The sequence below is a fragment of the Paenibacillus sp. FSL F4-0097 genome (genome assembly GCF_038593125.1).
Lineage (GTDB): Bacteria > Bacillota > Bacilli > Paenibacillales > Paenibacillaceae > Paenibacillus_AQ > Paenibacillus_AQ odorifer.
Map to the genome: position 1 here is coordinate 5,819,938 of NZ_CP151965.1, position 57,671 is coordinate 5,877,608.

The 57,671-nt window shown below is 45.3% G+C and carries 52 protein-coding genes and 1 other annotated feature (2 of these 53 only partly in view); of the genes, 20 read left to right on the forward strand and 32 right to left on the reverse strand.

The annotated features are described in order from the left end of the window. From MHH86_RS26170 to MHH86_RS26205, 8 genes are all read right to left on the reverse strand, one after another. A protein-coding gene (locus tag MHH86_RS26170; protein WP_036685265.1) for a thioredoxin family protein crosses the window boundary here: on the reverse strand, window positions 1-73 show its 5' portion. It extends 272 nt beyond the left edge of the window; 73 of the gene's 345 nt are visible here — the first part of the coding sequence; its start codon is at window positions 71-73; its stop codon lies off the left edge, out of view. Window positions 74-151: 78 nt separating this feature from the next. Further along, window positions 152-1,780 (reverse strand): polysaccharide biosynthesis protein, encoded by a 1,629-nt coding sequence (locus MHH86_RS26175; protein ID WP_038573188.1) that lies wholly within the window; start codon window positions 1,778-1,780, stop codon window positions 152-154. A gap of 26 nt (window positions 1,781-1,806) precedes the next feature. Continuing rightward, window positions 1,807-2,292 carry a DUF456 family protein gene (locus MHH86_RS26180; protein WP_038573189.1) on the reverse strand — a complete coding sequence of 162 codons (486 nt, stop codon included), beginning with the start codon at window positions 2,290-2,292 and terminating at the stop codon, window positions 1,807-1,809. 58 nt (window positions 2,293-2,350) lie between these two features. After that, the gene (locus tag MHH86_RS26185; protein ID WP_036685270.1) at window positions 2,351-3,118 is read right to left on the reverse strand and encodes a Cof-type HAD-IIB family hydrolase; all 768 of its coding nucleotides are present in this window, start codon (window positions 3,116-3,118) and stop codon (window positions 2,351-2,353) included. A gap of 76 nt (window positions 3,119-3,194) precedes the next feature. Continuing rightward, entirely contained in the window at window positions 3,195-5,300 is a 2,106-nt protein-coding gene (locus MHH86_RS26190) for a penicillin-binding transpeptidase domain-containing protein (protein WP_036685271.1), read from the reverse strand. A gap of 31 nt (window positions 5,301-5,331) precedes the next feature. After that, the gene (locus MHH86_RS26195) at window positions 5,332-7,407 is read right to left on the reverse strand and encodes a penicillin-binding protein 2 (RefSeq protein ID WP_235219518.1); all 2,076 of its coding nucleotides are present in this window, start codon (window positions 7,405-7,407) and stop codon (window positions 5,332-5,334) included. A gap of 173 nt (window positions 7,408-7,580) precedes the next feature. Then, a complete protein-coding gene (locus tag MHH86_RS26200; protein WP_036685274.1) occupies window positions 7,581-8,726 on the reverse strand; it encodes a transglutaminase-like domain-containing protein in 1,146 nt (381 codons plus the stop codon). A 63-nt stretch (window positions 8,727-8,789) separates the two neighbouring features. Next, on the reverse strand, window positions 8,790-9,227 hold the full coding sequence (locus MHH86_RS26205) for a hypothetical protein (protein ID WP_036685280.1): 438 nt from the start codon (window positions 9,225-9,227) through the stop codon (window positions 8,790-8,792). Between the two features lie 270 nt (window positions 9,228-9,497). Here MHH86_RS26205 and MHH86_RS26210 point away from each other — a divergent pair, with 270 nt between their 5' ends. Next, window positions 9,498-10,685, forward strand: a complete 1,188-nt coding sequence (locus tag MHH86_RS26210; RefSeq protein ID WP_036685283.1) for an MFS transporter — start codon at window positions 9,498-9,500, stop codon at window positions 10,683-10,685. A 133-nt stretch (window positions 10,686-10,818) separates the two neighbouring features. Continuing rightward, window positions 10,819-11,166 carry a DNA primase gene (locus tag MHH86_RS26215; RefSeq protein WP_036685586.1) on the forward strand — a complete coding sequence of 116 codons (348 nt, stop codon included), beginning with the start codon at window positions 10,819-10,821 and terminating at the stop codon, window positions 11,164-11,166. A gap of 95 nt (window positions 11,167-11,261) precedes the next feature. Here the strand turns inward: MHH86_RS26215 and MHH86_RS26220 are convergent, their stop codons facing one another. After that, on the reverse strand, window positions 11,262-11,879 hold the full coding sequence (locus MHH86_RS26220) for an SCO family protein (protein ID WP_036685589.1): 618 nt from the start codon (window positions 11,877-11,879) through the stop codon (window positions 11,262-11,264). 23 nt (window positions 11,880-11,902) lie between these two features. Then, on the reverse strand, window positions 11,903-12,835 hold the full coding sequence (cyoE, locus tag MHH86_RS26225) for a heme o synthase (RefSeq protein ID WP_036685285.1): 933 nt from the start codon (window positions 12,833-12,835) through the stop codon (window positions 11,903-11,905). A gap of 232 nt (window positions 12,836-13,067) precedes the next feature. Here cyoE and MHH86_RS26230 point away from each other — a divergent pair, with 232 nt between their 5' ends. Beyond that, window positions 13,068-14,069 carry a metal-dependent hydrolase gene (locus tag MHH86_RS26230; protein ID WP_036685288.1) on the forward strand — a complete coding sequence of 334 codons (1,002 nt, stop codon included), beginning with the start codon at window positions 13,068-13,070 and terminating at the stop codon, window positions 14,067-14,069. Between the two features lie 105 nt (window positions 14,070-14,174). Further along, window positions 14,175-14,363, forward strand: coding sequence for a hypothetical protein (locus MHH86_RS26235; protein ID WP_036685291.1), 189 nt, complete (start codon window positions 14,175-14,177; stop codon window positions 14,361-14,363). 2 nt (window positions 14,364-14,365) lie between these two features. On the opposite strand, the gene trpS is transcribed toward MHH86_RS26235, so the two are convergent. Continuing rightward, the gene (gene trpS / locus MHH86_RS26240) at window positions 14,366-15,352 is read right to left on the reverse strand and encodes a tryptophan--tRNA ligase (RefSeq protein WP_036685592.1); all 987 of its coding nucleotides are present in this window, start codon (window positions 15,350-15,352) and stop codon (window positions 14,366-14,368) included. Window positions 15,353-15,415: 63 nt separating this feature from the next. Then, window positions 15,416-15,655, reverse strand: a binding site (T-box leader). A 134-nt stretch (window positions 15,656-15,789) separates the two neighbouring features. Here trpS and MHH86_RS26245 point away from each other — a divergent pair. Together MHH86_RS26245 and MHH86_RS26250 are read left to right on the forward strand one after the other, a co-directional pair. After that, window positions 15,790-16,764, forward strand: a complete 975-nt coding sequence (locus tag MHH86_RS26245; RefSeq protein WP_076105307.1) for an aldose 1-epimerase — start codon at window positions 15,790-15,792, stop codon at window positions 16,762-16,764. Window positions 16,765-16,965: 201 nt separating this feature from the next. Continuing rightward, window positions 16,966-17,196, forward strand: coding sequence for an alpha/beta-type small acid-soluble spore protein (locus MHH86_RS26250; protein WP_036685295.1), 231 nt, complete (start codon window positions 16,966-16,968; stop codon window positions 17,194-17,196). A 153-nt stretch (window positions 17,197-17,349) separates the two neighbouring features. On the opposite strand, the gene MHH86_RS26255 is transcribed toward MHH86_RS26250, so the two are convergent. Beyond that, entirely contained in the window at window positions 17,350-17,760 is a 411-nt protein-coding gene (locus MHH86_RS26255; protein WP_036685297.1) for a hypothetical protein, read from the reverse strand. A gap of 613 nt (window positions 17,761-18,373) precedes the next feature. Continuing rightward, window positions 18,374-20,173 (reverse strand): M3 family oligoendopeptidase, encoded by a 1,800-nt coding sequence (locus tag MHH86_RS26260; RefSeq protein ID WP_038573202.1) that lies wholly within the window; start codon window positions 20,171-20,173, stop codon window positions 18,374-18,376. Between the two features lie 118 nt (window positions 20,174-20,291). On the opposite strand from MHH86_RS26260, the gene MHH86_RS26265 reads away from it, so the two are divergent. Then, the gene (locus MHH86_RS26265; protein WP_038573204.1) at window positions 20,292-20,483 is read left to right on the forward strand and encodes a YycC family protein; all 192 of its coding nucleotides are present in this window, start codon (window positions 20,292-20,294) and stop codon (window positions 20,481-20,483) included. Beyond that, window positions 20,480-20,710, forward strand: a complete 231-nt coding sequence (locus MHH86_RS26270) for a hypothetical protein (RefSeq protein ID WP_036685307.1) — start codon at window positions 20,480-20,482, stop codon at window positions 20,708-20,710. Before MHH86_RS26265 ends, MHH86_RS26270 begins: the two co-directional genes overlap by 4 nt. 79 nt (window positions 20,711-20,789) lie before the next feature. Here the strand turns inward: MHH86_RS26270 and MHH86_RS26275 are convergent, their stop codons facing one another. After that, on the reverse strand, window positions 20,790-21,506 hold the full coding sequence (locus tag MHH86_RS26275) for a DUF2225 domain-containing protein (RefSeq protein WP_038573205.1): 717 nt from the start codon (window positions 21,504-21,506) through the stop codon (window positions 20,790-20,792). A 36-nt stretch (window positions 21,507-21,542) separates the two neighbouring features. Next, window positions 21,543-21,926 carry a globin gene (locus MHH86_RS26280; RefSeq protein ID WP_038573207.1) on the reverse strand — a complete coding sequence of 128 codons (384 nt, stop codon included), beginning with the start codon at window positions 21,924-21,926 and terminating at the stop codon, window positions 21,543-21,545. A 412-nt stretch (window positions 21,927-22,338) separates the two neighbouring features. Here MHH86_RS26280 and ylbJ point away from each other — a divergent pair, with 412 nt between their 5' ends. The 4 genes from ylbJ (at window position 22,339) to MHH86_RS26300 (ending at window position 27,330) form a co-directional block, all read left to right on the forward strand. Continuing rightward, a complete protein-coding gene (ylbJ, locus tag MHH86_RS26285) occupies window positions 22,339-23,601 on the forward strand; it encodes a sporulation integral membrane protein YlbJ (protein WP_076141968.1) in 1,263 nt (420 codons plus the stop codon). 74 nt (window positions 23,602-23,675) lie between these two features. After that, window positions 23,676-24,479, forward strand: a complete 804-nt coding sequence (locus tag MHH86_RS26290; RefSeq protein WP_076105311.1) for an NAD kinase — start codon at window positions 23,676-23,678, stop codon at window positions 24,477-24,479. A 146-nt stretch (window positions 24,480-24,625) separates the two neighbouring features. After that, window positions 24,626-25,810 (forward strand): copper amine oxidase N-terminal domain-containing protein, encoded by a 1,185-nt coding sequence (locus MHH86_RS26295; protein ID WP_036685319.1) that lies wholly within the window; start codon window positions 24,626-24,628, stop codon window positions 25,808-25,810. Window positions 25,811-25,890: 80 nt separating this feature from the next. Beyond that, complete coding sequence (locus MHH86_RS26300; protein ID WP_051491374.1) at window positions 25,891-27,330, forward strand: S41 family peptidase; 1,440 nt, start codon at window positions 25,891-25,893, stop codon at window positions 27,328-27,330. Window positions 27,331-27,892: 562 nt separating this feature from the next. Here MHH86_RS26300 and MHH86_RS26305 read toward each other — a convergent pair. Next, window positions 27,893-28,609, reverse strand: a complete 717-nt coding sequence (locus MHH86_RS26305; RefSeq protein ID WP_341138221.1) for a YutD family protein — start codon at window positions 28,607-28,609, stop codon at window positions 27,893-27,895. A gap of 202 nt (window positions 28,610-28,811) precedes the next feature. Next, a complete protein-coding gene (gene lipA, locus MHH86_RS26310; protein ID WP_036685320.1) occupies window positions 28,812-29,717 on the reverse strand; it encodes a lipoyl synthase in 906 nt (301 codons plus the stop codon). A 254-nt stretch (window positions 29,718-29,971) separates the two neighbouring features. On the opposite strand from lipA, the gene MHH86_RS26315 reads away from it, so the two are divergent. Further along, window positions 29,972-31,072: a M23 family metallopeptidase gene (locus MHH86_RS26315; protein ID WP_036685322.1), complete on the forward strand. Its 1,101-nt coding sequence runs from the start codon at window positions 29,972-29,974 to the stop codon at window positions 31,070-31,072. Between the two features lie 38 nt (window positions 31,073-31,110). On the opposite strand, the gene MHH86_RS26320 is transcribed toward MHH86_RS26315, so the two are convergent. Continuing rightward, window positions 31,111-32,811 carry an alpha-glycosidase gene (locus MHH86_RS26320; RefSeq protein WP_341138220.1) on the reverse strand — a complete coding sequence of 567 codons (1,701 nt, stop codon included), beginning with the start codon at window positions 32,809-32,811 and terminating at the stop codon, window positions 31,111-31,113. Window positions 32,812-32,934: 123 nt separating this feature from the next. Between MHH86_RS26320 and MHH86_RS26325 the strand changes: the two genes are divergently transcribed. Beyond that, complete coding sequence (locus MHH86_RS26325; protein WP_342479539.1) at window positions 32,935-33,963, forward strand: LacI family DNA-binding transcriptional regulator; 1,029 nt, start codon at window positions 32,935-32,937, stop codon at window positions 33,961-33,963. Window positions 33,964-34,055: 92 nt separating this feature from the next. On the opposite strand, the gene MHH86_RS26330 is transcribed toward MHH86_RS26325, so the two are convergent. The 5 genes from MHH86_RS26330 to MHH86_RS26350 all read right to left on the reverse strand — a co-directional run bounded on the left by MHH86_RS26330 (window position 34,056) and on the right by MHH86_RS26350 (window position 39,606). After that, the gene (locus tag MHH86_RS26330) at window positions 34,056-34,253 is read right to left on the reverse strand and encodes a hypothetical protein (RefSeq protein WP_342479540.1); all 198 of its coding nucleotides are present in this window, start codon (window positions 34,251-34,253) and stop codon (window positions 34,056-34,058) included. Window positions 34,254-34,366: 113 nt separating this feature from the next. Next, a complete protein-coding gene (locus tag MHH86_RS26335; RefSeq protein ID WP_342479541.1) occupies window positions 34,367-37,402 on the reverse strand; it encodes a carbohydrate binding domain-containing protein in 3,036 nt (1,011 codons plus the stop codon). Between the two features lie 243 nt (window positions 37,403-37,645). Then, window positions 37,646-38,314, reverse strand: a complete 669-nt coding sequence (locus tag MHH86_RS26340; RefSeq protein ID WP_076274252.1) for an alpha/beta fold hydrolase — start codon at window positions 38,312-38,314, stop codon at window positions 37,646-37,648. Window positions 38,315-38,469: 155 nt separating this feature from the next. Beyond that, window positions 38,470-39,051 (reverse strand): hypothetical protein, encoded by a 582-nt coding sequence (locus tag MHH86_RS26345; RefSeq protein WP_076099383.1) that lies wholly within the window; start codon window positions 39,049-39,051, stop codon window positions 38,470-38,472. 18 nt (window positions 39,052-39,069) lie between these two features. After that, window positions 39,070-39,606, reverse strand: a complete 537-nt coding sequence (locus tag MHH86_RS26350; RefSeq protein ID WP_076099384.1) for a hypothetical protein — start codon at window positions 39,604-39,606, stop codon at window positions 39,070-39,072. A gap of 254 nt (window positions 39,607-39,860) precedes the next feature. Between MHH86_RS26350 and MHH86_RS26355 the strand changes: the two genes are divergently transcribed. The 5 genes from MHH86_RS26355 (at window position 39,861) to MHH86_RS26375 (ending at window position 47,275) form a co-directional block, all read left to right on the forward strand. After that, complete coding sequence (locus MHH86_RS26355) at window positions 39,861-40,328, forward strand: DUF6385 domain-containing protein (RefSeq protein WP_076274251.1); 468 nt, start codon at window positions 39,861-39,863, stop codon at window positions 40,326-40,328. A gap of 28 nt (window positions 40,329-40,356) precedes the next feature. Next, the gene (locus MHH86_RS26360; RefSeq protein ID WP_256717843.1) at window positions 40,357-41,733 is read left to right on the forward strand and encodes a DUF6385 domain-containing protein; all 1,377 of its coding nucleotides are present in this window, start codon (window positions 40,357-40,359) and stop codon (window positions 41,731-41,733) included. Window positions 41,734-41,846: 113 nt separating this feature from the next. Further along, the gene (locus MHH86_RS26365; RefSeq protein ID WP_342479542.1) at window positions 41,847-43,892 is read left to right on the forward strand and encodes a glycosyltransferase; all 2,046 of its coding nucleotides are present in this window, start codon (window positions 41,847-41,849) and stop codon (window positions 43,890-43,892) included. Then, window positions 43,889-45,310 carry a glycosyltransferase gene (locus tag MHH86_RS26370; protein ID WP_342479543.1) on the forward strand — a complete coding sequence of 474 codons (1,422 nt, stop codon included), beginning with the start codon at window positions 43,889-43,891 and terminating at the stop codon, window positions 45,308-45,310. Before MHH86_RS26365 ends, MHH86_RS26370 begins: the two co-directional genes overlap by 4 nt. 42 nt (window positions 45,311-45,352) lie before the next feature. Next, window positions 45,353-47,275: a glycosyltransferase gene (locus MHH86_RS26375; protein ID WP_342479544.1), complete on the forward strand. Its 1,923-nt coding sequence runs from the start codon at window positions 45,353-45,355 to the stop codon at window positions 47,273-47,275. Between the two features lie 25 nt (window positions 47,276-47,300). Here the strand turns inward: MHH86_RS26375 and MHH86_RS26380 are convergent, their stop codons facing one another. From MHH86_RS26380 to MHH86_RS26415, 8 genes are all read right to left on the reverse strand, one after another. After that, window positions 47,301-48,038, reverse strand: a complete 738-nt coding sequence (locus MHH86_RS26380) for a glycosyltransferase (RefSeq protein WP_076105323.1) — start codon at window positions 48,036-48,038, stop codon at window positions 47,301-47,303. Continuing rightward, on the reverse strand, window positions 48,031-49,236 hold the full coding sequence (locus tag MHH86_RS26385) for a hypothetical protein (RefSeq protein WP_076224556.1): 1,206 nt from the start codon (window positions 49,234-49,236) through the stop codon (window positions 48,031-48,033). Before MHH86_RS26385 ends, MHH86_RS26380 begins: the two co-directional genes overlap by 8 nt. Then, entirely contained in the window at window positions 49,233-50,717 is a 1,485-nt protein-coding gene (locus MHH86_RS26390; RefSeq protein WP_076141797.1) for a hypothetical protein, read from the reverse strand. The genes MHH86_RS26385 and MHH86_RS26390 overlap by 4 nt, the downstream gene beginning before the upstream one ends. Before the next feature lie 69 nt (window positions 50,718-50,786). Then, window positions 50,787-51,866 carry a sporulation protein YunB gene (gene yunB, locus MHH86_RS26395; RefSeq protein WP_076141798.1) on the reverse strand — a complete coding sequence of 360 codons (1,080 nt, stop codon included), beginning with the start codon at window positions 51,864-51,866 and terminating at the stop codon, window positions 50,787-50,789. Window positions 51,867-52,020: 154 nt separating this feature from the next. Continuing rightward, the gene (locus MHH86_RS26400) at window positions 52,021-52,632 is read right to left on the reverse strand and encodes a VTT domain-containing protein (RefSeq protein WP_036685356.1); all 612 of its coding nucleotides are present in this window, start codon (window positions 52,630-52,632) and stop codon (window positions 52,021-52,023) included. A gap of 287 nt (window positions 52,633-52,919) precedes the next feature. Next, entirely contained in the window at window positions 52,920-53,789 is an 870-nt protein-coding gene (locus tag MHH86_RS26405) for a glycine betaine ABC transporter substrate-binding protein (RefSeq protein WP_038573223.1), read from the reverse strand. 13 nt (window positions 53,790-53,802) lie between these two features. Beyond that, entirely contained in the window at window positions 53,803-54,636 is an 834-nt protein-coding gene (locus MHH86_RS26410) for a proline/glycine betaine ABC transporter permease (RefSeq protein ID WP_036685360.1), read from the reverse strand. Then, on the reverse strand, window positions 54,636-55,829 hold the full coding sequence (locus MHH86_RS26415; protein ID WP_342479545.1) for a glycine betaine/L-proline ABC transporter ATP-binding protein: 1,194 nt from the start codon (window positions 55,827-55,829) through the stop codon (window positions 54,636-54,638). Before MHH86_RS26415 ends, MHH86_RS26410 begins: the two co-directional genes overlap by 1 nt. Window positions 55,830-56,085: 256 nt before the next feature. Between MHH86_RS26415 and MHH86_RS26420 the strand changes: the two genes are divergently transcribed. Next, complete coding sequence (locus tag MHH86_RS26420) at window positions 56,086-56,643, forward strand: transcriptional regulator (RefSeq protein WP_036685364.1); 558 nt, start codon at window positions 56,086-56,088, stop codon at window positions 56,641-56,643. A 75-nt stretch (window positions 56,644-56,718) separates the two neighbouring features. On the opposite strand, the gene MHH86_RS26425 is transcribed toward MHH86_RS26420, so the two are convergent. Continuing rightward, a protein-coding gene (locus MHH86_RS26425) for a carbohydrate binding domain-containing protein (protein ID WP_342479546.1) crosses the window boundary here: on the reverse strand, window positions 56,719-57,671 show its 3' portion. Its footprint extends 4,300 nt past the window's final position; 953 of the gene's 5,253 nt are visible here — the last part of the coding sequence; the start codon falls outside the window, past its right edge — the gene reads right to left on this strand; the stop codon is at window positions 56,719-56,721.

Sequence of the window (57,671 nt, forward strand, 5' to 3'; positions counted from 1 at the left end):
TGAAGATGGCCACTGTTAATCGAGGTGATTGAATGGCTACCTGAAATTCAGCAGGAGAACTAATTTTGTCCATGATTTACTCAGTCCCTTCTTCAATATCTGTCTATTTTCTACTCTTTAAGTGAAGCAAAATGCAGGGTAGAAGTCAAACCTATTCTCTCATACGAACACGTGCAGGCTGTAACTTCATCAGCGGATTCAATAATTTTTGCAGCGCCCGCGGATAACTGGAGATTTCCTGTTTAGTCAGCACGCCCAGCACAATAAGCAGTACTAGATAAATAACAACAACTGCTGCTCCTACAACAAGACAAGTGATCAGAAACGCCAAACGTGCCGGCATCAGATCTGTTAACAGAATCCCAGCCTCATTCAAGCCATAACCAATCCCGCCGGACACAAGTACCGCAATCGCGAAACCGCCCCAACGTTTGCCCATAATTTCAAAAGGCACGATCGATTTCAGCATGCGTAAGTTAAGCAAAGTAATGACCACGAAACAAAGTGCTGTTGCACCGATGATTCCGTAGATGCCAAATACCTTACTAAGTAATAAGCTTGCCACTAATTTTACAATAATACCCGCTAACACATAATACATGGAAATTCGCGATTTGCCCATACCTAACAAAATAGAGTTCGTTGTCATCATCGTAATCTGAAAGATCGTTCCTAAAGTAAGCATGGCTACGATACCACTGCCATCTAAACTGGCGAACAATAATCCATTTACAGAATAAGCAGCTGCTACAAGCGCCAATACAATCGGCATCCCTGTCAAAATAGAAATCCGCAGAGCAAGCGTTATCTGCTTTTTCAAATGCCCCTCATCACGGCGGGCATAGGCAGCCGAAATGATCGGAATCAATGAAGTTCCAAGTGCGATAGCTAGAACAGGTGGAATGCCCGCTACACTCTGAGCACGATTGGATAAAATACCTAGCGCTGAAGTGGCACTATCCCTACCTATCTGATCAATCAATAATCGTACCGTAAGAGAAGTGTCAATTACATTCACAACCGGAATCGTAAGGGAAGACAGCACAATGGGAATAGACAGTGTAAAAATATCCTTGTAGATACCCCAAATCGGTAATTTTTGAGCAGTATCATAATTCAATCCTAATTGCTTGTCCTCACGGCGAAGTTTGACTGCAAAATAAATCATTACGCCAAACGCCGCGATACTACCGATCACGCTACCAAAGGATGCTCCCGCAGCAATTGTAGTGTTGCTATAACCTTGATGTAATAAAATATAAGCCAGCAAAATAGCGGTCAGTACGCGAGCGAATTGCTCCACGATCTGAGAAATCCCACCTGCCATCATATTGTTGCGGCCTTGAAAATATCCACGCATCATCGCTATTGCCGGAAAAAGCAGCAGCGCAGGCGCAATAGCTTTTATCGCCATCGCCGATTCAGGGACATCAGCAATATGAGTTGCATAAAATGGAGCCCCTATGTACAGCAAGACAGTCATAAACACCCCTGCAGCCACTGAAAACAGCAGTGCAGCATGATACACTTGTCTCGCCTCTTCAGGACGATTCAAGGCGTATCGTTCAGAGACCATTTTGCTGAGTGTACTTGGAATCCCAGCGGTGGCTACGGTTAGAAGCATTAAATAGATATTGTTAGAAACTCCGAACGATGCTCTCCCCACACCGTCAAAGATATGGTCCAGCGGCACCCGCTGGACAAGCCCGAGTACCCTTGCCACCAAAGCTGCAGCAGCAAGGATAAGCGTGCCTTTAACAAAAGACTCTTTCTTGGACAAACTCTTTCCCCTTCTTCACTGTTAAATTAAAACCGGGCGACCCATATAAAAAAGAGGACGACCATAATTACCTGCAACACGATTTTGACCAAGGTGCTGCTAAATAAGCCGAGTATGGAGCCAACACTTACCTTAGCAGCTTTAGAAGGTGAAGATCCCACGATCAATTCTCCAATAAAAGCCCCTAGAAATGGCCCAATGATAAGACCAAAAGCCGGGATAACAAAAGGTCCCAAGATCAGCCCGATCGTGCTCCCGATAATCGATGAACGTGAGCCGCCAAATTTTTTGACACCCCACGCTCCTACAACATAATCAGCAACAAAAAGAACTACAACAATCAGTGTTTGAATAATCCAGAACCAAACCCCAAAGGGCTCAAAAGAAAAGAACCAGCCGTATACAAAAAAGGCAAGATAGATCGCTAACGCACCCGGCAGTATGGGATACACAGCCCCTGCCAATCCTACAGCAAACAAAACAATGATAAGAATCCAACCCAGGATCGTCAATTCCTTAACCTCCTACTAGCATAATGCTCCATGGATTCACTTCGCAGTACTGCTTTTATTATTTGCTGCCTACAGAGGCTGCAGCTTCGGTAAAGATATACTTTTGGATGACCTCGGCAATCCCGTCTTGATTATTGGTCGCCACCACAACATCAGCCTCTTGTTTAACCGTCTTTTGCGCGTTGCCCATGGCAACCCCAAGTCCAGCCTGCTGGATCGCCGCCAGATCGTTAAGGCTGTCGCCCACAGCTACAACTTGCGACATTTCTATTCCCAGCAGCTTGCAGACTTCCTTTATTCCTGCTGCCTTATTCACGCCTAGAGGATTAATCTCCAGATTGTGCGGAGAAGAGTTCGTAATCTCCAGTCCACCCATATCTTGAAGACGAAGCAACAGCTTATGGCGAAGCTCATCATCTTCAGTGTGATAACCGAACTTAAGCCATTCTCTACCCGTTACATCCCCATCCCAGTTATCCTGTTTGAGAACTTCGTCCAGAGAATAAGCCCAGAACCAGATGTCATCTGCTTTTGCAAGATCATACATTTCTTGTACCAGCTTGGGATCCATTAGCGATCTCCGGTATATTTCATGTGGCGCTCTCCACACCTCACTGCCGTTCACAGTGATCATCGGTGTCTCTAAACCTAGCTGCTCTGCATAGGGTAAGGCACTTACAAATGCCCGGCCTGTCGACAGACAGACATGAACGCCTGCGTTGACCGCCTTTTGAATCCATTCCACCGTTGTGGGTGTAATTATCTGTTCATCATTCAGTAGGGTTCCATCCATATCCAATGCAAGCAGGCGGTATTTGGCAATCATTTGCCACCCCTCCATTCTTGTATGCTCTCTATTGAGAAGCTGTTTTTTTTTTTAAATCTTAGCCATAGGGTCAGAGTTACTCGGTACCTGTAGTCTCTCCCTCCTTCGCATTATCATTAGTATTATTGCCAGACTGGAGACTTTTCTTTGGAACTCCATCAAGCCCATATTCCCAATCATAGGCATCAAATATTTTACGTGCGACTGGTGCCGCACTTTGTGAACCAAAGCCACCTTCAGGGATTACAACCGCCACAGCCAACTTAGGATTATTACGTGGAGCATATGCAATAAATACCCCATTATCGCGAATTTCACCCTTAGCTACTTGCTGAGAGGTTCCCGTCTTACGTGCAAAGTCATAAGGGAAATCAGAAAAAGCACTAACTTCACTTCGCATCCCCTGCTTAATTTCATTCCAGTAGGACTTATCGAAGTTTGTTACTTCATCAAGCACCTCACGTTTAAACTCTTTGATTATATTTCCATCTGCGTCAGTAATCTTGCTAACCAGTTGAGGTTTAATCCGCTGTCCTTCATTAGCAAGTGTAGTAACATACTGTGCAAGCTGCATTACTGTATAACTTCCTTGTTGTCCGAAAGAGGCATAGACCAGTGCGGACTGCGCACTACCAGCAGCTTCTATATTGGTATAGTTTCTTTGACCCAAGAATTCATTAGGCAGGTCAATTCCCGTAGATACACCAAGGCCGAACTCTTTCATATAGACATCCCAGATGTCTATCCCCTTGCTTTTATATTTGTCATACAATCTTTTACCGACCATATCGACCATAAATGCATTCGAGGATTTCTCAATGGCTCTAGCAGGATCCAAAGAACCATATACGTGGTTAGAAGAGTTTCTTACCTTCGTTTCATGCCCAGACTTACCAAAAGTCGCAAAACCTTTATCCTGATAATAAGAAGAAGTTGAAAACAACCCTTCATTCAGACCCACGAGTACACTCAAAGGTTTAATCGTTGAACCTAGAAGCAGTACAGATCTTAGTCCGTTCCCTGAGGTTCCCGAAGAAATAGGAGTGATCGTTCCGTTCTGATAATTATCCATAATACTGTTCCAGACATCTGAAGACAAAGAACCTGATGTCCAAACATTCGTATCATAATCAGGCATACTCGCCATAGCGACAATATTACCAGTATCTACTTCCATCGCTACTGCATATCCCGTTAAAGCATTCGGATGCGTTCTGCCTTGTACGGTATTAGAGTGCAACCATTTGAGCTGATCTGTTATCGCCTGTTCTGTCTTCATCTGAACATTCTTATTAATCGTTGTCCAGATGTCATTTCCTTTGACAGGCGGAACGACACGCTCAATTTTCTCCGCCATATTCTGTGGATTGACGGAAATTTCCTGATATCCGTTTTGCCCGCGAAGCTCACGCTGATATTTCAGCTCCAGCCCATCGAATCCAACAAATTCATCATCCTTATACGTTAGCCCTGGCTCCGGATTGTTTTTCATAGCACTAAGAATGTTTTTATAAATATTAAGACTGTTCGCGGACTTGAAGGGTTTGATATATCCAATCGTCTGTACAGCAACCGTATCTTTATCGTAATGACGAATGCTCTCCTCGACAATCTCAAGCCCCGGATATTCTCCTTTATGTTCCATGAAATAAGCTACTTCTTCAGTAGTCAGATCAGCCTTAATTCGCCGTGCCATAAAGCCAAGTGATTTACGAAAATATAAATCCAACGCATCAATTACATCTTTCTCCGTCATCTTCTCTGCATTTGGATCACCATATTTATTGAAATCAGCTACCAGCTTGGCTGCCAAGGCATCAGACTTGACCTTAGCCTCTGGGGTCAGCGTTGTTTTACCGGTGTCTTTATCTGTTTCCTTAGCCGTATACTCTTTATTGAGTGTGATATACAGCGATTGAACAGGAGTGGAATAAGCTAGCTTCTCACCGCCTGCAGCGTATATAACCCCTCTCATGGAAGCTAACGGTACATTTTTAGTATCTCTACTCGTCTCTACCTCAGTTAAAGTTGGACCTTCCACGAATTGCAGAACAGCTAGTCGGATGATGATTACGCAAAATATAACGAACGTGCTAAAGAAAAACACGTTGAGTCGCAGGCCGATGGAACTTTTGCTGCTGGTCTCGTCAGGAGGTGAGGCCTGCTTACGGAAAAAACTCACAGTTTGTCTCTCCTTTTTCTCTAATTTAAGCTTATTGTTCTTGAACGGGATCTGCCACAGGAGGAATATTCTTCTTTGGAACCCCATCCAGCCCATATTCCCAATCATAAGCATCAAAAATCTTACGGGCAACCGGAGCTGCACTATTTGAGCCAAAGCCGCCCTCCGGAATCACAACCGCTACAGCCAGCTTCGGATTCTCACGTGGAGCAAAGGCAATAAAAACCCCGTTATCACGGTTTATATTTTTTCTGTCCGTTTTTTCAGAGGTTCCTGTCTTACGGGCAAAATCATAAGGAAAATCGTCAAAAGCACTAACTTTACTGCTCATTCCCTGTTTGATTTCTCTCCAGAACGATTTATCAAAGGTTACTTTATTAAGCACTTCTTTTTTAAATTCCTTAACCACCTTACCTTGCGCATCCGTAATCTTACTTATAAGCTGTGGTTTAATTCGCACACCTTCATTTGCAAGTGTAGTAGCATACTGGGCAAGCTGTAACGTAGTATAACTGCCTTGCTGGCCAAAAGATGCGTAGACGAGCGCGGCCTGCGAGCTCCCTGCAGCCTTGAAATCTGTATAGTTAATCTGACCTGGTGATTCACCGGGAAGACCACTTTGTGTTGACACACCCAGTCCGAACTTTTTCATATATTGGTCCCAGACCTCTACGCCTTTATCCCCCAGGTATTTCTTATAAAGTTGCTTTCCGACCATATCCACCATAAATACGTTAGAGGATTGCTTGATAGCATCAGCCGGATACAGTTTTCCATAGACGTGACCTGATGAATTTCTAACCGATGATTTATCATCCTTACCGAAATAGGTAATCCCCACATCTGGATAGGTGCTCGAGGTGCTAAAAAAACCTTCATTTAGACCAATTAATACACTTAACGGTTTGATGGTCGATCCCATGAATACAAGAGAGCTAAAATCATGACCCGATCTCCCGGAAGAATTCGAGGTAATTGTACCATTCAGATGATTGTTCATAATTTTATTCCAGACGGATGTAGGCAACGAGTCCTTTGTCCATACATTCGAATCGTAATCCGGCATACTCGCCATAGCGACAATATTACCAGTCTCTACTTCCATTGCTACTGCATAACCTGTTAAAGCATCTGGATGAGTTTCGCCTTGCACAGCATTGGTGTGCAGCCATTTAATCTGATCTAATATGGCCTGTTCAGTCTTCATCTGAACATTCTTATTAATAGTCATCCAAATGTTATTGCCTTTTACAGGGGGAACGGTCTGTTCTACCTTCTCCGCCATATTTTGAGGAGTGACCGAAATGACCTGATAACCATTTTCTCCGCGCAGTTCGCGTTGATACTGCATTTCCAGACCATCAAACCCCACATATTCTTCCGTTTTATACATAAGTCCCGGTGAAGAATTGTCTTTCATTGCACTACGAATATTTTTGTACATCGCTAAGTCTTCGGTTGATTTAAAAGGTTTGCCAAAACCCACCGTCTGCACAGCTACCGTATCTTTATCGTAGTGGCGTATACTTTCTTCCACAATGGTAATACCTGGATATTCATCCTTATGTTCCATGAAATAAGCTATTTCTTCTGAAGTTAGCCCTGCTTTTATACGACGCGGTACATAACCTAGGTACTTTTTAAAGTCCAGATCAAGTAAATCCAGCACGTCCTGCTGCGTTAACTTAGGGGCATCTGCACTTCCATATTTCTCAAACTCCGCTACTAATCTTGCTGCAAGGTCATTGGACTTATTTTTCGCCTTTTCCGTTAGTGAGGTTTCACCCGTTACTTTATCAGTAGTTTTAGCTGTATATTCCTTATTTAGGGTAAGATAGAGCGACTCAACAGGTGTAGAATAGGCTATCTGCTCACCCCCGGCAGCAAAAATAATCCCTCGCATGGCTGCCAGCGGAACAAACTTCGTATCCCGTTTGATCTCTTCTTCTGTCAGCAAAGCTCCCTCAGTAAACTGCAAACCTGCAAGACGCACAATAATGATACAAAAAATAAAAAAAGTGCCAAAGAAAAACAGATTCAATCGCAGACCTACAGAATGTTTCGAAGATTTCCCGTCCGCAGGCGGGAGCTGCTTCCCAAAGCTCACCAGCTTTCTTCCCTTCTATATAAAAATAATGTCTGAATTGCCTTAGCCAGCGACATTGCTCCTATAATGAAGGTGATTTCTAAGAAGCTGATTGTGAGCATTGCACTCGCATTTGTGTTAGAGCGGTTGGTATGAGTTTATTGTACCACACGGAAGGAGTGCGGCGCCCTCACTCAGAGTGCGTTCTCCCTAATATGCGTATCGTCAAAATCCTTCGGATTAAACCAATCTCCACTGCTCGCCCAAGTGGGATCCAATGGAATCCAAGCTTGCCGGTCACTTATATAAACTTCATTCCAGGCATGTGCGCCATACCCGCCTCTACCATCATAGCCTTGACCCGTTACAACGCGCACCTGCAATCCTTGGGAGCGGGCCATTACAGCGTAAAGACGGGCATAATCAATACATACCCCTATACGTGTGTCGAAGGTATCCTGCGGGGTCTGTTCATGCCAAATTCTATTTTTTTCATAATTTTCCGCTTTGGCGTAATCATAAGTTACTCGTGTTCCTACCCAATCATACAGTAGTCTGGCTTTCTTCTCGTCTCCTTGCGCTTGTCCAATAATATCTTCAGCAGCTCCCACAATATCTTGTGGAATGTCATGATCGATAACTTCATATTTTCTGCGCAGAATATCATTCATCTCAGCTGCAACGGTCTTCGTCAGAATAGGCAGCTTTTTCTGCACTGTCTCCCCAACAAAGGGTTCAAATACAGCGGCAGCGCTTTGACTGTAGATCGGAGAAGATTCCACATAACGGCTAAATTGACTTTCTGGATTTAGGCCAACACAAATGAAGAGAGCGAGCACAATAATTAAACCACGAGTCAAGCCTATAATTAATCCTATGATAGCTCCACCCATACGGCTTACTTGCGTAATCTTTCTGTCCTTAAATGTCTTGGTGCGCCGTAGCTGGTGGAATGGAAGCAGCATAGACAACAATCCCAGAAGCATGCGAATTAAGATATAAGAGAGCAATAACAACAATAGAAACCGCACCAGCGGCGATTCCGCCAGCACAGACACAGCCGTATAATAAATTTGCTGCCACTGGGTCAGCTGTTTATCAGGCAGACTTATTCCTGCTGCCCAAGTCTGAACATGAGGATTGAGATACGCCGCAGCAGGAATGGCCAGCACCAAAGAAGCTATTGTAAACAGTCCTGTTCCCAGCAGACCGAATAATCTTCCGGTAGCACTTGAGAACCCTCTGCTCCAGCCTTGCAATAGTGAAAAGACTACTACCAGCAGGAGGGCGATGGAGATGATATTTGCATCACTCAGACTAGTCAACCAACCGTTTATCATATCCAATCTCCCCTTTCAGCCGCCCGCTTGCTTGTTTTTGATAATCATTTAAACTGAGGCCGTTTATTGATGTTTCCGAGCTTCCTCGATAAATGTTTGTGTGGTATCTGTAATACTCCACTTCCCAAGACTAACTCCGCGGAAAGTAACCTCTACCTTATCTTCACCAGTAGTACCTTTCACTTCAATATTCGGAGTTGTGATCGTAAATGTTCCGTCACCATTTGAAGTGTACTTCGCATCCTGCGCCTCTTTAAGCATGACCTCTTGTGCTTCCTTCTTCAGCGTGCTTACCGTTCCATCTGCCACCTTATTCACAGCGTTACCAATTTGGTCCATTGTCACACCACTATAGATGAATAGACCTACAACGATAATAATGACAATCGCCCATTTCAACATCGTTTTGACCAAATTAACAACCGCGAACAACAGAACAAGCGCAATAACAATAACTAACCAATTCTCTCTAATAAACTGTGACCACACCTCTGGATCCATCAACCTCACAACACCCCTATCGCCTAGTTTCGTCCTAAGGATTATCTCCTCCATAGACATGACGCCAATATTAATTATTATACATGAATGCCCATCATAATTCATGGTTCCACAGCCAGAGAAAGGTATACCTGCTTACAGGAATTAAAAAAGCGGTATAAGCCCTCTCTGTCCCACGTAAAGTACAAGTAGTTGCTTAAATTTGATCTTCTTAAAATACGCCTTCCTGCATTAACCTTTATTGTAGGTGGCTCTCGGAGGTGTTTCCCTGTGAAAACTGCGCTATGGCTGTACCTGTTTCTTTTTCTGGCGTTTTTTGATTTACATGCACAGTATCCTATTCTAACGCCCTTTGCCATCTCTCTTGGTGCGGGACCCGCCTTTATTGGCTGGATGATGGGCATGTATTCGTTGACCCATCTTCCTGGCAATTTGCTCGCAGGCGTACTCGTCGATCGTAATGGCAGCCGCCGCTACATCGTCTTTAGCCTTGTTACTGCGGGAGCCATTCTATTGCTGCAGGCTCACGCTCAGCTTCCGTGGCATTTGCTGATGCTACGAGCAGCAAGCGGGTTCGCGCTCGCCTTCCTCTCTCCGGCGTGCATGACCTTGCTGGCTTCATTATCATCTGATGCCACTGAGCAGGGGAAATATATGTCCGGACATGGTATCGTTCATACCTTAGCTTCAGTGGTATCCCCAGCAGCGGGTGCCTTTATCGTAGCTAAAGCTGGCTATTCCGGCACCTTCACCACATTGGGATGGCTGCTTATCGCTACAGGAATCATGGCTTTTTTCAGTGTACCGGCGCCTGCCCGGCGTTTAGTACGCCCTGTAAACTCAGCAGCACCTCCTTTGAAAAATCAGGATCTTCCTTCGGTCCCTATATCCGATCCCAATCCAGTTTCCAAACGTTATTATCTGCTGCCTTTTTTCGTTTCTTGTTCACAAGGGGTTCTGTTCTTTGAGCTTCCTCTATCTCAGACCGGAAGTAATAGCATTGTTTCCACAGGTATTCTTTTATCGCTCCTTAGCTTAGGGGCTTTGGTAACACTCAGTTTGTTCTTCCTGAACCGCTTTTCCCCAGGAGGAAGAATAGCCGTGGCCTTGCTAGGAATGGCCCTTTGTTTTTTTGCGCTCGCCTCACTTCACAGCATTCCCGCTTCCGTTATTCTCTTTATTCTGGGTGCAGCCAAAGGAATATTATTTCCTGCAATGGCTTCGCTCTTTATTAGTCTAGGTGGACCAGGACGTATGGGACGCACCTTCTCCATGCAGTCGATAGCCATGTCACTAGGTGCATTCGCAGGGCCTGTGGCCGCAGGACAACTAAGAGACGTTGTTTCGCCTTATTTCATTGCCTTTCTATTGCTGATGGTTGCACTATTACTGCTTCCGCCAAAAAATTCAGCCAAGCTGTCCACCTACTCTTCCAAATGGAATGGGCGGGCCGCATGATTTATTGTTTTTACGACATTTCCCGGGGAATGAAGATTTTCCTGTAGAAACAGTTGTTAAAACTGCTCCTCCTTCGGTAAACTATAATGAGTCTGTAAGTTCAGACTTCATTTCCGGAGGTGATTGTCAGCAAATGTCCATTACGATTATTGTCGAAGGCAAAAACGATCGCAGCAGATTACGACGCGTGCTGGTACCGGAAGTCGAAATCCTCTGTACCTTTGGTACATTAAATACGCTCAAACTCGAGTCCCTGCGACAAAAAGTAGGAGATGGAGAAGTATATCTTTATATGGATAACGACAGTTCAGGCAAAAAAATACGCGGGATTCTCCGCGATGCCTTTCCCGATGCTGGTCACATCTATACACGCCGGGGTTATGCCGGAGTGGAAGGCACTCCAGATGAATACAATATTAATCAGCTTGAAAAAGCGGGTCTGGAAGAGTTCATCATTTACCCTGAACCCATTCCTTTTTGATTCGCGATATATTGCCTAAGAAATTAAAAACGCCTTTTTCGTTATCCTTCAATAAATGGGATTCGAAAAAGGCGTTTCTGTTATGCGGTTAGGTTCTATTCACGAGCCAATTCATTCAGCCTATCGGCAAGAAATTCAGGCGTTATGTTATCCGTATCCCCTGCGTCATACAATGCACGGAGACGATTGTCTCGATCAACCAATGCTATGCGATTGGCATGTACGAAATTTTCTTTACTATTCCCTGCAATTAGTACTTTAAAAGAATCAGTTGCCAGCTTACGAATGACTTCCTGATCCCCCCGTAAGAAGTACCAACCCTTATAATCTGCCTGGAAACGGTCCGCAAAGCTTTTAATGGCTTCACGCGTATCATTCTCTGGATCAAAAGAAATGGAGACGAACGCCGTATCTTTTCCAAAGCTGCCATCGTCGACCAGAATTTTCTGCGTCTGAGATAACAAAAACGTAGTTATAGGACATACATCCGGACATTGTGTGAAAAAAAAGTATACCAGCCGTGCCTTACCTTGTGTATCAGCCAGAGTAATCTGGTCTCCATCCACATTTTCAAGTGAAAAGTCCTGCACTTCTCCGATTACCGGCAGTTTTTCTTTTCCTAAATTCAAAGAATTAACTGCCAGATAACCAGCCATTACCAAAGCAAGCAATAGTAGAATCCAGGTCCATTTATAACGCTTAAAGGTCTGCACGGACAATAATACCCTCCCTCTTCTTAACCGTGAATCGTATTCAATACAAGTACGATCAAACTTACCGTTAGGTAGTTAATGGAGAAGAGGAAGTTCTTCTTCGCCCAGACTTCGTCATCTTTTGCTGCAAAGCCCATCAAGGTTATGATTAACCAAGCCAGGGACAGCGCTGTTGAAATCACCAGATAAAAAATGCCTGCATAATCGTAGGCGTACATTAACACTGGAATAGGCAGCAACAGTGCTACATAAGGAATCATTTGAAACTTCGTACGACGTGTTCCTTTGACTACAGGCAGCAGCGGAAATCCAGCGGCTCTATATTCTTCTTTACGTCTAATCCCGAGTGCCCAGAAATGGGGAGGTTGCCACAGAAACAACATCGCAAACATCAGCCAAGCCCCTAGATCAACTGTTCCCGTAACTGCAACGTAGCCAATTACCGGTGGCATAGCTCCAGAGATCGCACCTACTGAAGTGCTCCATGTTGATGTCCGTTTCAACCAAAGGGTGTATACTACAACGTAAACGAACATCCCTACAATCCCGAACAGACCGGCTAAAACTCCGGAAAAAGCAAACAGTACAATCAAGCCCGCAATCCCTAGCCCAATAGCATACAGCAATACGGTTTTGGGTTTCAGTCGTCCTGTAGGAAGCCCCCGATCGCGCGTTCTTTCCATCTTCATGTCCAGGTCACGGTCGAAATAGTTATTAAAAACACAGGCCGAAGCCATAACCAGCATTGTACCGAGCAGAGTCAGAACTAATCTGCCGTATTGAACATCCCAACCTGAAGCCAGCCAATATCCTGCAAAGGCAGCGATGAGGTTAGATCGGATAATACCGGGTTTTGTTACGGTAATGAAATCACGCCAACTTGCACCTTCCGGTGGAGATTTTGCAGACATAGCTGCAGAATCGGAAGAAGCTTGAAATGTTATATGATTATCCACACCAAATGATCCTCCTTCTAAACGAACTTCTAACGTTCTAGCCGAAGCACTAAATAGACTTCGCTGTTAACTTTATCATATCAAACCCGAGGAGACTTTGACAGTCATGGCACAGTATGTTCATGAATTTGACAATTACGTGACAATATTTATTTCCAGCCCGTTAATAACCTAAGCTGTATTTGGGTAATTATTAATAATGTACTTCCGAACAACAAAGGAGAACTGACCAATGGACACCGCTACACATTTAGTTATGGGCATAGGGTTAGCCGGACTTTCATTCGTAGATCCTGTCGTTGCTTCTGACCCTAAACTGGCCGGGGCCGTTATGCTGGCTACGATTTTAGGCTCACAAGCTCCTGATGCCGATACCGCATTAAGACTAAAGGACAATGCAATATATATTCGTAATCACCGGGGAATCACACACTCCTTGCCTTTTCTAATTTTGTGGCCCGCTCTGATTGCCCTAGTCTTAGGGCCTCTGTTTGGATTTACTGATTTGGCAGCTTTAAGCCATGTTGCACTCTGGGGTTTCATAGGCGTAGGCGTGCACGTCTTCTCTGATCTGTTTAACACCTATGGAACCCAGGCCGCCCGTCCATTTACTGAGAAATGGATTGCCTGGAATATCATCCACATTTTCGATCCATTTATTTTTGGCAGCCATATCGCAGCTATTCTACTCTGGATCACTGGGATTGTGCCGCCCAAACCTTTATTTATTACGCTTTATGCCTGTACCATTCTTTATTATATTTGGAGAACAATTGTTCATGCCCGCCTTACACGAAACATCAAGCTTAAAGATATACACCATAATGCTGGCGAACGTTATATTGTAATCCCTACAATTTCACTTAAACGCTGGAACGTAGTTAAAGTGAAAAAAGACGGCAGCTATGACGTTGGACAGCTACTGAACAACCGCCTGGAATGGTTCAAACATGCGGTCTGCTCGAATCATCCCGCTGTGGAAATATCCAAGTCGCATCCAGATATTCAGTCCTTTCTATATTTCACCTCTTATGCGGTTGCCGAAGTGGAGGAGCTTCCTTCAGGATATATGGTACGCTGGGGAGACGTTCGTTATTTACACCGCAAACAATACCCTTTTGTGGCTGTATTAGTTATGGATAACCAATATAAACCTTTAAATACTTATGTAGGCTGGCTTAGCAGTGATAAGCTCGACAAACGATTTTCCATCGACCCTGGTTCTTTACGATGAAACTGTAGACTTACTGAGAGATCTATTCTATAATCACAAAAAATCCCGGAGTATTTTATAATACTCCGGGATTCATTTTAGCAGACACGGAAAGGAAGGCTCTTAATGGGTAAAGGACTCTCACTTTGGTTCGCTTGTTCTTCTATTCTTATTCTCACTGCCGCTTCAATCGCGATCAGCTATAGCTTCTGGCTGGCACTTCTGCTTGGTTTTCTTTGCGTAATGAATATTGGCTGGGGATTTATCCTCAAAGCCAGAATTAGACGCAAACAGGAAAGCTTAAGCTCTGACTAAGATTAACGAGCTGGCAGAAAGCCCATCCGCTCTTTTACGCCATTCAACGTCTCAGCTGCAACAATACGTGCACGTTCAGCACCTTCAGCAAGAATATCAGTGATCGCACCTGAACTGCGAATTTCATGATATCTTTGTTGCAAAGGCTCAAGTGTGGATACAACCACTTCCCCAAGATCCTTCTTAAAGCCACCATACATTTGTCCTTCATAACGATCGGCAATTTGCTGGAGGGACATCCCAGAACATTCCGAGTAAATACTCATCAAGTTACTAATCTCTGGCTTGTTAGCCGGATCAAAGATCACTTCACGTCCAGAATCAGTCGTTGCGCGGCTGATTTTTTTACGGATCACATCCGGCGAATCCAACAGGGCAATATAGCTGCCTGCATTCGGGCTGCTCTTGCTCATTTTTTTAGTGCCATCATCCAGAGACATAATGCGTGCGCCCACTTCAGGGATATATGGTTCAGGAATCGTAAAGAATTCGCCAAAACGGTTATTGAATCGGCCAGCTAAATCACGGGTCAACTCCAAGTGCTGCTTCTGATCTTCACCTACTGGCACAAGATCCGCATTATAAACAAGAATATCTGCTGCCATTAAAGAAGGATATACGAATAGGCCCGCGCCAACTGAATCCTTACCTGATGATTTATCTTTGAACTGTGTCATACGCTCAAGCTCGCCCATTGCCGTCAGCGTAGTCATGATCCAGCCCAATTCCGCATGCTGAGGCACATGAGACTGCATATATACATTCGAACGCACAGGATCAATTCCTGCCGCGATAAAGAGTGCAGCTACAGCTTCAGACTGCTCACGCAGTGCCGCAGGATCTTGAGCAACGGTGATCGCATGCATATCGACAACCATAAAGAAACATTGATGATCGTCTTGCAGCTTCACAAAATTTTTCAGCGCTCCGATATAGTTACCCAAAGTTAGAGAACCGCTCGGTTGTATGCCTGACATTACTTTTTTCAACATAATATAGACCTCCGTTAGATGTAATTTCCGATTTCCGAGAACGCAAAAAAAGCCTCATCCGCAAGGGACGTGAGACCGTGGTGCCACCCTTATTCGCTGCTTAACCTTTGTATAGTCAAAGGGAAACAGCCTTAGTCTTCCGTTAACGGGGAAGATCCGGCCGGTCTACTAGGGCATCTTGCTCCCGTTCAAGCGCGGCGCTCAGGGGTCCATTCATCAGGAGTGTCCTACCGGTTCGCATCAACCACCGGCTTTCTGAAGGTGTATTTCCTGTCTACTTGTCCCCGTCATCACATTCTCATCATAATTTAATGCCTTCATCATAGAACCATAAAGAGAAGTTGTCAAATCACTTAACCACTTCCGCATAAATCTGTTATGATAAGGTTATCCATGTTCTATTCGATTACAGTTACGATAAAGGAGCATATCTCATGAAACAGGTGACCAAAGGGCAGTGGGGCGGTTATGATACTTATATTTTGCACAGCCGCGAACTGGAAGTCACGCTTTTGCCGCGACTAGGAAACAACGTGATTTCATTGTTTGATGTAAAAGAACAACGGGAAATTCTGCGGCGGCCTGATGAAAGCGATCAAGCTTTCTTTATGCAAAAACCTTACCATTTTGGCATCCCGCTCTTAATTCCACCCGGAAGAATTCGTAAAGGAAAATTTCAATTCGAGGGTACAAGTTATCAATTTGACCAGAATACCGCTGGTGACAATCATATCCATGGTCTACACCGGACTCAATCCTGGTGTGTCAGCGATATTGAAGAAGACGAGGACGGTTGTGCAGTCACTACTGAATTCCTTACTGAAGATGATCCACACTGGATGGAGCAATTTCCCATTCCACTCAAATTCGAAATGACATTCAGGCTTCAGGATGCCCGGCTCAGCCAGACTTTAAAGGTTACAAATCTCGGCGATCATCGTATTCCCTTTGGGATCGGTTATCACACCTGGTTTATGATCGATGGAGAACCTGAACGCTGGAATCTCAAATTGCCCGTAAACAGCATTTATGAACTAAACGATGAATTGCTCCCTAGCGGCAATCTAATTCCACTCGGTGATCTAGAGTCTCTAAATTCTGGAATTAACCTACAGGGAACTAATTTTGATACCGCTCTGCGTATTGGTGACAAGCAGCCCGTAGAAGCATTGTTATTACGCGATGATGGTTATGGTCTTCGTTATACGGCCGACGAGAATCTTTTTCGCCACTGGGTCCTGTATACCAAAGGACCAGCCGATCAATTTCTGTGCATCGAACCTTATACCTGGCTCCCGGATGCTCCTAACGTTTCCGACGATCCTTCCTTCACTGGCTTGCTGAAGGTAGAACCAGGTCAAAGCCTTGAGCTGTCCACTATGCTGGAAATGATCTATCCCGAGAATTAAAGCAGATATACATTATATCGGTCTTCCCTTGCGTTTACGTAAGAGAAGGCCGATTTTTTGTGCGAGCTTAGTTATTTAGGCTTTCCTACCCTTACTTTTAATCGACTAATAATTACCATCCTTAAAACCTTTCGATAGCATGCATGAATTAGCCTCTTAGCGCTCATACTATCTTCACAACGGGCGAAGGAGGTGACACACATGGGTCAAGCAGGTCAAGGTCGTAGCAGCCGTTCCAATAACCTTGTAGTTCCTCAAGCAAATGCAGCGTTGCAACAATTGAAATATGAAGCAGCACAAGAGCTTGGAGTAACGATCCCAGCTGACGGTTATTACGGGAACTACACTTCCCGCGAAACTGGTTCTTTGGGAGGTTACATCACTAAACGTCTAGTACAACTGGCAGAACAACAACTGTCCGGTCGTCAGTAACATCGTTATCTTAAGTGTTTTATCCGGCTGAGGTCTTAAAAAGCCCATTGCCGACTAGCTTTCAAACCTCTCACACTTCTTCCAGAAGCTGTGGGAGGTTTTTCTAATTTATACCCTATAATCCGAGCTGCATGCAATCTTTATGTAAAACGTTTAACTTAAAAATTGATCAGCACTCTCGGCGTAAGCATTACGGGGAGATCGAATCATCAGATTCGCCATATTATAATTGGACTCCAGCGTAGCATCTACGATTAGCTTTCCCTGTCTTATAGCGAATTCATAGCTGATCTCACCATGAGTCCAGCGCCGTTTGTATTTCAGACTCTCCAGTGCCATTAGACGAAAAGAAGACTGCTGACTCTCCGTTATTCCTTCCTTTACTTCTGTGAATCCACCACCCCGACCGGCTAGAGGGTGATGACGTATGCCGAATTTGCCAATGGTATTATTTCGTATTTGCACAAATACCGTACCGGAAGATAGTCCCGATAATTCCTCTTGCAGTTCCCTAAATACCAAATCCATCTGTCTTGCTAATGATAGCTGTTCTGTCTTAAGCATATCTTTCCTCCTAAAAGTTTTGTGAGCTTAGCTTCTTCGAGTTCACTTCGTCTTTTATAAATCGAACCCTAAATATTTAGGCTAAGGATCCGTCGCTACTGCGGGGAATGTTTGGACTTCCAGCCGCTGTTGTCTCCAAATTTCTTGAATTCTTACGCGTACAGCGGGTGAAATTCGGAGACAAAGGCGGTCGCTCCCGCTCTTACAGTTCCAAAATTCCCCTCCGCCACTCCTTCCCCTTTTCCCAAATTTCTGGTTCGATTTATATTGTTTGTGAGCTTAGCTACTTCGAGTTTACTTCGTACAAATCGGCTTAGTATGCGCTTACTTAAGCTTTTTGAGCTAAGCTCATTAGTCTTCCTTGCAAGCCTTATATAAGGCTCAAGGCTCATTATAGACCCCTTAAATACGCCAAACAACATTATTCTACAAAATTGGGTTATTATCCCTAGTAATGCGCAAAATTCATAGATCATTCGTATATTAATTTTTATAAAACGGGAGTTTTCGACATTTAACCATTAAAAAAAGACCCCTTAACCGGGGTCTTTGCGTGTTCACACTGAAATTCCGTTATTTTTAGCGCACTGAAATTTGTCTTATTTTAGACATTTCATGCTAAATGCTCAGTCATCTCCAAGAACTCGTTGATATCAGCCACGATCAAATCTGTAGCCCCTTGCCAGAAATCTGGCTTAGTCAGATCCACACCCAAATGTTTGAGCACCAAATCCTCCAATGTCATCACGCCGGTATCCTGCAACAAGCTATCATATTTGTCTGCAAAGGAAGCTCCCTCTTGTAATGCCAGACGATATAAGCCTGTACTGAACATATAACCAACAGTGTACGGGAAATTATAGAAAGGTACATCTGTGATATAGAAATGCAGCTTCGACGCCCAGAAGTGAGGATGGTATTCAGAAAGCACACCACAGAAAGCTTCTTTCTGTGCTTCCACCATCAGAGCAGACAGTTCCTCAGCATTTACAAGGCCTTCCTTACGTTTTTCATAAAAGCGAGTCTCGAACAAGAATCGAGCGTGAATGTTCATAAAGAATGCCACACTGTTCTGTATCTTCGTTTCAAGCAGTGCCAGCTTCTCCTCTGCATTGCCCGCAGCTTTAACCTGAGCATCAGATACAATCACTTCTGCAAAGGTTGAAGCGGTCTCTGCAACGTTCATTGCATAATTCTGATTAAATACAGGTTGATCATCAAGCAAGTAGGAATGATAGGCATGTCCCAGCTCATGGGCCAATGTTGAAACATTGGAAGGTGTGCCGCTGTAAGTCATGAATATCCGTGATTCTTTGCTCTCAGGGAAGGAAGTACAGAATCCACCAGGACGTTTGCCATTACGATCCTCAACCTCGATCCAGTTATTATCAAAGGCACGCTCTGCAAACTCAGCCATCTTAGGACTAAATTTACGGAACTGTGTGACGATATCCTTCGCAGCTTGATCATAAGGGATTTTGCCGGAGGATTTGCCTACAGGAGCTTCGACATCGACCCATGAGAGGGAATCCAACCCCAGCAGCTTGGCTTTGCGCTGAAGGTAGGACACGAGTACAGGTTTGCTCTTCGTAATTACGTCCCACATCGTATTTAAGGTGTCCTGTGTCATACGATTGATGCTGAGCGGATCTTTTAGAACATCGTCCCAGCCTCTGCCCTTATAGAGCTTCAGGCGGAAGCCTGCTAAGTGATTTAAAGTATCTGCGCAATTATCTGCCGCTTCAGTCCAAGCCTCTTCCCATTTATGGAACATCGCTTGACGCACTTTTGGATCTGGATCATCCAGCTTATTAAAAGCTTGACCTGCAGAAAGCAGCTTTGTTCCTTCTTCATCCTCAAATGGGATCTTGATTGAGCTTACAATCGTATCATAGTGTCCGCTCCATCCATGATATCCGTCAACAGCTAATTCCAACGCTAAGCTTTCCAGCTCAGGGCTCATCTTCTCACGGGCCAAATCACGGCTCTCGCTCAGTACGAACGTTAAAGGAGCAATCTCTGGACGAGCCATCCACTCAGCCCATACCTTGTCCGTAGTCTGACGCAGTACATTGCTAAATTGCGAGCTGATCCCTTCGAATCCGGCGCGCATGCTTGTCACTTTGGCTGCCAGTCTTACCGCACCCTTGTCCATCTGATTCTGAGCGCCTAGACAGTCTGCGAAGGAAGTGACCTCCACAAGTCTTCCTGAACAGCTCTGAAGCAATGCTATAACCTCATCCAATGCTTTTGTAGACGCAACATCCGTTGGTGCCACAGCATCCTTCACAAAGCCCTGTAAGGATAAAATATCTTTTTCAAGCTTGCTCAAGAAACCTTCTAGTTCTGCAGACGAAGACCCCCCCGGAAAAATAGTATCCAGTTCCCAAGTCAGTGATAACGGTTGTTTCATTTGTACTCACCATTCCTTTGCTTTCATTTGACTTTCTTTGTAATTGTCTTAACACCATGGTAAAGTGAATAACGATATCTGAACATTTATAGCCGATAAACTTTAGGAGGGCATTCATATGAAGCCACTACAAATTTCACCGGAAACAGCCATTACGTTATCCAAGCAACTAGGCGTTCCTTTGGAACACTTGATGCATATGCCCCAACATATTTTACTACAAAAAATAGCGGAGCTATCCAAAAAACAAAATCCCCCACAAACTGAGGGCGAAAATGAACAGACTCCTTCTGGGAAGGACTCACAATGATTCCTTTTAGTCATACCTGGCCTTATGACATCATTCTAGGCGATATGTATGTGCAATACTGTCCATTCTGCAACTCAGAGAATGTGCTTCTGCCTATGAAGCCAAAAGAATTACAAATCGTTCGTGACGGCAAGAAAAAACTGCTTGTCTTCCCCTGCTGCAGCGCCAGTCCTACAGTTATAGATAATGACGGCGATTACCTTTTGTTCGATCGAGCTGTCAGATAAGCAAATCCTAACATTTTCTTTCTACAAAGCGCAGAGGAGAATTAAATTCTCTTCTGCGCTTTTTGTTGTTCGCAAATCGTTATGAACTTGAAGACAAGCCTTCGACATCAACCTCAACCTCTACAGCCTCAGCACGCATTTGCTCCCGTAAAATAACCCACTGCTCACGTGCCGCTCGAATCATCGCCGCATCCATAATCTTCTGATCATTAATCAGACGGGAGAACCACATCACAGCCACTGAGTATTCTCCGATGCGCCGATTAAGTTCGCCGATCAGGTACATGAGCCGGGCATCATTGCCGGCAATGCCATCTTTTTCATAGACCTTAACATACTCGTCCAAAGAATAACGTAAAAAACGCTTCTCCTGCTCAGTCTCCCCTTGGTAGCGATAGAGCCAAGCAATGTGATGCAGCAGACTTGCAATAATCCGATCTTTATCGTTAATACTCTGAGCACATAAAAGCGCCAGCTTATAGGTCTCGAGCGCAGTTTCCCAGTCTCTTTTCTCCCCAAAGTCACGGCTCTTCCAGCGTTTCCCTACCTGCTCATTAAATGCCTTACGCTGACGTTCCGTCAGCTTGTCAGCCGAATTTTCTGTGGAGGCAAACCCGCAATTGGGGCAGACCCGTACAACATAATAATCCGGATTCTCATTTTTATAATACGCGCAGAAATCAGCATCACGCCGAATAGCCTTTTTTAGACTAGGACGTACCCGCGAGGTTGAAAATTCATTTTCACAGTTGCAACACTTGACCTTAATAGAATATAGGGGTATTAACTCTGTCAAGTACTCTCATTCCTTTCAGGATCAACCTGTCCCTTGTTATTCCTGGGGCATGTTAACAAAATGATGTGCAGGACCTGCAAGGCGGCTAAGCACGAATGAACGCAGTGGTTCTTCGACTCCAGTCTCCACCAGTGCCTCTTTCATACATTGTAGCCACTCATCAGCACGTTCTGGTGTAATAGGAATATGCATATGCCTTGCTCTCATCATGGGATGTCCATGTAATTCCGAATAAAGCGGACCCCCGCCAAAAAACTGTGTCAGGAATTGATATTGCTTCTCCAGAACTGGAGTAATATCTTCAGGGAACAAGGGTCCCAGCTGCGGATGAAGCTGTACCTTGGCATAGAACACTTCCACCAACCGATGTAGTGCTTCAGCCCCCCCTAGATTGTCATATATACTCTCATTTGGATTCATTGAGGTTACCAGCCTTCTTCCATATTAATGAAACGTTACTTATTTTATTATACCAAAGATAAGCATAACACGGATATCCGTCGAAAGTGCTCTCTAAACTACAGAAAAAAGGCGCTAAACTATAGTTCAGCGCCTGAAGAGTAAGGTTAGTAGGTCCTAAATTCCTCATCATCAGGAGGGACGAGAGAGACCCGGATTACATATACAAAAGCACAAACGAGAACTCCGGCTATAACGCTCATCGCCATCACTCCATCCCATTTAATCGTGTAACAGAGGGTGCATTTATTTATTACATAATATCATAATTCCTGCGAAAAAGCACAGATAATTGTAACCGCTTTCTCCATTTTTTTGTGCTGTTTGTCCCTCTTTTTGCATACATCTAACCATAGACCAGGAGGCGTTAATTATGACTTTTAAAAAGATTGGCGGCCCGCTGCTGGGATTCATATTGGCTGGTTGTATGCTGCTGATGTTACTTCATCCTGAAGCATCTCTTGCCGCAGCCTTACGTGGCCTGGCCATCTGGTGGGACGTGCTCTTCCCTTCACTGTTTCCATTCTTCGTCATTTCTGAAATCATGCTAGGCTTAGGCATTGTCCATCTCTTCGGCGCTTTACTTGATCCACTGATGCGCCCCCTCTTCGGTATACCTGGCAGCGGTGGTTTTGTCGCGGCCATGGGATATGTATCAGGATATCCCGTTGGAGCCAAATTAACCGCTAAGCTGCGGGAGCAGAAGCTGATCAGCAGAATCGAAGGTGAACGCCTTGTAGCATTTACAACCTCCTCCGATCCTATTTTTCTACTAGGGGCGGTATCCGTTGGGTTCTTTCGCGATGCTTCTTTGGGGCTAATATTGGCACTAGCCCACTACGGAAGTGGCTTAATGGTTGGTCTCCTAATGTCATTTCATGGACGTAAGGAACAAAAGACTCCCACCCAAGACCCAACAAAAAGTAGTTCTGACGCCCCCTCTGCTCCAGCAAAACAAGGATTCGGCAGAATACATGCCGCACTCCTTGCGATGTCCGAAGCCCGGCGCAAGGATGGACGGAGCTTCGGGGAACTGTTAAAAGGAGCGATCCAATCCTCGCTACAGCTTATTATTGTCGTAGGGGGTCTGGTTGTATTCTTCAACGTGCTAATGGAGCTGCTTGCCCGTGCCGGAATCCTGCCCTCACTATTTAGCCTGGCCGGATCTCTCGTCTCCCTTGTTGGAGGGCCTCCCGAATTAGCTCAGGCCTTGATCAGCGGATTGTTCGAGGTCACCATAGGTGCTCGTTCTGCTGGTGAAGCCGCTTCTTCCATCCCGCTTCAATTCAAGGTCGCAGCAGCTGCCTTTATTCTCTCTTGGGGCGGATTATCTGTACATGCCCAAGTCGCCAGTATTTTGAACGGTACCGGGCTGCGTTATCTGCCGTTCTTAACTGCACGACTAATACATGCCATACTCGCAGCAGGTCTCGTGGTGCTGCTATGGAAGCCTGTGATGGGATCAGGATTGTCTTCTGCCTGGGTCTCTCTGCCTGCCTCCACTGCCTTTACACCTTCAGCCTCAGGTGTCACTGCCAGTCTAGCTCTACTGAGTCTTATACTAGCCGCTGCTCTTCTAGTGTCACTGCTTATCCCTGCATTTATGGCAATGCTCCGATTGATGCGCCGAAGTTGATTACATATTGTGTTCCGGGGCAAGATTGATTATGATCGGTGTATGACGGAATTATATAAAGGAGCTTGTACATCTTGAGATATTATGTTCTGGACCGCGGTGATGAGCTGTCAATCAAACTTGCCGAGCAATTTCACAAGCTGGCGGCGGAGCGGGATTTGCAACTGGATGCCGAGTCTCCGGAAATCGTCATCTCGATAGGTGGAGACGGCACAATGCTGCACGCTTTTCATACCTTTATCGACCAGATTCCCAACTTAGCCTTTGTAGGTGTGCACACAGGACACCTCGGCTTCTATGCGGACTGGCAAGCAGAAGAGCTGCCCACCTTAATCGATTATATGTGCGGAACCGGTGAATCTGAGCCGCAGAAACCGCGTATTGTGAAATATCCATTAATAGAGCTGGAGATTCACAAAAAATCGGGATCTTCGTCTCACATTGCCCTCAACGAATTTACCCTTAAAGGGGTGGATGGAACTATAATGATCCAAATCGACATCAACGATGTCACCTTCGAAATGTTCCGGGGCGATGGACTTTGTATTTCAACTCCCTCTGGCAGTACAGCTTATAACAAAAGCCTAGGGGGCGCTATGGTTCACCCTTCAATAGAAGCGCTGCAGATTGCCGAAATCGCGTCTATTAACAACCGTGTATTCCGGACAATGGGCTCGCCGCTACTACTGCCAAAGCATCATCATTGTGACATTTTTTCATGTAAAGACCAGCGTTTGCTGCTCACCGTAGATCATAACAACATTCCTGTTGATGACCTGATTTCAGTACGCTGTCAAGTTTCAGACAAAAAAGTCAGCTTCGCAAGATATCGTCCGTTTCCGTTCTGGAACCGTGTCCGTGAAGCTTTCTTAGTCTGAGATCAGGGGATCAAAAAGCTGGAGATTTCAATATCTCCGGCTCTTTTTGGTGTGACAAAACTAACACCAATTGATAGACATAGAGAGAAATCAAATGGTATAATGAGGCTATTTTACAAAGAGTTACATAAAAGGAGAGAGTACTGTTGAAAAAATTATTATCCCTCTTGAGCATAAGTCTTCTGGCCCTGATACTGGCGGTCCCGGCTTTTGCTGCTTCAAAACCGATTGATGTTTATATCAACGGCAGTAAGGTTTCCTTTACCGCAGGAACCCCTTACTTAGCGAACAATTCTGTACTTGTCCCTTTCCGGGTCATCTTCGAAAAGCTTGGACTGCAGGTGCTTTGGGATGCCAAGACTGGAACAGTAACAGGTAAAAGTTCAAATCTGGCGATCAGCCTGAAAATTGGCAGCAACCGTGCAACCGTTAACGGAACCGTGAAAAAACTGACCACCGCACCAGTCTCCTCAGCTGGCACTACATACATTCCTTTACGTTTTATCGCAGAGGCAACCGGAGGCACAGCCGTCTGGAATTCAACCAGCAGAAGCGTCCAAATTACCACCCCAGTATCCAAAGATAAGGACGAAGCAGCGATTACAGCATTAATCCGTTTGTCTAATAAGTATTTCAATGAAGAAAAAGCGATTAGCTTCTATTCCCTTATGGATTCAGAATCCTCTAATGCGGAGTCAGTGGCGGATCTTAATGCCTCCTTTGAGATTTTTGATATAAAAAATACTATTGAAAGTTTGGAAATCATTGATATTACAGGCGATGACGCTACTGTTTATACATTGGAAAGCTCTCGCCGGACAGGTGGGGCTTATACGCCAGATACAGAGGACGAATACATGTATACACTTGTCCGCAAGAATGGAAGCTGGAAAATATCATCTGTGGAATCCCAAAGCTCCGTGATACTGCTGACTCGTGAACAAGCTCTAAAAACAGCAGCTAACATTCCTCAAAATGATGCGGATGCCATCAAAGGTAATATCACCAAATATTATCAAGCTATGAATGAACAAAATCCGGCGGCTGTTCTTTCCACCATGACTTCATACGGAGAAGAATATGATACCTCCCTTAAGGAAGATCTGGAAGATTTCTTTACTTCATACGACGTCACTTATACTCCAAGCGTTTCAAATATCTACTATTTTAGCGCCAAAGAAGCAGCTATTTATGTGGAAAACAAAGAGAAAGATGCCAGTGAAGAGGAAACTTTTGAGCAAGGCACTATCTTCATTTTATCCAAGTCGGATAGCGGGGTATGGACTACTGATAACACCTATAGCGTTTACTATAAACTTGTGAAATCCTAAAACCATACGGCACAGAAAGTTAATTCGTGCAGTGTATACTTTCTTATCTTATAAATTATATAAAAAGGGCGTATGATTCCATGAAATCCAATAAAGTAATAAGTGCACTTTTAGGCAGCTGTCTGGCTTTATCCCTAACTTTTGCTCCAGTAGTTTCTGCTGCCGATGCCGCTCAGGCATCTACAGATAACCGTGATCTTATCAATGAAGTCATGAATATTCTGGAGAACTATAACCTCTCCGGTGTAGATAAGGATACTTTGATTCGTGGAGCCATTGACGGCATGGTGAACACCCTGGATGATCCTTATAGCCAATACTTCAATACCGAGGAAGCGGCACAATTTGAACATGATGTTGATCTGGAATACGTTGGTATTGGTGTTAGATTGCAATATACCGCAACAGAACTCTACATCGAAGACATAACACCCGGTTCGCCTGCAGAACAAGCAGGTCTGAAACGCGGTGATACGATAGTCAAAATTAACGGAATCCCCGTTGAAGAGACCGAAGGAGACGAGTTAAGCGGAGCCGCAGGCACCAAGGTCACTCTGCAGGTGCTCCGGAATGGAGTGACTAAATCATTTCGTGTAACCCGAAATGAAATCAGCTCGACTTCTGTTACCGGAACTATTGTTGGACAGAAGATAGCCTACATCACACTGAGTGGTTTCACACAGAATTCTGATGAAGAATTTGCCGCTATGCTGAAAAAGATGCGTGCAGCAGGTATGAAATCGATGGTGCTTGATTTGCGTGACAACTTAGGCGGCTATATGGATTCGGCATACAACATTGTCTCTAATTTCATGGATAAAGGCATCATGATGTATACCTCCGATCAAACCGGAGCACTAACTCCAGTAACGATTACCAGTGGCAGTAAAATAGGCGTACCCGTCGTTATTCTAACGAATGAGTACACTGCCAGCGCTTCTGAGGCGCTTACTGGCGCATTACGCGACAATAAGCTCGCTACCGTCGTAGGCACTCGTTCTTTCGGCAAAGCACGTATTCAGAGCCTGCTTCCAATGTCCAATGGAGACATGCTGAAGCTGACTACGCAGAAATATCTAACTCCAAATAAAGAAGACTTTAATCACATCGGGCTTGCACCGGATATTGAGGTTAAAGGCAAAACTGCGCAGCTGATTACCGCTCTACAGATTGCAGGAATGAAAAGCATTGAGGTTTCCGGTGATCATCATATCTTGAATGTCAACGGGGTTGCCTTTGCTGGTAATGTGGGTCTAATAAAGCAAGGAGATAAGACTTATGCTTCTTCGCTCGTACTAGGTGCACTGATCGAAGGCGACATCACATGGGATGCCAAGAACAAAAAAGTCATCGTAACGAACGGGACAGGTAAAGCGACCGGCTTTACGTTGTCCTCCAAAGAGGCGCTTTCTCAGAACGGCGAGACCTTCATTGAATTAAATGCCTTTAAGAAGAAGTTCCCTGCGCTTGTATGGAGTTACAATGCAACACAGAAACAATTGAAATTATCTGTAAAATAGATCCTTAATCTAGCTAATCATTAAGCTGCTGAATCAAGCAACCATGAGTAAAAACAGGAGTTGTCACATAAGCCATGAAATGGCCGTTGGGACAACTCCTGTTTTTTGTTTAGTTTGATAATATTTGCACCTACGAAACATCTGTAGCACCTATCGGACATGGATGACTCTAATCGCAATATTAATCCACATTTGTTATGCTATCGGACCCCATAGTCGCTATTGGTATAAAAGACACCATAATTACTCCTCTTTCTAACGAATAGCATCATTGGAGTCCGAAACCCTGCTCAAAAGGCTAAAAATTCGCACATAACGGCATCTGGGTCCTTAAGCCTCGGGGGATGATGAAACTGCTGGATCAAGCAGCCAACGACTAATAGCATAGAGCAACACTGAGCAACACTGAACAACACACAGCAACACCACAACACTGAGCAACACACAGCAACACTGAGCAGCGATCTCCAAGTACCGGGAGAAACGCAACTCTGCTATTTTTTATAAGAAAAAAAGCTGGCTCATTCGTAGAAGGACTCTACTTATGGTTCAGCTTTCATCATTAAGGTTGTGAATTTTCTATGTTTTGATTGTTCTGGTTGTTTTGATTGTTCTGGTTGTTTTGAGCGCTTTGAGGTTTTGGTGTGTTTTGGGGCTTCTGAGACTGACCTTGTGGCGGTCTGCCTTGGAAATCCTTTTTGGATTTCTTGCCCTGTGAATCCTTGCCCCGGTGATTTCGGCTCTGATGTTCTCTCACAGGTCTATCCTTCGCCATATTGTCCTTAGAAGAAGTCATCTCTTTAAATGCCAATGAGTGATTCGAGCCTTGCTTAGAGGATGTTTCTTTAGCAGAAAACTCTTTATCTGCAGCCGCTTCATCACTAGCTTCCGATTCTTGCTCCAAGGCCTCTTCATCACTCGGCTCTGGTATTTCTTTGATCAAAATATCCTTGAACATGCCTTCTTGTGGTACCTCTTTCAATTTATGCAGCACAAAATAAGCGCAGCCAAAATTGCAGTATTCATTAATATAATCAACCATACCCGAAATCGCTGTATCCCGATTCACCTTAGGATGGTTGTCCCGGTAAAAACCTTTCAAACGCAACTGACTGTAACCCCAGTCACCGATAATATAGTCGTATCTTTCCAGCACCTCGCTATATCTCCCGCGAAATGCCTCCGGATTCCAACCATCCTTATGATCCAACATAAGTTCATAGCCTTTTCCGCCTATTACGATCAAACCTTTTGCCGCCTGCCTTTCTTTGGGAATCATGACGTTGATTATACCACCATCTATGTGGAATATTGGGCTTTCGGTCGCTGTTCTCGAACCGCTCCTACAGCTCCAATATTCCCCTCCAATGACGCAAATCAACGATTTTTATGGGTAACCTAAGAGCAGAGATTTCAGAACGCTGTCGCTCTTCCTCCTCTTACTAACATTCTCCGTGAATTAAACCACAGAAAAGCAATAATTAGCTAGAAGAAACCGCACGCTCCTCGCGAGCTTGAGCTGCAGACTTCACCTGCTCATGCGCATGATAAGAGCTGCGAACTAGCGGGCCTGATTCCACATGGCTGAAGCCACGCTTCATTCCCTCTTCCTTCAACAGTGCAAATTCCTCCGGTGGATAATATTTCTCGACATTTAAATGTTTTGGAGTGGGTTGCAAATATTGTCCTAAAGTCAATATATCACAATTTACGGCTCGCAAATCATCCATTGCTTGTAAAATCTCATTCCACTCTTCACCGACACCAAGCATGATGCTCGATTTGGTTGGAATATTTGGTTTCATTTCCTTGGCTCTGCGCAGCAATTCCAAGGAACGAGGGTACTTCGCTTTAGCCCGTACACGATCTGACATCCGTTCCACGGTCTCAATATTATGATTAAGAATGTCTGGATTACTGTTCATGACAATCTCAAGACTATTCCGGTCTCCTAAAAAGTCTGGAATAAGCACTTCAACACTACATAACGGAAGGCGTTTACGAATCGCCGCGACCGTCTCAGCAAAAATCTGAGCGCCACCATCCGCAAGATCATCGCGGGCCACACTAGTCACCACACAGTGACGAAGATTCATTTTCTCTGCAGCTTCAGCTACACGTTCAGGCTCCTGCAGGTCCAGTTCTGTAGGCATCCCTGTATTTACTGCACAAAAACGGCATGCGCGTGTACAAATATCACCTAAAATCATGAAGGTAGCCGTACGGTTTGCCCAGCATTCATAAATATTCGGACACCTAGCTTCTTCACATACGGTATGTAAAGTTTTGGAACGCATCATGCTTTTGATTTCCTGATAGTTGTCACCGGTAGTTAGCTTAATCTTAATCCAATCCGGTTTAGGTTGCTTTGCTGTTTTATTAGACAAAATGATAAACCCCGCTTCCTCCTGAATGTGATGCTGCAGATGAAAGTTGCTGCCTCATATTATAACATGTGCGATTTACAATTGCCTGTTTTTGTGAAATATGCAGGGTGTATCATCTGGAGTTTCCAGCGAGATTTTTCTGGTACCTTTAGACAAGAACGGATAAAAAGTAGTATTTTGCACCAATCTATAAAAAAGCTTCATCCGAAGTGACTACATTCAATTTAATGCCCGGACAAAAGGAGGCTGTTATCTTGCTGGCCCTATTTAAAAATATTAAAAACCGGAGAACCCTGTTATGCCTGTCCGCGGCCGCTATCCTTTGGGGTGGTTTAAACCTTCCCGTTGCAGCAGCTGTAGCGCGGCCTACTATCCAACCGGTGATGAGCAGCGGGGATCCCGCTAGTGCTAGCAAAGAAGCGCAATGGTCTGGCCGTAGACAGATTTATGAGCAAATGAGCGCAGCTACTGGTATCCCTTGGTTTAGGTTCGCAGCCATTGATCAATATGAACGCACGCTCGCCAAAAAGGGAGCCTCAGGGCAGCCTGTCTCCACGCGCCTTACAGCCATAAAAATCCCGGCACCGGTATGGGCTGGTCCACTTAATCCGGATCAGGGGGATACTTCCCCTAAATCCATTAGCTTCTTTGATGGTTTTGGCAGTGATGGCTCAGGAGACGGCATTGCTGATCCAGAGAATGATGCGGACGTTCTGTATAGTATGGCTAGACACTTATTGAAGTATGGACAATCCGCTAGTGATTTCAGTATCGGGGTCTGGGAGTACTATCACAATGGCCGCGCCTCGCAGCGCATTACCCAGTTCGCGAAGTTATATGAACATTTTGGACGGCTGGACCTATCCGGCAATGCCTTCCCGCTTCCCCTAAGTAACCTTTATTCTTATCGTAGCACTTGGGGTACTGGAAGAAGCTGGGGCGGAGCACGTATCCATGAAGGAACAGATCTATTTGCACCTCAAGGAGTGCCAGTACGAAGCACCTGCTTTGGCTTAGTAGAGACAAAAGGCTGGAACCGGTACGGCGGCTGGAGAATTGGCATTCGCGATATCGAGAACCGTTACCATTATTACGCTCATCTATCTGGATATAACAAAACCATTTCTCGCGGAGATATAGTCACCCCCGGTGAGATTATTGGCTGGGTAGGCAGCTCGGGTTACGGCAATCCCGGAACACAAGGAAAATTTCCTCCACATCTACACTTTGGCATTTACCGCGATCGCGGAATTACCGAATGGGCTTTTGATCCGTTTCCGTTGCTGAAACAATGGGAGAAACAGGAATATAGAGACTTAAAGAACAAAAGAAGCAAAAAAAGTGCTGTAAATTAGAATAAGGTCCCTTTCCTTAGAGAGGGGCCTTTTCTTTTTTAATACAACATCAAACAGCCAAAAGGTTCAATGCTGACCGTAAGCTTATTATTATTTTTAAAAGTTGCTCCAGACAATAAATCAGTTAATTCGTTCTTATCAGCTCGATATGGACTAAGCTCTAGTTGGTACGGGTTTGGAGAATTATTGATAATCAGCCCTATCTTCTCGTGCTCCACACCTCGTATGTAGCCAAGCACATTACGAACTTCATCAGTAAACCAAGGACGAAACGAACCTTTGCGCAGAACTTCATGGCTTTTTCTCAGAGAAATCAATTGTTGATACCACTTATGCAGCACTGCATTCTGAGCTTGTTCTTGCCATATCATAGCTTTTCTACAGTGGGGGTCTGTCGCCCCTTCCATCCCAACCTCATCCCCGTAATAGATCATTGGAATACCGATATAGGTCATCTGGAAAAAAACAGCCAGCATCATACGTTCAACAGCGGTACTCACGTGGTCCCAACCACGCCCACCTTCTTTACATGCCGTAAGAAACCGCAGGGTATCATGGCTGCCAAGCAACTGAAACATTGCCGAATTCGCCTGGTCATTATACAATGCCTCCTGATGGAGCAATTGCTCTATAAAGCGAACTGGCCCCGTAGATTGTTCCGCAAAAAATTCCAACACTGCATCACGAAGCACATAATTCATTCCTCCATCGAACTGATCCCCTCTAAGCCATGGCCCAGAAGCATGCATAATCTCACCGATCAGCAGGATTTCAGGATATTCAGATTTGAGCTCTTGCCGAAACCGGGACCAAAAACGCGGATTAACTTCATTGGCCACATCCAGACGCCAGCCGTCAATCCCTGTCTCGCGCACCCAATACTTCGCAACCTCAATCATGTAATTCGCCGTATCCGGATTGTCCATGTTCAGCTTTGGCATATGCGCTTCAGCTTTGGCAAACGTTTCATAATTGGGTACAGGCGTCTGCGTAACCGGAAAGGAATGAATGAAGAACCAATCTTTATACGGAGATAGCTCTCCTTTTGCCAACACATCTTTAAACGCGAAAAAGCGGTCTCCCGAATGATTAAACACAGCGTCTAAAATCACTTTGATTCCATGCCTGTGCGCCTGGCTGACCAGCGCCTTCAATCCTTCCATATCCCCAAATACTGGATCAACCTTATAGTAATCGGAGGTATTATACTTATGCTCTGAAGGAGACTCAAATACAGGCGTCATATAAACAACGTTTACTCCTAACTGTTGCAAGTAGGGCATTTTGTCAGAAATGCCTTGTAAGGTCCCTTCGTTATAACTGCTAGGATAGATTTGATAGGTTACTGCATCCATGCTCCATGAAGGTAACTTCAACGCCTCAGAATGATGGAGATATGCATATTGAAAAGAACCCGCACGTTCGCGGCTCTCCGACGCCCCTCTCTCTCCATACCAGACATATTCACCCGCAGGATTAGTTACATGGAATAGATATCTGCATTTTTTCGTAGGGTTCTCAATGACCGCTTCATGTATCTCATAAACACCTGCCGACCCAATCCGCTCCATCTGCAAAGGAACTTCATGCCCCGGAGAATCATAACGGTCTGAGTAGATGACGGTACAGGATAATTGCTGTCCAGCTTGCGTGAACAGTCTGAGCTTCAAGATGCCCGTACCCACAGGATAGGCAAACGGATCTTCACTTGTATGATATAAAAACCATGTATGAGGCATAACTTCCAAACTCCTTTTTTATGCTTTTATCTTTAAATCTATGAGACTCTTTGTGATTAGAGAGACTGCTAAATTTGTGTTATTATGGTTACAAATACCGTTCCGGATTATGAGGGGAAGACAATGAAAGTAACCATTTCTGATATTGCCAAAGCAGCCAATGTGGCTAAATCTACCGTATCCAAAGTATTAAACGATTCCCCAAAAATATCACAGAAAACGAAACACAAAGTTCGCGAAATTATGAAGCAGATGAACTATACACCAAGCAGTATCGCTACTGGATTAGCCAGACAAAGCAGCTGTAATATTGGTCTCCTGGTCGATATGTCCAAGGAAAGTGAATTTCTAAACCAGTTTTTCTACAACATCATCGGTGGAATAGAAAGTGTAATTGCGCCTTTAAAATACGAGCTGACTATTTCCAATGTGCAGCATAGTAGTCCGGAAGGACATTTTCTAAATAGACTTGTATTCAGCAAACGTGTCGACGGAATCATAGCGAATAACTCCGTACTTACGGAAGAGCTTTGCGAAGAACTGAACCGCTTGGAGTTTCCCTACATCTCCATCGGCGAAATTATGACTCCCGGAAGCTGGGTCGATTTCGATAATGAAGCAGGCGGCGGCATGCTGACCTCACATTTAATAAAGCAGGGGTATTCCAAAATAGCCTTCATAGGCGGGCAGCAGCAGGAAAAGATTTATACCCATCGTCTGAGTGGATATTTGCAAGCATTGCAGCAAGCAGATCTTGCGGATCAGCAGCAATGGATTATCAATTGTAAGGCTGATGAACATGAGAGCTATCATGCTGCACTTGAGCTTCTACAGAGCGAAGATCGACCAGACTCCGTAGTATGCATGAACAGCTATGTTGCCTTCGGGGTGCTTCAAGCTGCAAAATCACTGGATATTCATGTTCCATCACAGCTCGGCATCGCAGCTTTTGATGAATATCCTCTGTCCCGTTATACTACGCCTCCTCTAACCTCTCTGAATATCGACACGTTCCAGCTGGGGGTATCTTCAGGCGAGCTGCTGATGCAACGCATTCGTAATAACAACATACCCTCTAGGCATTTGCTTCTCGAGCCAGAACTCATTCCTCGTGAGTCAACTATGAGATCCCAGTTCCCAGCGGGAACTTAGTGAAGAGGCAGGAAGCTTGATTGAGCTTGTGTAGCTGACTGAACTTTATTGCGCTGCGTGCTGATTCGGCTTGATTGTCTGGAGTAACTGCTTTAGCTTGATCGAATTTGAGTAGCTAAAATGGCTACATCGGATTTAATTGCATTTTGTGCAATAGAAATCCTTATAAGATGGGTAACATTCGATTTAATTGCACTTTGTGCAGTCAAAACTCGTGAAATCGGCAAAAAACAGCCTTTTTCCTGAATTCTACTGCACAAAATACAGTTAAATCTTTCTTCCAGCTTCAAACAGAAAGTCTAATTGTACTTTCTGCAATTAAAAAACTTCATACTGCTTACCAAGGAGCGACCCCATACGGGAGCCGCTCCTTGTTGTGTTTAAACTGTAGATATTATGAAGCTTATAGATCCTTCCAGCGCTGAACCGTCAAATTTACGGTTTGTGCACCGCCTGTTGGCGTAAGGGTTCGATTGGAAAGATCCGATCCATTCGAATTCACCTCCACATTAGTCCAAGCGCCTCGTGTAACTTTGTATTGAATTGCTGTTCCCGCCGGTAGACTTAGTGTGATGGAGTAAATACCATCACTGCCCTTCGTCAGTTGGTAGTTCGGATCTGCCACATTCCAGCTATTGAAGGAACCGGAGAGATAAACGGGACCACTCACAGGAGTAGACGCAGGAACAGTTACTCGGAATGTAACACTATCCGCTTGTGGTTCTCCTGCGGTGATGTTGCCATTCACCATACTCCAGGTGCCCGCAGCAAAATGATAGTTATTGCCGCCATTGTTATCCCATGTGCCACTGCCATTATTAAAGGCTGCGGTCAGCCCAGCTGCCGTGCCCAGCTGAATCGTAACCGCCTTATATCCTGTAAAAGCAGAAGCTTGGAGCTGCTCGCCTGGAGACGTCGTCCAGACCGTTGAACCATCGAGCTTATAATGGATATAAGAGCTGCTATAAGCCGCATTCTTATAATAGATCGTTGCCGTGCTGCCGACAGGTGTTGCCGTTGGCGTTGGTGTAGGCGTTACGGTCGGTGTCGGAGTTGCCGTTGGCGTTGGCGTTGGCGTTGGTGTCGGCGTTACCGTTGGTGTCGGTGTTGGCGTTGGTGTTGCTGTTGGTGTTACGGTTGGCGTCGGTGTCGGCGTTACCGTCGGTGTAGGCGTTACGGTTGGTGATGGTGTCGGCGTTACCGTTGGTGTCGGCGTCACTGGTCCACCCGATTGAATATTGCCAGTTGGTGTATAAGTCCAGGTGCCGGCACTAAATAAATAGTTGCTGCCCCCGTTACTGTCCCAAGTACCGCTGCCATTGTTAAAGCAAGCTTCAAGCTGGCTGGCTGAGCCGATATTAATCGTTATTTTGTTGTAGCCTGCTACATCAGAGACAGGTATCGCCACACCTGGTGATGTCGTCCAAGTTCCTCCTACAGGGCGATAATGAATATAAGGCGAGGTATAGCCCTGCTTATAGTAAATAGTGACACTGTTCCCCGCTGGTGTTGTCACTGAAGCAATCGCGCTAAGGAGGGATAGATTGCCTGCTGCATCCATTGCTTTTATCGTATAGTCATACGTAGTACTGGCGGATAATCCGTTATCCGTATATGAAGTAGTTGCGGATGTACCCACTTTGACGCCGTTGCGATAAATTTCATATCCGGTCACACCTACATTGTCGGTGGAAGCGGTCCAGCTTACTAAAGCACTGGATGCATTTTGAACAGTTGCGGTCACGTTAGTTGGTACAGTTGGAGCCACTGTATCTGTAGGAAGCTGTTGTTTTGCATAAATTTTGGCTGCATTTGCACCCACGGTTACAGTGATCTGCTTGCCAGTTGCTCCACCCGATTGTACAGTTACCGTATCCGAAGTGTTCAACTGGTTATAAAGAACCGTCCCGACTGCCAAGCTGCTCTCTGCACGCAGTGGAATGGTAACGGTCTGCGAGCCGCTGGATTTATTACTGAATACGGAGATAACTTCCTGCCCCAGATTAGTTCCAGTGTCGATACGACGTGAAAAAGCATATAAGTTCTGTGCAGACCACATTTCACGTTGCGTGCCTGTACGGAGTGCCGGATTATTTTTCCGAATCTCATTAAGTTTGGCTACGTGCTTGTAGGTGCTGGCATTCTCATTAAAATAATTCTCTATTACATTGCCGTTTGCATCCCGTTTCACCATGGACCAGCGGTTCCAGGTATCGGCGATGCCTCCCGTCATAATCTGCCCATTACCATTGCCTTTGTTCTGTTCCGTACCTTGGAAGACAACGGGTGTTCCACGCACTGTAAAAATAAAACTCAAAGCGTTCTGCAGCTTATCTACGCTTCCTCCAGCTTCTGTGAGAAAACGATTGCGGTCATGATTGTCGATAAAGGTGACCATGTGATTGGCATTTCCGTTGTAGTAGGAATCCTGTGCCAAGGTGCTTTTAATATTGGAGTCAAAAGACTGCCCATATGCGAAGCTATTTAGAACGGAGAAGAACATTGGGAAATCAAGCATGCCCCACTCCTTGTTGTTGCCGACCCAGCGCGAGACAAATTCAGCATTGCCGTCAAAATTCTCGCCAAAGGTATTAACCCCCAGATAATTTTGCAGTTCACCAATATCAGTCGGCTTCATCAGCTTGGCTGCGTCTACACGCGCACCATCTGCTCCTGTATAGTCAAACCAGCCTTTAATCGAATCAAATACGGCTTTTTTAGCAGCAGGGACATCGAAGTCAATGTCATCCAGTCCGCCTAGATCATGATTTTCTAAGTAATCCTGTGCCCATTGATCGTATCTTCCGTCTGCCAAAGACCAGTTGATATCTCCATTATGGTGGTACCAAGCCGGGTTATTAAAAGGAGCTGCTGGCTGCAGACTAGGGATATCATAGTAGGCTTGGGTACCCAGCATATAATCCCCGATATGGTTCGGCACAACGTCAATCACCACCTTGATGCCAACCGCATGTGCGGAATCCACTAACTCCTTCAGCTTCTCCTTTGTACCAAAGTAGGGATTGGCTGCGTTAGGGTCCTTAACGTTGTACCCGTGATACGCTGTATTTTTACCGCTGCCATTGTTCTCCCGATTCGTCATTTGCGGCTCCGCCACTGGGGAAATCCAGATCGCGGTGTACCCCATATTTTTAATATAAGACAGCTTGTCGATCACCCCTTGCCAATCTCCGCCTTTCATATAACGGAAATCTTCTTCAGAGTTCTCGCCATAGCGAATTGCCGCTCCCGTAGCATTGTTGGAAGAGTCCCCGTCATTAAACCGGTCAACCATAATCTGATAAATGGTATCATTCTCGTTAATCGTACCGATGCTGGCCGCATCTGCCTGTTGTGGCGCTAAGACGAATAAATTAATCACAGTAGAAAGAAGAATAGATGTAATCAGAACGGGCACGTACCATAACTTACGTTTCATCGCGCGCATCTCCCTCTCTTATTAAAGCGTATTCATAACACACTAAAACCTACTTCTTGGATTAAAAACGACCTTTCCAGCGATGTTTTTGGCATAGAAACAAACGAATTTTAGGGAAACCGGTTTCCCTACTAAAAATTACCATGACACCAGACGCGTTGTCAAGCCTTAAAATTGAAATGCACAACAAAAAAAGAGCTCCTATTTCGGAAGCTCTTGGGGTTGAATATTTAGTGTTTGAGTTCAACGTCCTGTACTCTGAATAAACTGCAAGACTTCATTCATAATTCGGTCCTTCTCTTCACAATGGCACACCATATGACCACTGTTGTCGACCATCAGCACCTGTTTTTGGGTCGCCTTGATCATATGATGACGTAGGTAATCGGCGCTTCTAGTCTTCACTAGATGATCCCGTTTCCCTTGCACGATCAGGGTTGGAGTCTCAATATGCGGAAAAACAGAAAAGCTTTCACGAACCAGTCGCTGGAACTCTCGAGTTGCTTTTGGAGGCGTTGAACTGAATTTACTAATATAAGTTTTTAGCATGGAAAAGCTCGCAAGGGTCTTAATAATTTCTACAGGATTCAGCGGAAACACAGGGGTAGACAACAAAGTGAGAGATTTAATCCAAGGTTTATAGCGCACTGAAAGATGTGAAGCAATAAGAGCACCGGTTGAAAAACCGATCAGATGAACTCCGTCATTTGTCTTTAACAGCTCTGTTAATTCATCCTCAGCACTTTGCTGCCAATCATGTCGATCCGAATGCAGTAAATCATTCCTGCTGCCCCCGTGCCCCTTTAGGGTAAATGTTCTGGAACGATAATTATGCTGCTCCATAAACTGGGACAAGGGAGAGATTTCATGCTCACCTCCGGTAAAGCCATGAATAAATAAACAACTTTCCATAATTGTCCCTCTTTTCACATTCCAAACTGAATTCCATCTTTATTGTATAATGCCAATCCCCTTTATTTTCTATTCATTCCAACCTTCTATGTAAAACCTTAACCAAATGATGTCAAGGTTCACCACCGTTATAGGTTCAAAATAAAATATATATTCTATTGTTCCCACCAAAGAAGACCGAGTGCAGAAGTAATCGTTAAACCTACGGCCGAGCTAGATGAAGTTACGTTAGCACAAATAGCAGTCCCCGGCGGAACGATGATGCTGCCCGTAAAGTTCTGTGAGAAGGCTCCCGGCGCTAATTGATAATTGTAAAGCGTTGTTCCCCCGTTAATTGCCGCTGTTGAAGATTGAACGGTCATCGCACTTGTAGCCGCGCTTCCGAGATTATTATTTGTTGGTGTCAAGGTTGCAGGAGAGGTTAACGTCCCCCCTTTGACAATTGTAAAGCTTCCAGACATAGCCGATAGCAGAGAAGATCCGCCGATACTGCCGCTTATACGAGATATATATACGGTTTTTCCGCTGCCAGCAGCATTACTAATCCGAATAGAAGTAATTGCAGAAATAAGACTAAGTACGACCAAACTAGACACGGATGTGTTGGTAGAATACAAGACCGCAGCCTTCGAAGCACTTATTTCAGGTGGCGCGCTGATATCCGGAGATTGGAAGGTATTGACCATATCCACATAAAGAGGTTGATCATTGTCGTTAAACACATATTGATTAGGCATGATTATCCCCTCCCAGTTCTAATATTCCCACCAGCTGATAGATGTTGTCGCTGCTGAAGTTCCCGATGCAATCGTGATGGACGTGGTTATGGAATTTCCGGGAGGAACAACGATTTGTCCAGTAAAGTCAACAATGACGGGACCCGCTGCCAGTAATAAAGATACTAGAGTGGCCGGACCTCCCGTAGGGGCAGCAGTCGAGGTTCTGGCCGTCATCACACTGGTTAACGCACTTCCAAAATTAAAATTTATCGGTGTAACGGTGGTTCCGGTGACCGTAGCGTTCCGAAGTAGAGATAACGTAACCGCAGCTGTTGCCGAGCTAGCTGCAACACGGGATACATACAATGTACGTCCGCTGCCTGCCGGATTACTAATCTGAACAACTAACGGTGCAGCAGTCGTTACCGTAGAAGTAAAAGGGATTCCAAACAATAGCCCCTCCTTAGCCGCTCCTCCCTCCGGAGCTGAATCTATACCAGGTGCAACATACGTGTTGACTTGTTCTGTAAAGAGTGGCTGGCTACTCTGATTAAATACTGAATCGTTTGGCATGCGCTATCCTCCCCGTACTTGAGCTTATCTTATTTTATGCCGCTCTAAGTAGCAGGTTGTTTGGGAAGGTGCGTATTTTTGCTTTTACAGCCCAATCACCTCTTATTTTTCACCATATATTATTATCACCATTCGAATGGCTAAGGATTGTCCCTAACGGTTCGCGGCTTATTGGACTGCGGTTTATTGATGCTCAGGGCTCAAACGACGGTTAGGGTCCTTTTATGGATAGGGTTCCAGAAAACCCGTAGGAGGTGAATGAAATCCATAACGGTCTGGAACTAGAAAAGCGCAGCAAAATAAAACACACAAAAAAACAGGGGAATCGCTCTAGAAATCCGCAACCTTTTCCACCTCCAAATGGTCGAAGAAAGCGCCGTAAGGTCACGATCAGTCCTTTATTTTCCGAGCATCAATTTATCGGATTCCCCGTGTCCAGCTCCATTTCGCCTCTGCCTTGGCAAAAAAGCGGAACTAAAACGATGATCTCTTACGCAGTTATGAACCAAGGAGACCACCCTGTTAGCGTCCGCTTGGAGATTAGTCCGAACAGTCTTGATTCTTTTATAGATTCAGAAGAGATCGTGGCTGCAAAAGAAATGAAGGTGCTAGTGCCAAGCAGATTTTTAAAGTGGACTCGGATATCCGCCTCCACGCAACAGCCAACGGGTTTAGGCAAAATTGATGTATACGTCCAAGCCCAGTCTATAGGTATGAGTTAACAATTTTATAAGAGAGGGACGAGGAACTTTGCCTAACTACAGCTCTTTTCAAGCTAATCCCGATAATCTACGAACGCTTATTTTTGGCCGGGATGCCTCGCTGATTGATCATCCGCTTACTACAGATCCAGGCGGAAATCTAACGACAATTATCCTAGATGGTACGATTTCCAATATACTCGGAGCTACCATCACTGCGGGTACTTTGTCCTCAGCAGGAACAGTTACTAACATTCTTAACGGGACTATTACTAGCGTACTCGGAGCTACCATCACTGCGGGTACCTTATCTTCCGCAGGTACGGTTACTAACATTCTTAACGGGACTATCACTAGCGTACTCGGGGCTACCATCACAGCGGGTACCTTGTCTTCCGCAGGTACCATTACTAACATTCTCGATGGCACGATTACCAGCGTGCTCGGAGCTACGATTACGGCTGGTACCTTGTCCTCCGCAGGAACCATTACTAACATTCTCGATGGCACGATTACCAGCGTGCTGGGAGCTACGATCACTGCCGGGACTATTACTAGTGTACTAGGCGCAACCATTACCGCTGGTACTTTGTCCTCAGCAGGAACAGTTACCAATATCCTTAATGGGACCATTACTAGTGTGCTAGGAGCTACAATCACTGCGGGTACCTTGTCTTCCGCAGGTACCATTACTAACATTCTCGATGGCACGATTACTAACGTACTTGGAGCTACCATCACTGCCGGTACTTTGTCTTCGGCTGGTACGGTAACCAATCTCTTAAACGGGACCATTACCAGCGTGCTCGGAGCCACCATTACGGCTGGTACTTTGTCTTCCGCAGGTACGGTCACCAACCTCTTAAACGGGACCATTACCAGCGTGCTCGGAGCTACGATCACTGCGGGTACTCTGTCCTCAGCAGGTACCATTACTAACATTCTCGATGGCACGATTACTAACGTACTTGGAGCCACCATCACAGCTGGTACTTTGTCTTCTGCAGGTACGGTCACCAACCTCTTAAACGGCACCATTACCAGCGTGCTCGGAGCCACCATCACAGCCGGTACACTCAGTAGTGTGACCTCTATTTCACAACGCAGCTTTATCGAACAGACGACGACGGGTATTGCAACTGCTAATGCCTATACTCCACTGCCAGCAGTGACTACGAGCGTATTGGGGACCTATTCCTTTTTCATCAATAACACTGGAGCTAACCCAGTCAACACACGAGTTGAAATCAGTGCTGACGGAACGAACTATTTCGTCGATACCACAGGAGATAATCCTTTAGCAGCAGGTTCTATCGATGTCATAGTTCCGGCCAGATTCCTGAAATATACACGCTTATCCTATCAATCAACGAATGCAGGAGCCGCCTCAACAATCAATGTAAGTTTCAACGCACAGGGAACGTAATGTAGATGCCCATCATATGTTGTAACGAAAGAGTGCATGGATATCCATGTGCTTTTTCTTTTGATAGCAAAAGCTGATTTCTACTTCTACATATGTAACAAGGAGGAAACAACGTGAACAATATTACGCTTGGCGTCCACCTCATCGTTAACAATGAAGCTGATCTTCTGCCCCACTGTCTCACAAGCGTAGCAGGTGTTGACGAGATTGTAGTCATAGATACAGGCTCTACTGACGAATCCATAGCTATTTCCCAAGCGCACGGGGCTAGAGTATTCCAACGGGAATGGACAGAAAACTTTGCTGCAGCGCGTAACGAAGGCCTCGATCAGGCGGATACCGATTGGATTCTAGTCCTTGATGCCGATGAACGCCTGCAAACTCCACTTCCGGAACTCCGCAGCCTCCTGCAAAACACGCAAGCTCAGGCTTTTACAGTAAACATTGATAATTGGCTTGGCGTTCGGCCTGAAGATAAGGTAAAGCACAGTGCGGTTCGTTTATTCCGAAATGGACAGGGTTATCGATATAGCGGAAGAATTCATGAAGGAATTGACGCTGCAATCCTTAAATCACATAACAGCTCGGCGATTGAGCATAGTGATATTGAGATTGAACACTTCGGATATATGCCGGAAATCATGGCACGAAAAAATAAAATCAAACGCAATGAACAGCTGCTGCGACTCGCTTTAGCCGAACAACCGGAAGATCCTTTTCACTCGTATAATTTAGCAGTCACCTGCTGTCAGGACGGTCGTCTTCTGGAAGCAGAGACATTACTTCGCCAGACCCTTCACCATGTGCCACTTGAAGCTTCCTACCGTCCTACGATGATTAGAGATCTCTGTAAAATTTATCTGACTCAAGGAAAAACCAATATCATAGATCCCTTGCTGTTGCCTGAATTGGAGCGTTATGAGGATTACCCTGACCTGCATTTTTTATTAGGCCAATCTTTGGAGAGTCAAGGTTTGTTAGAACGTGCTTTTCAAGCTTATCAGCGTGCAGCATCCATTTCTGGAGATCAGGTTAATCAAAAATATGTATCTGAGCAAGGGATGAACACCTTCCGCCCACTTTATCGACTAGGATTAATCTCAGAGCGGCTTGAGCTTCAGGAGGACGCTGCGAGATTCTACCACCGTGCGCTTCAACACCACTCTTTATATAGGCCTGCCTTGCAGGGAATAGCTTCTGCTTTTCAACGCTTAGCTGTAACCGATGAGGAGATTGCCACCTTGCTGATACAACTCGTCCCCCCAACTAATCCTGCCCAACGAGCTGCGATTATTGACAGTTTATTTGCGATAAATGCTAATGAGGCCATCACTAACTTATCCCGAGACACTTTTCCCTTGGAATTAGAGACGGCAAATTGGATGATCTCTTCGCTCATCATTACCGGCAAGCTGGAAGACGCCTATACAACGATAAGACAAATGGCCTCCTTAGCTACGCAAGATAACCATGATTTAGAATATCTGAAAAAGTGGGCTACCCTCTGGGCTATTTGCTCTTGGTCGCTTTTTGGAGAATTCCACAATGACCTGCTAACCTATGTACCAGACGAACTTCGTTTCGGACTGCAATACATTCAGAAGTGCCACCAGCAACAAAAGGTAGATCCCGTTGAAGCAGAGGTAGATCCATTAACATTACATTCCTCATTCATTTCAGATTTGATCGAACAATCAGTAAAACTACACCAGCCCGCGTTAAGCGAAGCTTTGGTAAATTTGTTCCCTACCTTTCGGTCTGAATTAGCCGCAGCATTATATAAAGAAGGGAATAGGAATGAGGCAGGCGAGCATTTTATCAGGTTAGTTAGCGATCAAGCGGCTGATGCGAAGGTTCTTTTTTATATAGGTGAGATGGTCTTTGACAAGGGGCATTACACGGAAGCCAGTGAATGGTTTCAACAAGCGCTGGAGCAGATGCCTGAGCATGAGGCTGCCCGAGTAGGTTTAGCACTCTGTTACCTTCAGCAAGCGAAGCTTAGCATGGAGGAGGCACTGAACAGCTTGGATGCGGCTAACGTCCATGGTCCACTGCAAACGAATATTGGTGCCATCCATAAATCCATCTTTTTACTAAATCGTACACCGTGGCACACACAGTGGAGCTTCCGACAGAGCGAGGGGAGGACAGCCAAATGAGCATGCCAAGCCAAAAACCTCTGATTTCGCTATGCATGATCGTTAAGAACGAAGCAGATAGCTTAAGCCAATGTTTAAAAAGCGTACGTGGTGTCGCCGATGAGATCATAGTAGTCGACACTGGCTCTACCGACTCCACGCTACAAATTGCTCTAAGCTTTGGAGCTAAAGTTGTTCACCATCCTTGGAATGGCGATTTTGCCGCTGCCCGCAACGCGGGTCTTCAGCAAGCCCACGGACAATGGATTCTCATTCTGGATGGAGATGAGGAACTGGATGCGAAAAGTAAGGGGGAGCTGTTGCTGTGTGCGGAGCATTTGGAGTATGAAGCTTTTTTTCTGCGCATTCATAATCATAAAGGTTTAACCGCAGCTTCACAGACCATTACTGTTAATCCGATTATCCGCCTATTCCGTAACCGCCCGCAGTACCGTTTCAGCGGCATCATCCACGAACAGATTGCAGAAACGATCGTAAAAGCTACACCCAAAGCAGCTATGCATTTAAGCACCGTAGTCATCCATCATTACGGTTATGCAGACGGCGTAGTAGCAAAAAAAGATAAGATCAAACGAAATGTAGAGCTGCTCAAGGAACAGCTAAAGTTAAATCCCAATAACCCCTTTCACCATTTCAATATGGCTGTTGAATATATGCGGCTTAGTGAATATCAACCGGCTCTAGAGCATATCAAAAGATCACTTAACGAAGCTCCGCCCGACACAAGTTACGTTCATCTGCTGCACAAATATCAAATCCGCTGCCTGACAGAATTAAAAGATTTCAACGCGGCGCTGGAAGCTTGCGACTTAGGGATAACCCTACATCCAGATTATCCTGACTTGGCTCATATCAAAGGTGTGCTGCTGTTTCAAATGGGAGCCCTAGCTGAGGCCAAAACAGCATTGCTGCAAGCCTTAGTCATTGGAGAAGCCCCTTCCGGTTACCATACCGAGTCTGGATTCGGATCTTATTTGACATTTTATTTGCTGGGACAGTTATGCGAAGAAATAGGCGATCAGACCGAGGCCTGTGCCTGTTATACCAAAGCTGCTCAGCTTCATCCCGATCCAACGCCCATTATAACCCGACTGATCCGAGCCTTAAAATGTGCTGAGCGCGAAAATGAAATTTCGGGCTGGCTTCACGCTCATCTACCCGAATACACAGCTGCTAAAAGCGGACTTCTCTTAGATTTATTGCAGATTGAGGGATGTGATAAGGCAGCAAAACAGCTGATGAAGACCACAGGGCAGCCCTCATCTAATGACTCGTTATTCAACCCAGCCTATCACCCAGGGCGTTCGGAGCTTTTGTTGGCGGATCGTCTGCTTGCCTCCCTCTCTTCTTCAACCCCCTATTCTCCAGCGGCTAAAAGAGTGCGGCTCGCACTTCCACTGCCCAGAGTTTCAGATTAGGAAGGACGTATTCCTATGACCACACCGGATATTACACTTTGCATGATCATTAAGAACGAGGCAAACCATCTGGAGAAATGCTTATCCTCTGTGTGCGGGCTAGTATCTGAGATTATCATTGCGGATACAGGTTCAGAGGATAACAGTAAAGAAATCGCTCAGAGGTTCGGTGCAAAGATTATCGACATTCCTTGGGAAAATGATTTTACCAAAGCTCGGAATATAAGCCTAGAGTATGCAACTTCTGCTTGGGTTCTGGTGCTGGATGCCGATGAGGCTGTAGATCATTGGAGTGAGAATCTGCTCCAGCCCTTGCTTGGTGCCGAGTATATTCATGGGTATTGGCTGCCCATTATCCACTATGTCGGTGATATACCTGAAGCGGATTTTGTTACAGATCATGTCTGTCGATTATTCAGAAATGACAAAAGAATTATTTTTCGCGGAAGTATTCATGAGGAGATTGCCAGCAGCATTTGGGAGCTTCCAGCGGGGGAGATCGCTTATGCAGATTTGCGTATTTTGCACTACGGATATTTAGAAGATGAATTGATGCGTAAAAATAAATATAACCGCAATTTAGCACTTATCAACAACGGTCTGCGGCTTCAACCAAACCATCTTTTTCTTCGTTATGCGTTAGGGGCAGAGTATTATCAGCAGGGACAATATAAAGAAGCGGCAGAGATCCTCCTTCCGCTGCTCACCTCCACTCCAGCCCCTTCCGGTTATGTCTCAGATATTTACCTTAAGACGGCTTACGCCTTACAACTATGTGGCCGAAAGCAGGAAGCTGAGGAAGTTTTTCGTACGGGGAGCGGTCTTTTTCCCGATTTCACGGATTTATTAGAAAGCTATGCCCTCCTGTTACTGGAACAAGGGAAGCTCAGCTCAGCCAAGCACTACTTGGAGCAAGCACTTCAGAGCGGGAATACAGCACATAAATACCCTTCTTCCTCGGGCAGTGGAACGTATCGAACAGAACTACTAGCCGGGAGAGTGTGTGAGAAGTTATACCAATACCCGGATGCGTGGAGACATTACGAGGCTGCCATACAACATAAGCCTGATTATACCGAAGCGTGGAAAGAACTCGTCCCACTAAGCCTTCTATCTGGAGGGAAGGCACAACTACGAGCATTGACCCACAACCATCTGCACTCTTTATCCCCTGATACTTTGAGTTATCTTCTGCCCGCAGCGCTCAATGCCCGCGATCCGGAATGGCAAGCTGAGCTTTCTACAGCCAGCCAGTTACCCTTATCTGTTCAGGTTGCATTGCAGGCGATTCTGGAAATAAACAATCAACCGGAACATCTTCAGACACTCGCACCGCTTGAACAGCTGCTTCATGATCCTTCCCATCTTTCCAACCGATCCTTTGTACTTGGCTACCTGTGGGCTTTCTCTTGCCGTATTGGAGATACTGAGTCTGCCATGCGCTGGCTTGTCTGTCTATTGCCTTACAGACCGGGGATTTTATCGATCCATCATCTTTTAGCGGGGAATTATAGGCTTAAAGCTGATCTTTCGGATCTCAACTATGCAGCACAATTGCTGCTTCAGACTGGTGCTTGGAATAGTTTATTAGCACTTTATCGGCATTCGCAAGGTTCTTCCTTTCAATGGTCCAGTCTGCCGCAGCCTTTACTTTACGGTTTACTCGAAGCCCCCACCTCCATAAAAAAACAATGGTGCTCTATTTATGTCAGCAAGCCTCCTCAATATCAAACGCCTGCGGACTGTACCGAGTGGCAATTATACGCTGCGATAGCCTACTCCTGCGGAGAGGTGCCCATCCTTCATATAGAAGATGAAGCCGCTTTGCGTAGAGTCGGGGGGGCTACCGCAGCCGTGAGCCTCGCTTATTACAAGCTGCAGCTCGCAGCAGAAGTTTATCCGCAAGGGATACCGTTAGCTCATATCTCTTCTGCGCTGCTTCTGAGATCTGCCAGCCGGACTTAGCCGGTTGGCAGGGCAGATGCGGATTTCAATGCTCCTCTTGCCATTCTACCAGATGGGGCTGCTCATCAAGGATAGATTCGTACTGCTCCAGACTACCCCAGCGCCCCTCTGGATCAAGCTCCAGGTAACGCGAGTATTTTCGCCGAAGCTCCTCAGGGGATATCGCCCAACCATAATGTTTCACACGCAGCTCGGTAAGAAAACCCGGCAATACCGAATAAGAGAGCGGAAGCCTTGGCACATGATGATCCATTTTCGGAAAAAAATAATGAAAGTTCGGCAAATAGCGGACTAGTGTACGGGTATGTTTCGTGTGGATATTCCAATGCTCATCTTCACGGTAATGTGTGGTGCCGCCCCAAAAATCAAATAATCGGAAGGATACCCAGTCATACACATCCTGATCGATGAGTCGCCTCATCTCCCGTTTAGCAGACTCTTCATAGAACTCATCGGCGTCCACAGACAGCAGCCAATCCGGATTCGTAGATACCGCCAGCTCCCACAATGTTTGCCGCAGCTCCCATTCACGGTTAAACAAAGAGCTTTGCAGGGTTACGAGCTTCTTAACTTTGGCAAAAGAGAGACATAACTGAGCCGTATTATCTGTACTTCCATCATCCACGATCACAATATCATCCACGAACTCACTTAATTCCTCCAGCACCTGCTCTAAATACCTTCCGGCTTCGTTCCTAACCTGCATTATAGCAGTCAGACGATTGCCAGATGTTTTGCGGAGTGGCCCTCTATGACTACTCATCCTCCACTCTCCTTCTCAATCGTCTTACAGCCTCTTCGAGATCTGCCATCTCTGACAAAAGTGGCCATGCCTGATTGTCTTCCCCTCCTGCATTTAAAAAGCTACGGATGGCCTCGTGCCGCCTGCCATACAGCAAGTGTATGGTGCCTTCCATGGCTTCATCCACATTTTCTTCCTGCTCATGTTGCAGCACTATTGCCTTTTCCCATTGAAAAGTCCGCACATAATTTTGCACCAGCAACGCTTTTGCCTCGGAAGAAGTTAGCGGGCTTAAAATTCTTACCGCCGCTGCCTCATCCTCATTCCGGTGGAACAACTCCGCGCGAACCAATTCATCCTGACCGGAATGGAGCCAGCTCTCCATCCTTTCTACTGCTTGCTTCTCCTCTGCGGTAAATGCTGTAATCGCAAATTGGCGGACTGCCGTTTCCAGATTCCCTGTCTTGGCTTCTATTGCAGAAAAAAACCGGAAGTGTGAAATAAGGCAATCCAAATATTCATACAACACCATTAACTCAAAGGATTGCGCCAGATATCGATTCGCTGTGGAGTCCCCAAGCAAATACAAATAAGATGCTGCCAAATAATGTACAACAGGCTGGCTGGGCAGCTTGGCGCACATTGAGGTATAATAATCAGCCCTAAGCTGTAGTTGAATCCTAAACCAGTCCGTAGCAAGGAGGGGCTCCTCCTGCCATAAGTTCTCAATCGCCTTACTCCACAACATCTCATAATCTGTCAGAAAATAAATCCGCTCGCGCTGAAATACAACTCCATAGGATTCCTGCTGATCCCCGTCGAGATAAATAACACTCTCCCTGCACAAGCTCTGCTCCAGATAGATCCGTTCTGACCGGGTTCCTACTAGATCAGCCTTTGCTCCAAGCAAGCCGCTGTATTTATCCCATAAGACCTTATTTTCTTCTTCCGGACAGCGCTCTAACAAAGCCACTATATATCCTGCTTGCAAAGAAAGAACCTCGGGCAGCCAATAAGGAGAGGAGACCAGAAATGTGTACTCCCTCGCCTTGAGAGTATGAATATCCGCGATCATTACCGGCTTGATCTGGCTGTTAATCTGCTGTTCAAGAGTCATTCTTCCGGCAAAACAAACCTCTTCCCGCTCGGGAAGAAGATCCAACAGTCTTTTATATTCGTATTCCTCCCAGGAGCCTCTGCTCAGAATTAAATATTTCATGAGTGCGCCTCCCTGCCCCTGCTGCTATCTGCCTTCTTCCCCTGCGGTTCGGACAAATCCCCCACATAACCTATAGTTAGTGAAGCTTCAGGGTGAAGCTGCAATTGGTGCGAAGTGGACGCCTTACAGGTAATCACTCCAGGCACATTCCCGCCTTTATGAGCAACTCGCTCTAGCGGAAAAACAATTCCCGAAGGGTCTCCCTTAAGCAAATGCCCCACCTCTTCGTCCATATCCGTAGATAAACTAACGATCAGATCCGCGGAACCTTGGGTGATCGCCTTCACTACCCGTTCAACGTAATATTTCTCATACCTGATAGAGTCTGATAAATACACAGTTATCTCACTCTCAAATAATGCAGATGCATTCTTCAAAGCCCGCAGCCAAGCCTCTTGACCACGAACTGTAATCACTACATCCTGTTCATTTACTGGCAAGCCGGAAGCTGTGTTCATCCAGCTGTCCTTGATCCAGATCCAGCGAATATTCTTGTAGCTCTGCTGCTCCTGTGTAGCTGCCCATTCCTGCGGAAGATGGTCCCCATTCCCATCCTCTTCACAATAAACAATCGCCGTCACTAATGGCGTTGCCAAGGTTGCCTTACCGAGTGGAATAACAGGTTGTGTTGATTGTAAGAATCCATTCTGCGGTACAAGATGTTCTTCGTCTTCTAAGACATCTTCCAGCGCCCATTTTGTACTGTACGCCCGCCAGCCATCCGCAAGTGTTGGTCCGTTCAGCCTACTCTGGCCTCTATCAAGTGAATGTATAGCATGAACATACACAGCATCACTTAGCGCCAGCTTAGCTCCAGACTGCCGCGCTCGAAGACACCAATCGGCAATCATAAGAGGCCGCGCATGAAGCGAGGTGTCCAACCCTCCAATACGCTGAAGCAGCTCTTTAGAGAACAGGAGGCAAGAACCCGTTAGTACATCCATCTCTCGCCATTCTCCTTGGTGCCGGCTAAGACTATAGCTCACATGCGCAGCAAACTCATCATAGGTGCCGAAGTGAAGACGTTTCTTCCCTTCCCCTCTTTCGGTTGAAGAGCGAGGGGCAACCACCTTAACAGAAGCGTCATCAAAAGGAACCCACAATAGCTCATTTAGCCAGCCAGGCGATACCATGGTCGAATCTTCAAGTAAAACCGCGAAACTGGTTTCGATCTGTGCCAGAGCCTGGTTAGGCATGTACTCCTCTTTCTCATAAGGAACAAAGAGAATCGACTGCTCCTGTGAGAACTGTCCGGCTAATGTTTCCATAGGAAAATCAGGAGTCATTGCCACAGCAATAATGCGCACAGACTCTCCAGAATGGAGCAGCAGCAAGGGTAAGCAAGCCGCGGCACAATCCGGGCGGCTTAGCTCAACTACAAGGGTGATCCCATCTATACTCGGTAGTGGAAGTAGTCCCGTGCGTTCCAAGAACCCATACCTTCCCGCCAAGCGTTCCACATTCAGAGATTCTTGCGACATTAGGATTCACGCTCCATTTATTAAAGCTGTTCTACCTATAGTCTATGAGCGCTGAAGCGCGATATCCCCTTAATTTCCTCCGCCCGCTCCTTTATCTTCTTCCGTATGGTCTGCACCCGTACTCGCGGGATCAGTTGCCGCTGGAGACGGGTTGTTATCTTTCTGACTGTTGCTGGAGGTATCCTTACCCTGATCCACTGCTCCACTCTTATCCCCACCTACAGCTGGAGCAGGAATAGCAATTCCCGGAGCACTGCTGCCGTTCGCCCCCACAGGTTGACCTTGATTATCGTAGTAATACATAGGTACATCTCCAACAACCATCAGATAAGACACAGGAATTTCTGTATCCACTACCTGCGGCTCCATATCAAAAGGAATGACGACTGCAACCTCTGTCACAATATGAATATATACCTCGACCAGAATCATATTGATCCCAGCGTTTTGCTGGCGAGTACTGAGTTCAACCTTAACCGCACCTTGTGGTTCAATCTTGATCGGAATATCGGGTCCATAAGAAGCGATAAGGGGACTGCCCAGCGCCTGCCCCAGCGGAATATATTCTGTTCGATTATGCAATTCCTGCAGCGTAGACTGAATGACCTGTGCCGCTTGCGAAGTAATACGCATATGCTCCGCGTAGTTGAGCATGAACCCTGATATTTTCCCGTTCTTATCCGTCTTCCAATCAATTAGCTCTTCCGCATTCCCTCCATTCGCAACCTGAGAGGTAATCGCCTTATTAATCGATTCCGTAGCGATTTGCTTCACACGTATTTGTGCTAAATGCAGGATGGGCGGCTTCATATGCAGCTCCACATAGCGAAGTGACTGCAGCACCAGCACAAGTATTACTAAAGATGCTATCAGCCAAAATTTGCGTCGGCTTCTTGGCTTATGTGTTTTTCCGCCTGCAACCGTTACCTTACTCTCTGGCCGGCTGGATAACCTAAAGCGGCCTTTGCTACGTTTGGCTTCAAAGCGCGTACGCTGCGGCCTAACCGCTGCCCGGCTGGGTTTTGACTTGAATGCGGAGCTTCTTGCTGAGAATCTCCGATTCGTGTCCCCATTTATTTTTGGCAGCCGAAAATGGCCTAGATCAGGTATTCTCAGCCTTCGGTTCCCCCATTTTTTCAATCTGCCCATTGCAATAGTCCCTCCCGCCTTACGCAGAGGTCAAGCCACCTCCACTTAATTTAAGGTATTCGCTAAGAGGACAAAAAAGAAGAACGTTCCCTCCGGCAAACTACGCCTGAAGAAACGTTCTTCATCCTTTAGATCATCAACTGGGAATATGATATTAGTGCATTCTGCTCCGCTTATCCTCCTGCAAATGGTCCCAATGACGCCGAATAAAGATGCCAATGAGAATAGCAATAAACACCGCATACCAGGTAAGATAACCATTCCATTCTTCACGCGGAACAATTAAAGTTGATCCAATCGTACCGAATAACCATATATAAGATAAATTACCAAGCACGGTTCCCCATATAAAGGATGAGGCTTTAATCGGTGAAACAGCAGACATGAAATTGATTACATTGTTCGGAATAATCGGAATCGTACGCAATAGTACCAGCGTCCAAATCCCGTATCGATCCAAGTAACGTTGCCATTTATCATAGCGCTTCAGTTTGGTTCTCCATTTTCGGTCAAACCAGTTATACAGATATCTCCGAATAAGAAAATACATCAGTATTCCGCCTAGATTGCAGGCCAGCCAACTGATCAGCATGCCTCCAATTACGTTAAAAACAGAGACATGCAGCACGATCAAAATTACGAATGGAAAAAATCCTAATATACTCTGCAAAAGTGCGAGCGGGATGGTCACGAATAAAATAGATGGCCCGCTAAGGCCCAGCGTTTGCAGCAGCCAATCAATCCAGGTATTTATGGTCTCTGTCATGAAGCAGTCTCCTCTCTTGACTCCTTGCAGCAGCTGCCTCCTGATTTACTTTGACAAAGCATAAGTCTAAGTGTGTAAACTAGGTATCCATTCTTATTGAAATATAAGCACAGTACATTAAGAGCTTGTAATACTTTGCTTATATTCCCAAGAAAAACACCCCTTACGGGGTGTTTTATTGAATGAGCTTGCTTATGAAGTGTAATGTGTAAAGAACAGTAGTTAGCGTACAAGTTACATTTTTGTTTCCATTTATTCTTCACATCATAACACAGTTTTTAATTTACTTACAATTCTATACCTGCAACCCAAGCATTCACTTTATCCGGATTGCTCTCAACCCAAGTTTTAGCGGCTTCTTCTGGTGACTTACCACCCTGAACCTCAATCATTACTTTAGCCATATCTTCCGCTGTCCATTCGAATTGATCCAGGAATTTGTAGACATTCGGCATGTCATCTTTCAGACCTTGGCGGACCATCGTGTGGATCTGTTCATCCGCACCATAAACCCCTTTTGGATCTTCCAGATACTTCAGATCCATATTGGCGAACATCCAGTGTGGTGTCCAACCTGTAACAACGATTGGCTCGTTGTTGTCATAAGCCTTTTGCAGTTCCTGAGCCATCGCTGCAGATGAGCTTTCAAGAAGTGTGTAATCGCTAAGATCATATTCCGCAATAGCCTTTTCTGTGGTTGTCATAATGCCAGCACCTGGCTCAATGCCGATAATGCGATTGTTCAGCTTTGCTGCCATATCACTGTTCTTCAAGTCTTCAATAGAATTAATATCCATATAGGCTGGAACAGCCAAGCCAACCTTAGTTCCGTTTAGATTCGCACCCAAATCTTCAATTTTTGCACCATACTTTTCTAGATAAGCCGCATGGGTGCTTGGCAGCCAAGCTGCAACCATTCCATCCGCACTACCGTCTGCAACCCCAGCCCACATTGGGCCAGCATCTACCTGCAGCATTTCAACGGTAGCTCCAAGCTTAGTTTCAAGTACTTCCTTTACTACATAAGTACTCGCAATTTCCGAATCCCATGCTACATATGCTAATTTTACCTTCTCTTTACTTGATGAAGAACATCCAGCAATAACAGCAATCATCATAATAACTAACAGGAATACCCCTATATTTTTCTTCTTCATTTATTTAAAACTCCTATCTTTGTTTTGGTTTTAGTGCGTTCTGTGTCAAACGGTCCAGCAGAATGGCAATAATAACGATCGCAATCCCTGCTTCGAATCCGTCTCCTGTCTTAGCCTGTGATACCGCACGGTATACATAGGCACCCACGCCCTGTGCACCAATCATGGATGAGATAACAACCATTGACAGTGACAACATAATTGTCTGGTTCACACCTGCCATAATTGTTGGTAAAGCGATTGGAAGCTGCAATTTAACTAATTTCTGAGTAGGTGTCGATCCGAAAGCATCTGCTGCCTCCACCAGTTCCTCCGAAACCTGACGAATTCCGAGATTGGTCAAGCGAATCGTTGGCGGAATTGCAAAAATAATCGAAGCTATAACCCCTGGAACTACGCCCAGTGAGAAAAAGGATACCGCTGGCAATAAATATACAAAAGCCGGCATCGTCTGCATAAAGTCCAAAATAGGCGTAACTATATTTCTAACGGTATTTCTCTGCGCACATAAAATACCAATCGGCACACCAATTACTACAGCCAATATCGAGGCGGTTAGAACAAGGGCCAAGGACTGCATAGAAGGTCCCCATAATCCCAGATTATCAATCAGAAGCAGCCCAATGACCGCAAATAGTGCCATGCGCCATTTACCGATCCAATAAGACAAAGCTGCAATAATCACGATAAGTACTAGTGCTGGCAGGAAGGTAAGTGCATTTTCAATGCCAGCCACCATACCACCGATAATCGAATGGATGAAGTCAAACAGGGGCCCACAATAAGTCGTCAGCCAATTTTCCAACCACTCGAGTGCCTTTCCCAAAGGCAGTTTAGGAATGTCCATTATAATCCTCCTTCCGGTACCGCGTTGCCGGCGAGTGCGGAAAGAACGGCTCCTTTAATCACAATACCCTTCAATTTATCCGCTTCATCTACGACGGCTACAGGCAAATGTGTCTCAGATATTAATTCAAAGAAATCATTGAGTAGCGTTTCCGGTTGTACACGTGGGATTTCTCTCCGCGTTACTTCCAGAATAGATTTATTATCATTCAGTGCCTTAAGGGCATCCTCAGCTGTAATAACACCCAGAAGCTTATTTTCCTTGTCCACTACATACAGACTGAATATACCACTGTCACGCATTAATTGAAGCGCTACCCGAGGCCCGCGTTCAGGTCTGACTGTTTCCGGCTGACGCATTACATGAGCTGCAGTCAACACCTTGGACAAGTCCACATCCTCCACGAATCGCTCTACATATTTATTGGCAGGTTGGATGAGGATTTCTTCCGGTGTACCAATTTGCACAATGACTCCGTCCTTCATCAGTGCGATCCGATCTCCAATCCGCAAAGCTTCGTCTAGATCATGAGTGATGAACACGATGGTTTTCTTCACTCTGGCCTGTAATTCCAGCAGCTCTTGCTGCATGTCTTTACGAATAAGCGGATCCAGTGCACTAAATGCCTCATCCATAAGCAGGATATCCGGGTCGTTGGCAAGGCCCCGTGCCAGTCCAACACGCTGCTGCATCCCTCCACTGAGTTGATCAGGACGATGATTCTCCCAACCTTTCAGACCTACCAGATGCAAAGCTTCCGTTGCCAGTTCAGTTCTTTTCATTTTATCTACGCCCTGAACTTCAAGTCCGTATGCTGCATTCTCCAGTACGCTTCGATGTGGAAATAATGCGAACTTCTGAAACACCATACCGATGTTCTTCCGTCTGAATTGGCGCAGCTGCTCCGGATTCATTTTCACAACATCTTTCCCTTTAAAAAGAACTTGCCCCCCTGTAGGCTCAATCAAGCGGTTCAACAAACGAACCAGCGTCGACTTACCGCTGCCGGACAAACCCATAATGACGAATATTTCTCCTTCTTCAATGCTGAATTCGGCTTTGTTGACTCCGACTGTCAACTTCAATTCCTGAGCAATTTTTTCCTTCGACATCCCTTGCTCTAATAAAGGAATCGCGCGTCCCGCATCATGACCGAATACTTTGGTTAGTTGTTTCACCTCTATAATAGCCATGCCGTCCTCCTTCTCCCGAAATGTTATCCGGGTTTAGTTCACTTATAGTAGTTTACCGGACTATTGAAAATTCATGCAAACACCATATACGGATAAAATTTAGTGTACAGTTTTAACTTTACGAACTTTATGTATGGAATACTCTGTTTTACGCCAAATTCCTTTCTTCATGAATTCTTTACTTATGGAGGGGGATTTGATTACAATACATTGTATAAGGTTGCAGTCTATCGACCTATTCCTCAGGAGGGACATCATGAACGATTTAGAAGGGCTTACGCCCGAACAAATAGAGAAGATTAGTAAAGCCCGTGAACGTGTGATCGATTCTATCGGCAAAAACATGGATCTGTATGGCATTACCTTGTCTATTGGACATTTATACGGTTATATGTACTTCAATCAAGGTCCAGTGACACTGGATGAGCTCAGCAAAACAATGGGAATGAGTAAAACGTCCATGAGTACGGGAGTCCGTACCCTTCTAGATCTGAAAATGATCGACAAAGTATGGGGGAGAGGGACGCGCAAAGACTTGTTCACCACTGTGCCTGACTGGCATCAGAACTTCAGTGATTACTTCTCTATTAAATGGAGAAAAGCCGTCGAAGGTAATATGATCTCACTAGCGAAATCACTTGCAGAAATTAACGATATGAAAAAAGAGTATAGTGACGATAGTAAACTTATGCAGCTCTTAAATACAGATGAAGAAAAAATAACTGAATCCATTAACTACTACCGCTGGTTGCTGAAACTAATAGAATCTTTTGAGAGTGGCAAAATTTTTGAATTTATCCCTAAAGAAACTTAAATCTAACCCACAAAAAAAACACACAAAAAAACGACAGTGCTCCTGTAAAAAGGAAAACACTGCCGTTTTTTTCGTTTACCCTTCGATCAAGCTTACATCATCCAAATAAATTGTACTGCCCATGCTAATTTCACTATTCGTCTCCGTACCGTTCCCATCTATAAGCCCTAGCAAAAACACCAGATGAACACCTGCGTCTGTTGCCCCATTCATCGTAAATGTGTAGCTGTATTCGTCCATATTTTGGGTCAAGGCTACAAGCTCAGCTTCCATATATTTGGTGTAATCCCCGCCTTTATGCTCCACAGCTACCTGAATATTGCGGTTTACTGTAGAACGAGCTTTAAACTTCAAGGTGTACGTTTTTCCCTGAACAAGCTTCAGATTTTCGTAATCCACCTGTGCGCTAAAAGGGGCTTGCCCGGTACCTGTTAAGTTGATAGCAAATTCCCCCTCTTGAACAGAGGCAGATCCGATTCCGTCAAAATACTGGCTCCAGCCCGTTGCATCTACATCGAAGGTTCCATTATCCAGCGTACCGCTTGGCGGTATTACTGGTGGACCCCCTTGTACCTCCCTGACCACAATATCGTCAAAAGAAATCGTATGCGGCGTACTGTTAGCCGCAGGATCAGCGCCCAGCGTTTTGCCGATCAGATAATTAAGCTTCAGCGGATTGCTGTTCGACACCGTAAATTGTGCTGTATAAGTAGCCCAATCCGCATGAATATCAAACTTAGCTTGTGCGGAAGCAGCTGAAGTATTGGAGTATTCTAACACAATTTGCCGCGGAACCGTTGATTTCGCCTTGAAGCTCACCTCATACGTTTTTCCGCCCTCCAGTGGAATACCCTCTTGGAAAAATTGTATATGCCACGCTTCCCATCCGGCCGACGTAATCAGGATTTCAGCTACGCCATCCTTCACATTAAACGCGGAGACGCCACCTTCTCCGGACCAGGTAGTCCAGCCCGTCTTATCGCTGCCAAACGAACCATTGATGACTAGATTGTTATCATTAGCTAGAA

Bases quoted from the DNA above. Each gene is read 5' to 3' on its own strand.
- MHH86_RS26280 (WP_038573207.1), bottom strand. From the start codon at position 21,926: ATGAATCCAAATGAGAGTATATATGACAATCTAGGGGGGGCTGAAGCA.
- ylbJ (WP_076141968.1), top strand. From the start codon at position 22,339: ATGACTTTTAAAAAGATTGGCGGCCCGCTGCTGGGATTCATATTGGCT.
- MHH86_RS26350 (WP_076099384.1), bottom strand. From the start codon at position 39,606: ATGCCAAACGATTCAGTATTTAATCAGAGTAGCCAGCCACTCTTTACA.
- yunB (WP_076141798.1), bottom strand. From the start codon at position 51,866: ATGGGCAGATTGAAAAAATGGGGGAACCGAAGGCTGAGAATACCTGAT.
- MHH86_RS26265 (WP_038573204.1), top strand. From the start codon at position 20,292: ATGAAGCCACTACAAATTTCACCGGAAACAGCCATTACGTTATCCAAG.
- MHH86_RS26205 (WP_036685280.1), bottom strand. From the start codon at position 9,227: ATGGATCCAGAGGTGTGGTCACAGTTTATTAGAGAGAATTGGTTAGTT.
- MHH86_RS26390 (WP_076141797.1), bottom strand. From the start codon at position 50,717: ATGTCGCAAGAATCTCTGAATGTGGAACGCTTGGCGGGAAGGTATGGG.
- MHH86_RS26415 (WP_342479545.1), bottom strand. From the start codon at position 55,829: ATGGCTATTATAGAGGTGAAACAACTAACCAAAGTATTCGGTCATGAT.
- MHH86_RS26385 (WP_076224556.1), bottom strand. From the start codon at position 49,236: ATGAAATATTTAATTCTGAGCAGAGGCTCCTGGGAGGAATACGAATAT.
- MHH86_RS26185 (WP_036685270.1), bottom strand. From the start codon at position 3,118: ATGATTGCCAAATACCGCCTGCTTGCATTGGATATGGATGGAACCCTA.
- MHH86_RS26215 (WP_036685586.1), top strand. From the start codon at position 10,819: ATGTCCATTACGATTATTGTCGAAGGCAAAAACGATCGCAGCAGATTA.
- MHH86_RS26370 (WP_342479543.1), top strand. From the start codon at position 43,889: ATGAGCATGCCAAGCCAAAAACCTCTGATTTCGCTATGCATGATCGTT.
- MHH86_RS26305 (WP_341138221.1), bottom strand. From the start codon at position 28,609: ATGATTCCCAAAGAAAGGCAGGCGGCAAAAGGTTTGATCGTAATAGGC.
- MHH86_RS26300 (WP_051491374.1), top strand. From the start codon at position 25,891: ATGAAATCCAATAAAGTAATAAGTGCACTTTTAGGCAGCTGTCTGGCT.
- MHH86_RS26260 (WP_038573202.1), bottom strand. From the start codon at position 20,173: ATGAAACAACCGTTATCACTGACTTGGGAACTGGATACTATTTTTCCG.
- MHH86_RS26270 (WP_036685307.1), top strand. From the start codon at position 20,480: ATGATTCCTTTTAGTCATACCTGGCCTTATGACATCATTCTAGGCGAT.
- MHH86_RS26345 (WP_076099383.1), bottom strand. From the start codon at position 39,051: ATGCCTAATCAATATGTGTTTAACGACAATGATCAACCTCTTTATGTG.
- MHH86_RS26200 (WP_036685274.1), bottom strand. From the start codon at position 8,726: ATGATAAACGGTTGGTTGACTAGTCTGAGTGATGCAAATATCATCTCC.
- MHH86_RS26410 (WP_036685360.1), bottom strand. From the start codon at position 54,636: ATGGACATTCCTAAACTGCCTTTGGGAAAGGCACTCGAGTGGTTGGAA.
- MHH86_RS26340 (WP_076274252.1), bottom strand. From the start codon at position 38,314: ATGGAAAGTTGTTTATTTATTCATGGCTTTACCGGAGGTGAGCATGAA.
- MHH86_RS26320 (WP_341138220.1), bottom strand. From the start codon at position 32,811: ATGCCTCATACATGGTTTTTATATCATACAAGTGAAGATCCGTTTGCC.
- MHH86_RS26400 (WP_036685356.1), bottom strand. From the start codon at position 52,632: ATGACAGAGACCATAAATACCTGGATTGATTGGCTGCTGCAAACGCTG.
- MHH86_RS26250 (WP_036685295.1), top strand. From the start codon at position 16,966: ATGGGTCAAGCAGGTCAAGGTCGTAGCAGCCGTTCCAATAACCTTGTA.
- MHH86_RS26335 (WP_342479541.1), bottom strand. From the start codon at position 37,402: ATGAAACGTAAGTTATGGTACGTGCCCGTTCTGATTACATCTATTCTT.
- MHH86_RS26375 (WP_342479544.1), top strand. From the start codon at position 45,353: ATGATCATTAAGAACGAGGCAAACCATCTGGAGAAATGCTTATCCTCT.
- MHH86_RS26235 (WP_036685291.1), top strand. From the start codon at position 14,175: ATGGGTAAAGGACTCTCACTTTGGTTCGCTTGTTCTTCTATTCTTATT.
- MHH86_RS26230 (WP_036685288.1), top strand. From the start codon at position 13,068: ATGGACACCGCTACACATTTAGTTATGGGCATAGGGTTAGCCGGACTT.
- MHH86_RS26420 (WP_036685364.1), top strand. From the start codon at position 56,086: ATGAACGATTTAGAAGGGCTTACGCCCGAACAAATAGAGAAGATTAGT.
- MHH86_RS26405 (WP_038573223.1), bottom strand. From the start codon at position 53,789: ATGAAGAAGAAAAATATAGGGGTATTCCTGTTAGTTATTATGATGATT.
- MHH86_RS26245 (WP_076105307.1), top strand. From the start codon at position 15,790: ATGAAACAGGTGACCAAAGGGCAGTGGGGCGGTTATGATACTTATATT.
- MHH86_RS26325 (WP_342479539.1), top strand. From the start codon at position 32,935: ATGAAAGTAACCATTTCTGATATTGCCAAAGCAGCCAATGTGGCTAAA.
- MHH86_RS26380 (WP_076105323.1), bottom strand. From the start codon at position 48,038: ATGAGTAGTCATAGAGGGCCACTCCGCAAAACATCTGGCAATCGTCTG.
- MHH86_RS26255 (WP_036685297.1), bottom strand. From the start codon at position 17,760: ATGCTTAAGACAGAACAGCTATCATTAGCAAGACAGATGGATTTGGTA.